Origin of the sequence: Psychromonas arctica DSM 14288 (genome assembly GCF_000482725.1) — a bacterium.
GTDB classification, from domain to species: Bacteria; Pseudomonadota; Gammaproteobacteria; order Enterobacterales; family Psychromonadaceae; genus Psychromonas; species Psychromonas arctica.
Genome location: NZ_KI519478.1, coordinates 270,286 through 315,646 on the forward strand (window position 1 = coordinate 270,286; position 45,361 = coordinate 315,646).

Here is a 45,361-nt window from a genome sequence, read left to right on the forward strand (position 1 = left end):
AATTTGTGTAGTAAATGATAAATGTTGGTTTTTTGATAGGTAACCCCAAACGTTGTTTGAATATATTCTTGTATATCCTTTCCCTGTAAACGGCCACCTTTTGATTTGATAGCATTATCAATCACATATTGCTTTATGTTAGCAAGCTGCTCTGGCGTGAGTCGATGAGGTCTCCCACTGCGAGGCTTTACTTCCAAACCTGTTAACCCAGAATGAAGGTATGCTTTAATCCAATTGTTGACACTTCTACGGCTTACCTTTAAAAAAGCCGCAATATCAGTTCTACTTTTCCCCTCTAAGAAATGCGAGACTGCGAGTAATTTTAATCGTTGTCTCGCATTGGTTGTCGCATTAATTAATTCAGTAAAATTGTGACTCATACTAACTCCTTTGTAAGAACCTTAATTAGATCACATATTTATCGGAAATTGTATTATACGAGAGTATTGGGTCGTGATCAAAGGAACACTGCGGGCCATGGTAGTATCGCGGCAGCTATGGATTATGAGTAATGTTGATCCTTCGTAAGCCACATAGTATCAGAATAATCCTTATTAACTTACTCACTGTTTTTTTGTTTTAGACTTTTGGTGGCAATGAATTTTTGACCTCGATATAAACAGTAGTAACCATCTAGTGACCATTTTTAGTACTTAGTTGATGATGAAATTCTTTTATAGAGGATAAAAGTCGCACCTATTTGCATTGCATTGCATTCATATTATTAATGCCAAGTCTTTATATAACCCACCATCTAACTATTACTAAAAATTTTTGTTTTTAGTAATAGTCTTTTGGCGTATCTGCATAGTTTCACAAACGCCTGTACGCGCTAATTTTTATAGAACTGATTAGCAGATATTCAAGCACTGTGTAAAGCTCGAATTAAGTCGACAGATGTTCATTTCGTTCATGGCTTTAATAGTTATCATTTATTTTGCATGGCATCACGAATTATATATTGATTTACCCGATTGCTATGCACAGCACAGAAGGTGTTTTTTGGGCTATATACCCTATAAGAGGAAGGGATATTTTTGTTTTTTACGCGATCATTTTTTGTGCAAACATCATACTGTTTGTGTGTTTTTTGATCATAAATACAGTGCTTAGGATGCTGATATTGGAATTTTAAATTATGTAATTAAATTACACTGTATAATTATTAGCATTAATAAAGAGATCTACGTCACTCTAATTAATTGTAATTGCATTTTAAATACGATTTTACGAGACATAGATCTCGTTTGTGGTATTTTGCGCATCATAACAAATGTGATTTAAATCACTAAATTCAGCTCATTGACACCTTTGTATTTGATTTGTAGCAATAGTACATCTTATTAAAGTGACTCATGTATCAAAAGTAGTCATTTTGGTTTCTTTTTAGTGATCATCTTCACATGAAATGAGGCTATGTTTTATATTTTTGTGAATGTGCTAAATTAATTGTATCAAACGGAATATAACGGTTTTTAATTAACTGTTACTTAACATTACTTATAATAAAATTGAACGGGGAAATGACATGATATCATCCGAGAGTAAAATCAGAGTACAAAACTTTGGTAGGTTCCTATCAAACATGGTTATGCCAAATATTGGGGCATTTATTGCCTGGGGTTTTATTACAGCACTATTTATCCCAACGGGTTGGTTCCCTAATGAAGGTCTAGCTGCTTTAGTTGGCCCAATGATTAAATTTCTGCTTCCTTTATTAATCGGTTACACCGGTGGTAAATTAGTTGGTGGTGATCGTGGTGCTGTAGTTGGTGCGATTACTACAATGGGTGTTATCGTAGGTACTGAAATTCCAATGTTCCTCGGTGCAATGATTGTTGGTCCTTTAGGTGGCTGGGCAATCAGTAAATTTGATAAAGCTGTTCATGGTAAAATTAAGAGCGGTTTTGAAATGTTAGTGAATAACTTCTCATCTGGTATTATCGGGATGATATTAGCTATTATTTCTTACTACTTAATCGGTCCAGCTGTTTTCGTTCTTTCTGAAGGTCTTGCTGCCGGTGTAAACTTCTTGGTTCAAGCAGGTTTATTACCTCTTACTTCTATTTTTGTTGAACCAGCTAAAATATTATTCTTAAATAATGCAATCAACCACGGTATCTTCTCGCCATTAGGTATTCAACAATCTACTGAATTAGGTCAATCTATTTTCTTCTTAATTGAAGCAAACCCTGGTCCTGGTTTAGGTTTATTACTTGCATACATGGTATTTGGTAAAGGTACTGCTAAACAAACTGCTAGTGGTGCTTCAATAATCCACTTCTTTGGTGGTATCCATGAAATTTACTTCCCATATGTGTTAATGAACCCTCGTTTAATCCTTGCTGTTATTGCAGGTGGTATGACTGGTGTATTCACGTTAACATTATTTAATGCTGGTCTTCTTTCTCCTGCATCACCTGGTTCTATCTTCGCTGTATTATTGCTAACACCTAAAGCGTCATTAATTGGTGTTATCTTATCTGTTGTTTTATCTGCTTCTGTATCTTTCCTTGTTGCTTCTTTATTAATGAAAACGCAAAAAGATTTAGGTGAAGATGAAGGCGATAAACTAGCTGAAGCTTCTAACCAAATGAAAAATCTTAAAAATGCACCTGCAGCAGCGGCTCAAGGTAGTGCAAATGTAGATATGGCTAACGTGAATAAAATCATTGTTGCTTGTGATGCTGGTATGGGTTCTAGTGCAATGGGTGCAAGTTTATTAGCCAAAAAAGTTAAATCTGCGGGATTAAATATTAGTGTTACTAACTGTGCAATTAACAACCTTCCTGGTGATGTTGATATTGTTATTACGCATAAAGATTTAACGCCTCGTGCAATTAAGCATGCAGCTCAAGCTAAGCATTTATCTCTAACTAACTTCTTAGACAGTACTCTTTATGATGGATTAGTAGCTGAAATAATCGCAGCATCAGGAACGCCTGCACCAAGCAGTCAACCTGCTGCAGTTGTTGAAGAACCTACTGCAAAACCTGTATTTGAATTAACTGAAAAGAATATTTATTTAGGTTTGAAAGCTGAAAACAAACAACAAGCAATACAATTTGCAGGTGAGCAACTTGTAAAATTAGGTTATGCAGAACCAGCTTACATTGAAGGTATGTTTGAGCGTGAAAAACTAGTAACAACGTATCTTGGTGAATCAATTGCAGTACCACACGGTACGATTGAAGCAAAAGAAAGTGTTATTAAAACGGGTATTGTCGTATGTCAATATTCAGACGGTATACTGTTTGGTGATGAAGCAGATGATATCGCTAAACTAGTTATTGGTATTGCTGCTAAGAATGATGAACATATTAGCGTAATCACAACTATAACTAATGCTCTTGATGACCCAGAAGCTATCGAAACATTGATCAATAGTAAAGATGTTCAAAAAGTATTAAGTATATTAAGTTAGTCAAATCAGACTTAATTAAAACGCTGGTTTTTACCAGCGTTTTTCGTTTTAGATTACTTTCATAAGGAAAAAACAATGAAATCAATTCATTTTGGCGCGGGTAATATTGGCCGTGGCTTTATTGGTAAATTATTAGCAGATGCTGGCATAAAAGTTACTTTTGCTGATGTCGATGAAAAAGTTATTAATTTGCTAAATACACTGAATACTTACAATGTAAAAGTAGTTGGTGCAGAATGTAAAACAGAAGTTGTTTCTGGTGTTAATGCAATTAATTCAACAAGCGAAGAGTTAGTTGCTCTTATCAGTGAAACAGATTTAATCACTACAGCCGTTGGCCCTAATGTATTAGTTATTATCGCTAACAAAATTGCACAAGGCTTAGCAGTACGTTTTGATGCAAAAAACGAGCAATTCCTTAATATCATCGCATGTGAAAACATGATCCGAGGTACGACTTTCCTTAAAACAGAAGTGTATAAACATTTAGATGAAAAATACCATGAGCAAGCAGAGCGCCTAGTTGGTTTTGTTGATTCTGCCGTAGACCGTATTGTACCTCCTTCTGAATCTGATGATCCTCTTGAAGTGACAGTGGAAAGCTTCAGTGAGTGGATTGTTGATGAGCAACAATTTAGAGGTGAAATACCTGTTATTGAAGGCATGCAGAAAACTGATAACTTAATGGCTTTCATCGAACGTAAACTATTTACCTTAAATACAGGTCATATCATGACTGCTTATTTAGGTGCATTAGCAGGTCATGAAACAGTTAAAGATGCTATTGATGATGATGCTATTTGTTCTCAGGTAAAACAAGCAATGCAAGAAAGTGGTGAAGTATTGATTAACCGTTATGGTTTTGAGCGTGATGCACACAATGCTTACATTGAGAAAATTATCGGTCGCTTTGCAAACCCTTATCTACATGATGAAATTGACCGTGTAGGCCGTCAACCTATCCGTAAGTTAGGTGAGAATGACCGTTTAGTTAAACCTCTATTAGGCACTATTGAATACGCTACTGCTAATGATATGTTATTAAAAGGTATTGCTGCTGCATTTAAATATAAAAATAGCGATGACCCACAAGCAATTGAATTACAATCATCATTAGAAGAGATTGGCTTTATTGCAACACTGTCTAAATACACTGGTTTACCAGCAGACGGTAATGAAGCGATCAAAATAGAACAGCTATACCTAGCGATGGCTTAAAAAAAATAGTTGTACGAGAGCTATCTCGTACAACCTAACCTAGCTGAGCTTATGTCAAAACAACTGCAAGAAACTGAAATACTAGAATGTCTAAATACGAGCCTGACAGCTCGTGGTTTTTTTATCTCTACTGTGGATATATTTGAACAACTTATTCAAGGATTAATTGAACGTATTTTTCTGAAAAATGATTTTGCTGTTCAATCTGTTGTAGGCCCACTACTACATAATTCAGGGCCTTTAGGTGAGTTGTCTGTTCGTTTAAAGCTATTATTTGGATTAGGGGTGATACCTCATGCTATTTATCAAGATATAGAAAGCATTATAAAATTAAAAAATTTACTCAGTAACGATAGTGCCGAATACCACTTTACTGATCAGTTAATTGCTAATGAGATTAAATCTCTCCATTTAGCTAAAAATATGAATATGAGTATTTTTGAATTAGTGGCTATCGCGCAAGATGATATCGATTTAACTTTTTATAAAATGCAACTAGATAGACAGCAACAAGTGATCAAATCATCTTTAGCGCTTGAAATTATTTCTCTCTGCGAAACGTTAAATAAAGAAAGTCCTTTTTAATACTTTAATCATAAAAGGGTCGTTATACGACTTTAAACTCGCGAAAAATAGATAATTGTTGATTAAATACTATTAGCATTGGCTAGTTTATGAAATAAAAAAGGCTCTGATACCGATAGGTATCAGAGCCTTTTTATTTATATATAATGAATGCTTACTTTATAATATATAACGAGTTAAATCTTCATCTTGAACGACTTCATCTAGCATACTAGCAACATAGGCTTCATCAATAGTAATAGATTCACCTGAACGTTCAGTGGCTTCATAAGATAGCTCATCCATAATGTGTTCCATCATGGTATGTAAGCGTCGTGCTCCGATGTTTTCAGTCGTTTCATTAACATGCCATGCTGACTTCGCTATTTTATTGATACCGCATTGAGTGAAAGTAATAGTCACTCCTTCAGTCGCCAATAAAGCTTGATATTGTTCGCTTAAAGACGCTTTCGGTTCAGTTAAAATACGTGCTAAATCTTCTTCACGTAAAGCTTCTAATTCAACACGAATAGGTAAACGCCCCTGTAATTCAGGAATTAAATCAGACGGTTTTGCTACTTGGAAAGCACCTGAAGCGATAAATAGCATATGGTCTGTTTTCACCATGCCATGTTTAGTTTGTACTGTTGAGCCTTCAATTAAAGGAAGCAGATCACGCTGTACGCCTTCGCGTGAAACATCAGGACCAGATGACTCACCACGTTTACATATTTTATCAATTTCATCTATAAAGATGATGCCATTGTTTTCTGCAGCGAAAATTGCTTTTTCTTTTAAGTCTTCTTGGTTAATCAGTTTTGACGCTTCGTTTTCTACTAATGCTTTTAATGCGTCCTTAATTTTCATTTTACGTTTTTTAGACTCGCTCTTATTACCTAGGTTTTGGAACATGCCTTGCAGTTGATTTGTCATCTCCTCCATACCAGGAGGAGCCATTATTTCTACACCAAATTGTGGTGCAGGCACATCAATCTCAACTTCTTTATCATCCAGTTTACCTTCACGTAATTTTTTACGGAAAGATTGTCTAGCAGGACCTTCTTCAATTACATCTGATTTATTTACATCCCATTCTGTTGCTGTTTTAGCAGGTGGAATAAGAATATCTAAAATACGTTCTTCAGCTAAATCTTCTGCTTTTGCGGTTACTTTTGCTAATTCTTGTTCTTTGGTTATTTTAATTGCAGCTTCAACTAAATCTTTAACAATACTTTCAACTTCTTTACCGACATAACCTACTTCAGTAAACTTGGTTGCTTCAACTTTAATGAAAGGTGCATTCGCTAATTTTGCTAAACGGCGTGCAATCTCAGTTTTACCGACACCTGTAGGACCGATCATTAAAATATTTTTAGGGGTTACTTCTTGGCGAATATCTTCATTTAATTGCATTCGACGCCAACGATTACGTAATGCGATAGCAACAGCACGTTTAGCTTTGCTTTGGCCAATGATGTGGCGATCTAATTCATGTGCTATTTGTTGTGGAGTCATATTATTAGTCATGTGTATTCCTATTTTTTTGTTGCTTCTTCAGCATCAATGTCGATACATTCAATCGTTTGGTTAGTGTTAGTAAATACACATATATTGCCTGCAATAGTTAAGGCTTTTTCAACTATTTCTTGTGCGGATAAGTCAGTATTCTCTAATAAAGCCATTGCTGCAGATTGTGCGAAATTACCACCTGAACCAATTGCAATTAAGTCATTTTCAGGTCTAACTACATCACCATTACCAGTAATAATGTATGAATGCTTTTTATCGGCAACCGCTAATAAAGCTTCTAGTTTTCTTAACATGCGGTCCGTACGCCAATCTTTGGCTAATTCCACTGCGGCACGCTCAAGGTTACCTTGATGGGCTTGTAGCTTGGCTTCAAAACGTTCTAAAAGAGTAAAAGCATCCGCCGTACCGCCAGCAAAACCTGCAATGACTTGATCATTGTATAAACGGTGTACTTTGCGTGCATTGCCTTTCATTACGGTGTTGCCGAGTGATACCTGACCATCACCACCGATAACCACTTGATTACCGCGTCGTACAGAAACAATAGTCGTCATATTGAACCCTTTTGTTGTTTATTAACTAAATGAATGGCCAAATATATTGGCTGATAAATATAAAATGGGGTGGTTTTTATTGAATTCAAGGGGAAATAGATAAAGAAAAGGAGAACCTAAGTTCTCCTATTAAATGATTAACGCCAGAACCATATCAGACAGCCGTTGATTTTGGCTCGTTGTAGTTTATGACGTTGTTTTTCAGCTAAACGCTTACGTTCGTAAGGACCTAATATCACACGATACCAATTACCCGTTTTTTTAACTTGGCTTTCTAATCCTTGGAAGGCTATTTTAGCTTTTAAAGATTCTGCATCCCCTTGTTGTCTAAACGAACCACACTGCATTTGATAAGGTTGAGTTGATTTTTGTTGTTCAGGGATCTCTACTTTAACCTCTTTGGTTTTTAATATATCAACGTAATCCCACTGCGGTTGAGGTTTTTCAGGCAGAACTTCTTCATTTTTGACCGTTGCTTTTTTAGGTTTTACTTGAGCAGTCGGTTTATCAACAGCAAAAACAAAATAGCCAATAAAAGTAATTAACACGAGTGCAAAAAAGCAAGCAATATACGGAAACCCTTGTGGATTAGGCTTCCGTTTGTTATTTCTTTTATTAGCTCCCCGTTTAGCGGGTTTTCTGCGTGTTACTTTGGCCATTATTACATACGTTCCAGTGTGTTAATGCCCAACAGCGCTAACCCTTGTTGCAGCGTTTTAGCCGTTAAAGCAGCCAGTTTTAAACGGCTTTGTTTTTGTGTTTCATTCTCAGCAATTAATATTGGGCAAGCTTCGTAAAAGCTTGAGAATAAACCGGCTAACTCAAACAGGTAAGCACATAAGAAGTGTGGCATGCCTTGCTGACCCACTTGGTCAATAATTTCATTAAACTGCATCAGCTTATTCGCTAAGTCGATCTCTTTTTCCTCAGTAAAAGAAACGTTTGCTGTAATGCTATTTAATTCGATCCCCGCTTTATTAAAAATACTTGCAACACGAGTGTAAGCATATAATAAATAAGGAGCTGTATTGCCTTCAAAACTTAACATGCTGTCAAAGCTAAAGGTATAATCACTGGTACGATTTTTTGATAAATCCGCATATTTCACAGAAGAGATACCAACAACTGATGCTATATGGCGTAATTCATCTTCTGCCATATCCTGATTCTTTTCTTTTACTAATTGATAAGCTCGTTGTTCTGCTTCTGTTAGTAAATCAGCTAATTTAGGCGTTGAACCTGCACGTGTTTTAAAGGGTTTGCCATCTTCACCCATGACAGTACCAAATGGCATATGTTCAAGTGTCGTGCCTGCTTTAACAAAATCTGCTAAGCGTGCTACTTCAAATACTTGTTGGAAATGTAATCCTTGGCGTGCATCTACAAAGTATAAAACACGATCTGCATTTAATACTGATTGACGGTAACGAATCGCTGCTAAATCAGAAGTAGCATATAAAAAGCCGCCATCTTTTTTCTTAATAATAACTGGAAGTGGCTCACCTTCTTTATTTTTGAAGTCATCTAAGAAAACACATTTAGCACCTTGGCTTTCTTGTAATAGGCCTTTTTTTTCTAAGTCACTTACTACAACGCTTAGGTCTTTATCGTAAGCACTTTCACCGTGGACATCATCTAACGTTAAGCTGACACCTAAACGGTCATATGCTTCTTGGCAATGTGCAATACTAATATCTTTAAATTCTTTCCATAATGCTAAGCATTCGCTATCGCCACTTTGTAATGCAACCACTAAATCACGAGCACGGTTAGCAAAGTCTTCTGATTCATCAAAACGGCCTTTTGCTGCACGATAGAATACTTCTAGGTTAGCAAGGTTTTTATTAATTTCTTCGCCTCTTGCACGTAACTCTTCCATATATGCTAATAGCATACCGAATTGAGTTCCCCAATCACCAACATGGTTTTGACGGACAACATTGTGTCCTTGAAACTCTAGTGTACGGGTTACTGAGTCACCGATAATTGTTGAACGTAAATGACCTACGTGCATTTCTTTGGCAAGGTTAGGTGATGAGTAGTCGATAACTACCGTTTGCGGTGTCTTCGTTAATTCAACATTTAAACGCTCATTAGCAAAAGCACTATCGATTTGTTTTTCGATGTAATGTGGGTTGATGAAAAAGTTAATAAAACCAGGCCCTGCAATTTCTGTTTTAATCACTAACTCTGAAGCCGGTAAGTTTTTTACAATTAGCTCGGCAAGTGCGCGCGGGTTCTGTTTTGCTGGTTTTGCTAGCATTAATGCTAAGTTATTAGCAAAGTCGCCATGTGATTTGTCTTTGGTGCGATCAATGGTTATACGGGGTTGAACATCGGCAGGTAAAATTTGTTGTGTCTGTAAAGAAGCAACTGCTTGTTCAAGTAGGGTTTGGATTAATGCTTTCATGGGTAACTCACCAATTGATTCGACAAATAAAGTAGTCAGATTCTACCGTTTATCGTTGGTGAAGACTAGCGAGGAAGTTAATAACAAGCCTTAAAAGTCCAATATGAGGAAGACTTTTAATATTAGCGGCAGATGAAGCTATAAGTACTCAAATTCATGACTGGCGATGACAACTTGATACAACATTTCTTCTTCTTTACTGGTTAATTGTCCGATAGCTGTTTCTGCTTCTAAAGTTGGGCTGTTATTAGCAACCGCTTTCATTGCTTCAATTAATTGCATATCTAATTGAATTGCTAAGGTCACTATGTCTTCTAGCTCTAAATCTGTTTTCAGTTCAAGGTCTTTACAGCGTTGTGGAAAGCTTTGGTCGAAGAAGTTATCTAGCAGGGTGTCTAATAAACTAACGGGAGCGAGTTTAATATATTGATGTAAATTTAGGTGAGAGATCTGCTCTCTGTTTTTCATGTATTCTAATAATAATTTCGTTTTTCGATCGCAGGCTTCTACACCCAATCGCTGATAAAGATCGGCTAAGGCTTTATGGCAGTCTTCAATATAAACTAAAAAGTCTTTGATTAGTTTAGAACGCATAATTCACTCCCTGTATTATGTGCTTAGCGTAACTATTAAAAATAGGCACTAAACCAGTGTAATTAGTTTTTATTTTTTAGCATGTTATAAAGATCAAAACTGCTTGTTTATTGAATCATAATCACAGTTTTGATCTTGCTTCAGCTTTGTTGATTACGTTAGATAAAAACGTCAATGTAGATAAGCGTTATACTCGCGCTACATAGTAAAATCGAGACATTCATGCCCGTTATCAAGCAAGACGCATTATTTAGCCAAAAATTTGGATACTAGCGTTGATTATATGACCTCTAAACGAGCATAGGTTGTCATCAACCATTTACTACCCACACCCATAAAGTGGACTTGTAAACGACTATTTTCACCACTACCTTCTTGCGCTGTAATCGTCCCTTCTCCAAACTTGGGGTGCATCACTTGTTGTCCTAGTTTGAATCCCTGAATATCTTGAGTAATGGCTAGCTTGGGCTTCTGTATAACCGGTTGCGCTCTACGAACTTGAGTTTTTAAACGAATATATTCGATATTTTCTTCTGGAAGCTCACTAATAAAACGCGACGGTGCATGAAATTTTTCTTGTCCATACAAACGGCGGCTTTCTGCATGACAAAGTGTTAATTTCGTCATTGCTCGTGTTAAGCCTACATAACATAAGCGGCGTTCTTCGGCCATTCGTGTTTCATCGGTAGCTGATTGCTGCCCAGGGAACATGCCTTCTTCTACTCCAACAATAAATACCTGCGGAAACTCTAACCCTTTAGCTGCATGCATAGTCATTAATTGAACTGCATCTTCAAACTCATCGGCTTGATTATCACCTGATTCTAAAGCTGCGTAAGCTAAAAAGGCAGTCAACTCTTCCATCTCTTGCTCTTCTTCTGGAATAACAAATCCTTTAGTCGCTGAGACTAATTCTTGTAAGTTCTCGATTCGGCTACGGGATTTCTCTCCTTTTTCAGCTTCATACATCGCCTCTAAACCTGAGTGTTTATTGATGTGATCCACCATTTGGAATAAAGGTAATTCTGAGGTTTCATTTTTAAAGCGGTTAATTAAAGTTAAGAAACCACCTAATGACGCCTTAGCAGCAGGACTTAATTGTTTGTTTTCAATTAAGTATTGGCTAGCTTGCCATAGTGTATAACCTTGCTCACGGGCACAAATTCTTATTTTATCTAAGCTAGTATTACCTATTTTTCGTTTAGGCTTATTAACAATTCGTTCGAATGCTGCGTCGTCTTGATGGTTATTCATTAATCGTAAATAGGCGATGCTGTCTTTAATTTCCAAGCGGTCGAAGAAACGTTGCCCGCCATAGATATGGTAAGGAATTTGCTGTGCCATTAATTGTTCTTCAAATAAACGCGATTGAGCATTGCTGCGGTATAAAATGGCACATTCGCTGAGTTTGTTACCTGCCTTTTCCCATGTTTGCAACTGGCTGGTGACGTAACGCACTTCATCATAATCATTGAAGGCACTATAGATGGATATTGGCTCGCCATCATCCCCGTCAGTCCACAGAACTTTTCCTAAACGATCGCTGTTATTTTGAATTAATTGATTTGAGGCTTTTAGGATATTGCCTGTAGATCGATAATTTTGCTCTAAACGAATAGTAACGGGTGACGTTTTCTCTTTTAAAAAACGTTGAATATTTTCAATATCTGCGCCGCGCCAACCGTAGATGGACTGATCATCATCACCAACAATGGTTAGGTAATTATTGTTATCAGTTAATAGTGTTAACCAAGCGTATTGTAATTTGTTCGTATCTTGAAACTCGTCAACTAAAACATGTTGAAAACGCTGTTGATAATGAAGCAATAGTGCGGCGTTATTTAATAATAACTCATGCGCTCGCAATAATAATTCTGCAAAGTCCACTAATCCAGCTAATTGGCAAGCGGCTTCATAGGCTTGATAGACTTGCAAGCGATGCTTATCTTGTACGCCAAAACCTGGGTCGATATGTTTAGCACGTAACCCTTCGTCTTTTTTATCGTTGATATACCACTGCAGCTCTTTTGGTGGGTAGTATTTTTCATCTAACCCTAAGCTTTTGATAATACGTTTAACCATTTTTTGTTGGTCATCACTATCAATGATCTGAAACTGCTCTGGTAAGTTAGCTTCTTGATGATGCAAGCGCAATAAACGATGGGCAATACCATGGAAAGTACCAATCCACATACTGCCAATTTGCTGTGGGCAAATGTCAGCAATACGTCCACGCATCTCTTTTGCTGCTTTGTTGGTAAAGGTAACCGCTAAAATACCGTAGGTAGGTATTTGATTAACTTGCATAAGCCATGCGATTCTATGGGTTAAAACACGTGTTTTACCACTACCGGCGCCGGCTAATACCAGCATATTCTGTTCTGGTGCTGATACGGCAGCGCGTTGATGATCATTTAAATCATCGATAAGGTAAGATACGTCCATAAAAATGCCTGTTTATTTATTCAGTAGAAAGGAACTATACCGAAACATCGCATAAATGTGAATATTCTATGTTTTAGTATATGCCAAAGAACCTCTGCTGAAATACCGTGGTAATGATTATTGATAGTCGCTGAGCTATTAACCTGAACGATAAATAGCGGGCTATAAAATAGTTAATAAGTCTTGTAGGTCGGTCATTTCCAAAGTCGGTAGTAACTTGGCACGATCAAGTTTTGTATGGTTAGGGTTAAACCAAACTGCTTGTGCTTTATTATTTTGTGCCCCATATACGTCTGAGATCAAGTGATCACCCACGTGTAATATGTCCTCTACCTTGATATCTAACTTTGATGCTGCTTGTTGAAACATATCTAAATGTGGTTTGCTGCGTAATCCATTGCCCGCTTTTATCACAAATTTAAATTTATCATGGAGACCGATCTGTTCCACATTCACGTTACCATTGGTTAATGCGATGACAGGGTAATGCAATGCAAGTTGTTGTAATAATTTAATACTTTTTTCGGGCACCGTGAAATCACTGCGTAATTGCAGAAATACCTGTAATGCACTATCGGCATACTTAATCGCATTAACCATTGCAATACCATAAACCACCATGATGCGTTGAATTACTTCTTTACGCCATAGCGATACATCATGTTGTAATGCCGGATTTTCTTTTACCAGTAAATCTCTATATAACCCCCATTTACGGGCATCTAACTCTGCTAATTGCTGATAGGTTGTACGCAAATAGACAAGGAAGTCCGCTTCCGCCTTTATGATGATCGGATGGTTGTCATATAAGGTATCATCCAAATCAAAGCTAATTGCTTTGAAAGGGCGAAGGGGTCTATAAAATTTCATTTTTATCCCTGTTAATAATATTATTTTTTACGCTTAGCGCGAGGGTGTGCTTTGTCATACACTTCTGCTAAATGTTGAAAATCTAAATGCGTATAAATTTGTGTAGTGGCTAGGTCAGCATGGCCTAATAAGGTTTGTACTGCTCGTAGATTACCACTGGATTCCAACATGTGCGTTGCAAATGAATGGCGCAATTTGTGAGGATTAACGTGGCTTGGTAATGCCTGCTGTAGTCCCCATTTTTCCATCCGCATTTGCACACTACGCGCTGAAATTCGTCTTTTTTGTTTAGATAAAAATAGTGCTGTTTCACCGGCTTCCGCAAATTCAGGTCTGATCTTTAACCATAGTCTAATGGTGCTAACGGCACTTTTAGTGATAGGTAATAAGCGCTGTTTACTGCCTTTACCGGTGACCATTATCTCTTTTTCCGATAACTTTATATCTTTTAAGTTAATACCCACTAACTCACTTAACCTTAACCCAGAAGAATACATGAGTTCCATCATACAATGATCTCGAATGGTAAGTGGATCATCGCCATCAATATCTAATAGCTGATCCATATCGTCGACACTGATGTTTTTAGGTAGCGGCTTATCTAATTTTGGGGCTGCAACACCTTTAGCGGGATTAAAGGTGAGTTGATCGTTCTTAACTAGGTATTCTAGAAAAGAGCGTAATGCAGAAAGTTTGGTGGCAATGGAGCGTGCTTTAATACCATTTTGATGTAACTGTTTAGCTAATAAGCGTACTTGGTGTGTATCAAGCTGTTGCCATGTTTGTATATTTTGAAGCTTTAATAATGCAATAAACTCATTAAGATGGCGTTGGTAGTTATTGATAGTGACATGGCTTAAGCCACGTTGGCTAGCAATATGTAATAAATAGCGTTGTGTATCTGGCAATAAGGAGCTCATGGTCAATCCTAGATAATAAAAAAGTGCATAAGCCAATTCTCAAATGAATTAACCGTGCACTTTTTAATATCGTTGTTTTAGCATTACATCATTAGAGTAAATGTTATCGATGGTGCGTTATAAAATAATAACAGAATCTGTTTATATTTGAATTTGCCCATCAAACACAAACTCAGCGGGACCACTCATGCGCACACTTTGTCCTGGCTGCCAAAAAAATCGGAGATCACCACCGGGTAATTCAATACGACAATGTGTATCTAATTTACCTTGTAATTGACCAACCACAGCTGCCGCACAAGCGCCGGTGCCACAAGCTAAGGTTTCACCTACGCCACGCTCCCATACGCGTAGCTTTGCAAAATCACGGTCTATTATTTGTAAAAAACCAACATTCACTTTGTTTGGAAAGCGTTCATGTACTTCTAGTAAAGGGCCCAATGTTTCAACTGGAGCTGTCTTTATATCATCAACAAGTACAACGCAGTGTGGGTTACCCATTGAAACCACGCCACATAGCACTGTGTGGTCTTCAACACGTAGAATATATGTTTTTTCTTCTTTCTGTGCTTCAAAAGGAACTTTTGCTGGCTCTAAAATAGGCTTGCCCATGTCCACAATAATATTGCCATCTTGTTCTATTTTTAGCTGAATTTTACCCTTTGCAGTACTGACGTTAATCACCCGTTTGTGGGTTAATCCTTTTAATTTAACAAAACGCGCAAAACAACGAGCACCATTACCACATTGTTCTACTTCACTACCATCAGCATTAAAGATGCGGTAATGAAAGTCTAAGTCTGGATCATAGGGAGGTTCAACCATTAATAATTGGTCGAAGCCTATGCCAAAGTTACGATCTGCTAATTTGCAGATCGTCTCTTTAGATAAAAAGACATTTTGCGTGACATTGTTAATAACCATAAAGTCATTACCCAAGCCGTGCATTTTAGAAAATTCAATATTCATCTTCGCTCTACTTTTACCAATAAAACCTATTAAAATAGGGAGTTAAGACTCCCTGAGATAGCGCATAAGTTATAACTAAGGTAAAACATGCTCACCGCGCCATAGCTCAATGTGTTTTTCACGCTGGCGGACAACAAAGGCTTTATCACCATCAACCATTATTTCTGCTGGGCGGCAACGAGAGTTGTAATTTGAACTCATGGTTGCACCGTAAGCGCCTGCACTACGGATCACTAAATGATCGCCTTCTGCAATGGTTAGTGAACGATCTTTACCTAAAAAGTCACCGGTTTCACAGATCGGACCAACAACATCGTAAACTCGACTTGGACGTGTTTCAGGATCGTTTAATTTATTATTAAGCGGAATGATATTTTGCCACGCACTGTATAATGCAGGACGAATTAAATCATTCATAGCAGCATCAACAATCGCAAAGTTCTTATGGTCGTTTAATTTTAAGAACTCAACTTTAGTCACTAAAATACCAGCATTGGCCATGATTGCACGGCCTGGTTCGAAAATAAGTTTTAGTTTACGGCCGTTCATACGCTCAATAATAGCGTGCATGTATTGTGCTGGCTGTGGCGGTGTTTCGCCATTATATGGAACGCCTAAGCCGCCCCCTAAATCCAAGTGTTCGATTGTAATACCCTGTGTTGCTAGGCTATCAATTAAGATAAGTAGTTTATCTAATGCTTCTAAGAATGGTTCAATTTCAGTTAGTTGAGAACCAATGTGACAATCTACACCTTTTACTTCCAAGAAAGGCAATTCATTAGCAATATTATAAACCGTCGATGCTTGTTCTATTTCAATACCAAATTTATTTTCTTTTAATCCCGTAGAAATATAAGGGTGCGTACCTGCATCAATATTCGGATTAATTCGAATCGAAATAGGGGCTTTCTTGTTTAAACAGCCAGCGACTTCATTAATACGGTACAACTCAGAGATAGATTCAACATTGAAACAATGGATCCCTGCTTGTAATGCAGTCGATATTTCAATTTCAGTTTTGCCTACACCAGAGAAAACAACTTTTTTAGGGTCTCCGCCGGCTTGAATAACACGCAATAACTCACCAACCGATACAATATCAAAACCTGAACCCAAGCGAGCCATTAGATTAAGTACACCTAGGTTTGAGTTTGCTTTAACTGCGTAACAAATTAAATGAGGATGAGATCCCGCTGCATTATCAAAAGCTTTCCAATGACGCTCAATAGTCGCTCGAGAGTAAACATACGCAGGCGTACCTGATTTCTTGATGATATCTTCAATTGCAGTGTCTTCGACTAATAGACGGCCATCGCTATGGTAATTAAAATGATCCAATTTGAAATCCTTTTGTTGATTCTGTAGTTTATTGGTTATTGTCACTGCCTTCATGCATGTTTTATTGTGAAGTATTTAAGGCATCTGTTGTTTCTGCTTCGGTTGCATTGGTTTGCACTGGTTGTTCTTTAGGTGCAGGTGGCGCTTCTCTATAAAGTGGGCCTTTCATGCCACAACCTATCAATAAACTTGAAAAAAGCAGGGCTATTAACGATAAATTCAGTTTTTTCATACCTTCTCCTAGTTAAATATTTTTAGCCCTCTATAATCGCATTTCATCGGTAAAAAGCAAAGGAGAAGTAAATGACGGATAGCGAATTTCTTGAATTAGCGGATATGTTGTACCAAAAAATCGAAGATAACATTGAAGCATCAGGCGCTGATATAGATTATGACCAAAATGGTGCTTTGCTAACTTTAGAGTTTGAGAATAGAACTAAGTTGATTATTAATCGCCAACAACCATTGCATCAAGTGTGGTTAGCTACATTAGAAAATGGGCATCATTATGATTTTAAGGATGGCTTCTGGATTGATGACCGAAGTGGGGCGGAATTTTTAAGCTTCTTATCTGCTGCGATCACTAAGCAATCAGGTGAAAAAATAATTTTTGAATAGCTTCAAAAACTAATCTGAATCGCTTCTGATTAGTTTTTTGTATTGCATAACGCGAAGGTTGTCATTTAAGTAGTCATTATTAAATCACTATTTTAAATAGTAAAAGCGGTCATTAAATATGTTTAAACTTTTTTTCGGTTACCCTTTTGTTTTCTTGGTGTGCTTTTGGCTCGCCAGTGATGTTGAAATAACAACTTCATTAAAAGCATTTAAGCACAGTCATTTTTCGATTCAATTTCCAAAAGCGAGTTTAAGGGCTGAACAATCAGAACCTTGGTTTGAGTTTTATTGGCCGATGGTTGAGCAAGAGAATGAGCAAAAAAAATATACGATACCTCTAGAGGATAAATAATGAATACAGTTGTCTTTCCAGGATCATTTGATCCCGTTACTAATGGCCACCTTGATCTTATTACTCGTGCGAGTTGTTTAGCTGATCGGGTGATTGTTGCGGTGGCTATCAATAGTAGCAAAAAGCCTTGGTTTGATTTACAAACCCGTTGTAATTTGCTTTTCGAAGCCACTAAACACCTTAATGGTGTCGAGATTGTGCCATTCAATGGTTTGTTGGCGGAGTTTGCAAAAACGCATCAAGCACAGGCATTAATTCGTGGTATTCGTGGTGGGACTGATGCTGATTATGAAATTCAATTGTCGCAAGTAAATCACACCCTCAATCCTGAATTAGAGACTATTTTATTACCTGCGCATGCTCGAACTGCTTTTATATCTTCAACCATCGTTAAAGAAGTCTTTAAACATCAAGGTGATATTAGCTTATTAGCACCAGCATGTGTGCAACAAGCATTTATCGACCAACAGTAAAAACGCTGTTATTTTTCTAAAAGTCCCAACTAGAATCAGCTCATTTGGGACTTTTATCTCTTTTTGTATCATTTCTCTATGACAATGCTGTTAAGCATTGTCATAGTTGCATACACTGCTTCTAGCTATACCAATTCCGCTAGTTGATTAATATTGTTGGTAAAAATGCATCACTTCTGCCTTAAGTTGATTCATTTTCTCTGCTCTATATTTGATCGCATACTCAGGCATATTGGTATTATAAAAATTAAACCAGAGACCTTTGTAATGACAAAGGTCTCTTCTGTTTTAATCAGGTTCTGAAAATTACTTATCGTGCTGGTGGTCGACCCCATCTTCAATAGTAGATAGTAAACACCAAGTCACTTGATACATAAAAAAGGAATGATTATGAGAACAAGCGTTAAGCCGATCATATTGGCCACTCTTTTCAGTGCTGCTCTTTGGGGATGTGCTTCTGCTCCACAACAACAATGGCAAGCCGATAAAAGCTACGATTTAACCGTACTACATACTAACGACCATCATGGTCGCTTTTGGCAAAATCGCCATGGCGAGTATGGTATGGCTGCGCGTAAAACCTTAATTGATCAAATTCGTCAAGAAGTTGAAGGGGCAGGAGGTAGTGTTTTATTACTCTCGGGCGGTGATATCAACACAGGAGTACCAGAGTCTGACTTACAAGATGCAGAGCCAGATTTTAAAGGCATGAGTATGATTGGTTATGATGCAATGGCATTAGGTAACCATGAATTTGATAATCCGTTATCTGTACTTGAAAAACAGGGACAGTGGGCAAACTTCCCAATGCTGTCGGCGAATATCTATAATAAAAAAACAGGTCAGCGTTTATTCCAGCCTTATCAGGTTTTTGTTAAACAAGGAGTAAAGATCGCAGTTATAGGGTTAACAACAGAAGACACGGCTAAAATTGGTAATCCAGAATACATTAGCGGTATTGACTTTCGTGACCCAAAAATAGAAGCCGCTAAGGTTATCGTTGAACTTGAAAAAAATGAACAACCCGATTTGATTTTTGCTGTCACGCATATGGGGCATTATCAAGATGCAGGCTTTGGTGTTAATGCACCTGGAGATGTCACTCTTGCTCGTTCATTACCAGCAGGTGCACTTGATATGATCGTGGGTGGGCACTCACAAGAGCCTGTCTGTATGGAGAGTGTGAATGTTGCTAATAGTCAATTTAAACCCGGTGACGACTGTGTACCAGACAAACAAAATGGTACCTACATTGTCCAAGCTCATGAGTGGGGTAAATATGTTGGACGCGCAGATTATAAATTTAAAAACGGCGAACTAGCATTAGTCAGTTACCGCTTAATTCCTGTTAATTTAGTGAAAAAAGTAAAAGTGGATGGCGAATCAAAACGTGTTTTGATTCAATCACAGATCACACAAGATCCAGCACTTTTAGCATTTTTGGCTCCTTACCAAGAAAAAGGTCAGGTTGAGTTGAATAACCAAGTAGCCGAAATTAATGGCAAACTTGAAGGTGACCGTAATGTGGTACGTTTTAAACAAACCAACCTTGGTCGATTAATTGCTAAAGCACATAAAGAAAGAGCTAAGGCAGATTTTAGTGTGATGAATTCTGGTGGTGTGCGTGATTCAATCGAAGCGGGTAGCGTTACCTATAAAGATGTTTTAAAAGTACAACCTTTTGCAAATCAATTAACGTACGTTGATATGAAAGGTGCTGAAGTCATAGAATATCTTAATGCAGTTGCAACTAAACCTGTTGATACAGGCGCCTATGCTCAATTCTATGGCATTAGTATGGTTGTTAGTAAGACCTCTGTAAGTGAAGTGAAAATCCACGGAAAAGCCATTGATTTAATGCAAACGTATCGCTTCACCATTCCAAGTTTTAATGCAGCTGGTGGCGATGGATATCCTAAAATTACAAATCATGCTGGCTTTGTAAATACTGGATTTGTAGATGCTGAGGTATTAAAAGATTATCTTGAGTCACATACACCTTTAAACGTTTCTGATTATGATGCTGCAGGTGAAATTAATTATAAATAATCTATTCAGATAGATAATAAAAGGTCTTGTTGCATAGCTTAATTATTTACAGGAGCTGCAACAAGCCTTTATTTTTTAATGTTGGCAGTGACTACAATAGACACTGTTTCTGGCTGCTAATTTCACTGATGTTAATGGCTTATCACAGCTAGGACATAATTCCCCTGTTTTACCGTATACATGTAACGTTTGTTGAAAATAGCCTGGTTTACCATCTCCTCCAACAAAGTCTTTTAATGTTGTTCCACCTTGTTTAATCGCTTCTTCTAATATTTTTTTAATGGCAATAACTAATCGTTGATAACGCTTTAAACTAATATTATTGGCCGCTCTAATGGGGCTTATTTTTGCATTAAATAAGGCTTCCGTTGCGTAAATATTACCTACACCAGTCACCACTTTTTGTTCCATAATAAATTGCTTAACCGGTATTTTTCTATTTTTAGCTTGCTCATAAAGCATTTCTGCCGTGAACTCCTCGGACAATGGTTCTGGACCTAGTATGCTTAATAAGGGACATTCTTGTGGTGCTTCGCCTAACCATAAAATGGCACCAAAGCGTCTGGGATCGGTATAGCGCAATAAACAATGCTGAAACTCAAAATCAACATGGTCATGTTTTTGAGGCTCGTCACCCAATTTGCAAATACGCAAACTACCAGACATACCAAGGTGGATCAGTAAGGTGCCATTTTCAAAGCGTAGCAATAGATATTTAGCTCGTCGGTCTACTGCTAGTAAAACTCTATTTTTTAATAGGGCTAATAAGTTACTAGGAATTGGCCAACGTAATTGATGATGGCGGAGTATCACACCACATATTTTTTGATCAACAATATGTGGGCTAATGCCTCGACGACTAGTTTCTACCTCTGGTAATTCTGGCATTTTGATCTCGTTATTAAATAAAATTAATTAAAACCCTAGATTCGCATAATAAGTGCAATTAATAAAATTAGTTAATGCTAAAAGGAAATAATATGAAGAATATTCCTACTTGGGCGATCGTAATGATTGGGTTGGTGTTTAATATATCATCCGCATTAGTGACACATTTTTTTATTGAAGAAAAAAACGAAAAGTTATCCGCACTTAATATGCGTGCTTCTGAAAACAGTAATCAAATTGAATTGTTGTGGTCTCAAATGGAAGCCATTGAACAAAAAAGAGATACCTTATTATTGTTAACTCAACAGGGGGAAATTAAACCTTCTCTGATACCTGTATTATCTTCTATTTTTTCCGCTCATCTACAACGTAAACTTAGCATCATAGAATTAAATGATTTTCAGTTTGTAAATAAAGAAATCAATCAATACCAGCACCTTATAAGAGAGCAGATCGATCAACGCTTTTTAACCAATCTAGATTATAAAGAGAGAGAAGGTGCATATAAAAAATCTATATCGAGTTTACGAAATTGGTCTATTTTTTTACAAATGATCGGTCTATCACTGATACTTGCACGAGATTTAAGCCGTAAATCATAATTAATTAAGTTTCGAATTTAATTAAAAATACAGTCAATTTTTTTTACTAGAAGGCTACTGACCTAAAAATTGTGCTAGCTGTTTAGCAGGCAATGACAGAAAAAGCTGTTCATCGACTTGTAAAATATACTGGTCATCTTGCTGCTGGTGGAGTTGCACAATAATCGGTTGTACCTGTTCAGCGACAAAAAATTTAATAATAAAGCTTGAAGTAGGTAAGCTTTGGAGCGTTAACACATCAAGAGGAACTGTTTGCCAGTTATTCACTATCTTCTGCAGTTGTTCACTGGAAATGCCTCTATTGGGCTTACTTTGCCAATTTCGGCCTACACGAGTTATCACATAATCAGGAGTGTCAATTTCTACAATGGTTAAGTCATTAGCAATGACATGACGCTGCGATGTTTTGGAAGATAAACGTAATTCTTGGCTGAAGTTAAAGATGAAGATGATCAGCAAAACACCAAAAATAAGTACATTATTCCAGCCTTTTTTGGATAAACGCATGCTAATTCCTTTTTTGTAGGTATAAAAAAACCCAGTATAAACTGGGTTTTTTTAAGGTTAAATCAAAATTACTTGATTTTGCCTTCTTTGTAGATAACGTGTTTACGTACTACTGGGTCAAACTTTTTGATTTCAAACTTTTCAGGCATGTTCTTTTTATTTTTATCAGTAGTATAAAAATGACCAGTGCCAGCGCTTGAATTTAAACGAATTTTATCACGCATTTGTAAGCTCCTTAAACTTTAACGCCATTAGCACGGATATCAGTTAAAACTGAATCAATACCTTTTTTGTCGATGATACGCATACCTTTAGTAGTTAGGCGTAATTTAACAAAACGGTTCTCACTCTCAACCCAAAAACGGTGTGTTTGTAGGTTAGGTAAGAAACGACGTCGTGTACGGTTCTTCGCGTGTGATACATTGTTACCAACAGCTGGACGCTTGCCTGTAACTTGACATACTCTAGACATGTCGAAATCTCCAAAAATATTAGTTTTACTCGAGCAAAATAGTCGAACACCTTTTTTAGCCGTCGCCAAAGGCGTCGAGGGCGCATTTTATACATGATTGAGATTAAAAGATCAACAATTGTGACAATAAATGCTTTAAATCCACCCTTTTTCCGCAAATGAGGTGTATTTTCCATCACCAATGATGAAATGGTCCAATATTTTAACATCAATTAATTGCAGTGTATTCACTAGTTTTTCAGTTATTTTTTTATCTGATTCACTAGCAGTTGGATCACCTGAAGGATGGTTATGGACTAAAATGACGGCTGCAGCATTTTCCTGCAATACTTTTTGCACGATAATACGTGGATGTACATTGGCACTATTGATCGTTCCAAAGAAAAATTCGTGAAAGCGAATAACACGATGTTGGCTATCTAATAATAATGCAGCGAAGACTTCATAGGGGTAATCTCGCATTTTTGCATTTAAAAATTGTTGTGTTTGTGCCGCGCTGGTTAAAGGGTCTCCTTTCATCAAAGGTTCTTGTAAATAACGACGTGACATTTCTAGTACGGCCTGCAATTGTACATATTTAGCTTGTCCTAATCCTTTATGCACACAAAAATCGCTTTCAGAGGCAGAAAATAAAGCGCGCAAAGACCCAAAATCAGTTAATAATTGACGAGATAAAGTAACAACATCGATTCCTTGGCAACCAGTACGCAAAAAAATAGCTAATAATTCACTATCAGTTAAACTATTTGCACCTTGCTGAATTAATTTTTCACGCGGCCTCTCTTGTTTTGGCCATTGTTTTATTGATGTCAAATCTGAATACCTCAATAAAAGATAAGAGCCTTAAATCTAGTTGAAGTTGTCACATATTGCGTAATATTTTTATGCTATTGTAACGCCCATTTTTTATTATTTTTGTTGAGAAGCTTATGTTGTCAATATTACCCCTTGAAGGGAAAAAGATACTGTTGGGTGTTTGTGGTGGGATTGCTGCTTACAAAAGTGCTGAATTAACCCGTCGTCTGATTGATCAAGGCGCGCAAGTTCGCATTGTAATGACTGCTTCAGCTAAACAGTTTATTACCCCTTTAACAATGCAGGCTGTTTCCGGGCATGTCATTTACGATGATTTGTTAGATCCCCAAGCAGAAGCCGGTATGGGGCACATTGAATTAGCCAAATGGGCTGATTTAATTTTAATTGCCCCAGCCACTGCTAATGCGATTGCTCGTTTACGCGCTGGCATGGCCGATGAGTTGCTTACAACGTTATGTTTAGCGAGTCCATCGCCTATTGCGATTGCTCCTGCCATGAATCAACAGATGTATTTAGCGGCTGCAACCCAAGAAAACTTAAAGGTATTAAAAGCACGTGGGTTACATATATGGGGGCCCGCTCAAGGCTTACAAGCGTGTGGAGATGTTGGTCCTGGTCGCTTACTTGAAGTTCCTGACTTGGTTCAATTATGTTGTGATTTTTTTGCGCCTGCGGATCAATCTTTAGCAGGTGTTAATATTGTGATCACTGCGGGACCAACCCAAGAAGCGATCGATCCTGTGCGTTATATTAGTAATCATAGCTCTGGAAAAATGGGCTTTTCACTGGCGCAGGCTGCGTTAAATATGGGCGCTAATGTGACCGTAATTGCTGGACCAGTTCAATTAACTCTACCTTCTAGTATTAAACGTATAGATGTAAAAAGTGCGATTGATATGCATCAAGCTGCACTTGCTTCAATTGTTGATGCAGATATATTCATTGCTTGTGCTGCAGTGGCTGATTATCGTGCACAGCAAGTCCATGACGAAAAAATGAAGAAACAAAGTGATACTGACTCAATCACATTAACCTTGGTTAAAAATCCAGATATTATTGCTGATGTGGCGATGGCAGTTAATCGTCCTTTTTGCGTGGGCTTTGCTGCTGAAACAAATGATGTAGAGGCTTATGCATTAGGTAAATTGCAACGTAAAAATTTAGACTTAATTGCTGCTAATGATGTTTCAATAAGTGATCAAGGGTTTAATAGCGATAATAATGCATTGACTGTTTTTTCTAAAAAACAACGTTTTGATATTGCATTAAGCAGCAAGAAAGAAGTTGCTATTCAACTGCTTAAAGTTATTAGTGAGCAGTTTAAATCTTCTTCTCAAGACCCGAGTAACGACACAAATTAAACTCACTTGTTGCTAAAACAAGTGATGCGTTTTTTTAGTTTTATCGTAATCGGGCCTAAGTTATATTTCAACATCGTTGAGTTAGACAGAGATTGCAATTCATATAGCTGCCCATCGCTATTGCGCTTTTAGTGGTTTGGCCATAAACATAGCGTAAACTAATGGATTTAATGGCTTTGTTGCACCCATAGTTAATTAGCGTTCAAGCTAATAACCACTAGATGATGATGCCGTTAGTTTTTAATTATTATAAAAATAGTAGTGACGTGGGGTGAATATTTTTGAGGAAACAGATCGTGGTAAAAGTGGCGTTGTGCATTCAGATAGATAGTTACAAAAAAGATAATGACAATAACAATAAAAAGAAAAGTAAAGATAACAAAGGAAGTTATTAAGATGGTTGCAAAAAACAATAATAAAAAAGCAAACCGAAAGGATGATATTTTAAGTGCGCTAGCTATTATGCTTGAAGGAAAACCGGGTCAACGTATCACAACGGCTAAATTAGCCGCAGAAGTAGGGGTATCAGAGGCCGCCTTATATCGTCATTTCCCAAGTAAAGCACGCATGTTTGAGGGGTTGATTGACTTCACAGAAAGCGCTATTTTTAGTCATATCAATCTTATCAAAGAGCAAAAGAAAGATACCTTTGTGAGAATTGAACATATTGTGCATTTTTTGTTGGGCTTTGCAGAGCAAAATCCCGGTATTACACGTATTTTAAGTGGTGATGCATTGTTAGGTGAAAATGAACGATTACAACTTCGTATCGAACATGTTTTTTCTAAACTTGAAACCCAATTAAAACAAACGCTTCGAGAGCGCCCTACATCAGATGGTCAAAAATTTGATATGGATGAAGGTGTCTTAGCTAATTTGTTATTGGCTTATATAGAAGGTCGTATTAATCAATTTGTTCGTTCTCAATTTAAACAAAAACCAACTCAACATTTTAAAAGTCAATGGCTGTTTTTTCATAAGCAGTTATTACAAAGTTAATTAGAGGAGTCATACTATGTCACAGGAAGGAAGTGTTGCCTCGGCAGTTGATGCAGTTGCCAATACGATTGAACAAAATGTAGACGTAATAAACAACAGCGTAGAGTGGATTGCAGATAATCAAGAGCTTATTATTGCTTATGGTATGAATATTGTTTTTGCCATTGCAACACTTGTTTTAGGTCTGATGGTTGCTCGTTTTATCGCTGGCACATTACATAAGATTCTAACAAAGCGTAAGTTAGATAGTACGATCGTTGATTTTGTTTCACATATGGTACGTTATGTCATTATTGCATTTGTTGTTATTGCTGCATTAGGGCGAATTGGCGTTGAAACTACCTCCTTTGTAGCGATTATTGGTGCGGCTGGTTTAGCAGTTGGTTTAGCATTGCAGGGCTCTTTATCTAACTTTGCATCGGGCGTTTTGATTATTGCTTTGCGTCCATTTAAAGCTGGGGAATATATCGAAGCAGCTGGTACAGCGGGTGTTGTCGAATCTGTACAGATATTTTCAACAACATTAACTACCGCAGATAATAAGTATGTAGTGGTACCTAATTCAGCTATTTTAGGTGGCAATATAATCAATTATTCTCGTAAGCCTACTCGTCGTATTGATTTAATTATCGGAGTGAGCTATAACGCAGATTTAGCAAAAACAAAAGCCGTTTTAGAAGCTGTTATTAAAGCCAATAATGCGGTTTTAAAGTCTCCTGAACCCCAAGTTGCAGTCGCGGAGTTGGGTGACTCAAGTGTTAATTTAGTGGTTCGCCCATGGGTTAATGGACCTGACTATTGGCCTGTTCGTTTTGAATTGATGGAAGCGATTAAAAACGGCTTAGATGAAGCCGGAATCGAAATACCATTTCCACAAATGGATGTGCATATGGATAAATAGTGAATCACTATTATCAGAATAAAAAACCAGCTTTTTTAGGCTGGTTTTTTGTTTTTAGCTATGTCCATTTATTTGTCCTTCATTCTTTTTAGTGTTTTACAATTAGAAATTTGCCATATTTAAGGACTTATATTGTGACCTTGAATATTTGAGAGCAATTCATTTTGAGAAGTAATGAGCCTATAAGTTTGATCTCGCCTACACTCTTTAATCATGATTCTCTGAATCAAGCTTAAAGTCCACAAAAAATATGTTGTGAATAGATAAGTGGTGTAGTATCTGCAGTAGCTAATTAATCAATAGCCAAATCATCAATAGATAATCCGTCAATAGATAATATCAGTCATTAAATAATGAGATAAAAATTGATAAGGTATAACATTAATAGCTGACAGTTGTTGGCTTAGTTAGTTATATCTAACCATTTATATTTATCCTATAATAAACCTTGATTGTTAAATGAAAAGAGAAATTATGCATAACCCATTCATACAGATTGCAGGATCAAAACGCAGCCTACATGTTCAAGTTGCACGTGAAATTGCACGTAAAATTTTATCTGGTGAAGCGGCTCAAAATGAGATTATTCCAAGTGAAATGGTCCTGTGTGAGCAATTTAGTGTTAGTCGTACAGCTTTGCGTGAAGCTATTAAATTATTAACTTCAAAGGGCTTATTAGAATCTAAACCTAAGGTTGGCACGCGTGTTAAAAGTCGAGACAATTGGAACTTTTTAGATGCTCAATTACTGGATTGGGTTATCGACCTTGGTGATAACGAAATCGTTTACCAAGAGTTTTTAGCGTTAAGAAAAGCCATTGAACCTGAAGCTGCGGCTCTTGCTGCAAAAAATGCAACGGCACAACAAAGAATTTTGTTATCTGCTACTTTTCAACAAATGGATTATATTTCTAAAAACTTCGATGCGCAAAAATGGATGGAAGTGGATATGGAGTTTCATCGTCTTGTTTTCTTATCAACGGGTAATAGCTTCTATTTACCGTTTGCTAACGTCTTATGTACCATGTTTAGAAGTTTTATCAGTCATTCTTCAGAGAAGGGCGGCACTTGTATTGGTGAGCATCGTGCCATTTATTCTGCCATTATGGCTGGTGATGCAGATAAAGCGCGCGAAGCAAATGCGATTTTATTGAAAAACACTAATCATCGTCTTCCTACTAGTAATTAATATTACTTAGCTAATATTGCTTAACAAGTAGCGATAGCTGGCTGGTAACGAAGCAAAAAACCGCTGTTAGTTTATGACTAATAGCGGTTTTTTGCTTTGTATTAAGGTACTTAGCAATCGTAATAAATATCCATTGTATATTCTTCATTATTCATAGCTATTAACGCTTCGTGATCGAATCATTAAATATTGCTATAGGCCCAGTCCAGGTAATCGTTTCACCTTTAATGACCACACTATTTTGAGTATGTTTATCTACATCGGTAAGATTACTGACACAAACTTTAATATACTTATTATCAACTAAATTAATATTGATCACCGATGCATTGTTATTTGAATATAACACATCAATGGATACAACTTGTCCACGGGCATTTAGGCTCGCTTCTATCGCTTCATTAAAGTAGCCGTGTGTTTCATACACATTGGCAAATAAGTGATTGGCTGCCTTTTGGCGAAGCATTAACATTGGCTCGTTGCGTAAGTTGAAATCAGGATCATTTGCCCCAGTACGAGTAAAAATAACTTCACTGTCTTTGTTGGCGCTGCTGATTAATGAATAGTAACTATTGCCCATTAACCAAGTGGTTAATGATGAGCCTTCTACTTTACCTTGACCAAGGTTCCAAAGATGTTGGTAACCATAGCCATCACCCACTGTGCTTAAGCTTTTATGTGCTTGATACTCAAAATTAGTACGGATGATTTGTCCGTTATAATGAACTGGGTAATCGTAGCAGTGCTCTTCTTCACTGATCATACGGAATAGATCGATAATAAGCGGTTTTTCAAACTCCTCTGACTCAAGCATGATCACGGTACGTTGTTGGTCAACACCGGTATAGAAATCACGTGCAAAAGCACTCATTGCTTGCAGCTTACCATCGCCTGTTTCATTAGACGCTTTATTAGATAATAGTGTGAAGTGTTTTTCGCCATTATGCTGTTGAGCAATCGCTGTACTACCTTGGTTTTGGCTGATTTGATCAACTACTACGGTATTGTGTGCAATAGTTTGTTTACAGTAGCTTTTGTTTTCTGGAATGTAACGACCACCAAATTTAGGCTCGATGTTAACCCAACGACCATAACCGTAATCATTAATGAATTCTTGATTATTGTTAAACAGACTTAGGTGTAAACCATCAAAATGTCCATGATCTAATGCAGAGTGAAGTTTTGCATCACTGCCATGTTGGCCATACCAAAGTAACGCCATGCTATCATCAGATTTAGCATCACGATGACGTAGAATGGTAACGCCACCGCATTCACCTTTTGCACCATCAGTTAAGCTTAAGCTACCCCAGTTAAAGTTAGGTACCTCTGCATTGTTCTGTAATGCATTCGAAAGGGTTGCACCAGTATTATGAACCCACACATGGCCTTGATGTTTAGCCATAGCCAGTAAGGTTTCATTCTGATCGTAACGGTCAAAACAGATGTTTGTTGCTAACAAAATACCAAGATCTTTAATATCCATGGTACGAGATGAGTCATTTAATGCGGGTAAGGTACCATCTGGGAATGCTGTTGACATAACAGCGTAAGCTGTTGTTTTAATAACCTCATTCTTTAGTTTATAAATGCCGACTTGTGGTTGGCGACGTTCAATTGTTTCTGCAAATAAGAAAATGGGACGTAACGAGAAGCGATGGTAATACGGACCTTCCATGTAGTAACCATCTGGCGAGAATAATTGTGTTAACTGGGCAATAAAACCACCCGAAACGCTATCACCTTTTAAGCCGTATAACGATTTGTCTACCGTCGCTTGGTCATTGATGGCATAAGCACAAATACCTGCACTCGCCACTGACCATAGACCGTGGTTATGAATGATATCGAAGTTTTCTGCATAGGTGACCACAAACATCTCAAGCATGACTTTGAATAAGTCATTTTCAATTAACTGTTGTTGATCTTCAGTTAATTTATGGCGAATACAAGAGTAAGCGCATGATGAATATAACATCCACATATTTTCGTTTAATGTTTGGTGAAACAAACGACCTGGTTTATTTGAGTCACGGCTAATGTTGAGCTCACGGTGTTTATAAACCTTTGCATATTCAACCAACATAGTTGTTGCATAATCAAGGTAGCGTTTATCTTCAGTGATCAGGTATAAACGACCCGCCAAATCTAAATGAATGTAATTTTGCTTATGACGGTTATGTTCGTAACCGCCTGCTTCACCGTGTCCAGGAATTTCGATACCCATCGGCATGTAAGCTTCAAGTGTTTTAATCTCTTCTGCAATAGAACGACCAATCAGTGAGTCAGAGCCTACGTATTGACGTAAGTCAGCTGCTTGTTCATAGCTCATTAGTAATGGTTGGTAACTCATGATTAAACCTCTTTACTTTTTACAGCAACAAAACCTTGGAAGCTGTATGTTTGATTATTAAATTCGATAGTGGTTTGGCTGTCTGCTATTACATGACGGTCATTATTAATCATCACGGTTAATGCAATACCTTCTCCAATGATATCGACAACGGTCGCTTGCTCATTAAAGCCAATAATATTAATAGTGTGAATTTTTCCCCGTGCATCTAAGCTTGCTTCGATTGCTTCATTAAAGTAACCGTGTGTTTCGATTACGTTAGCAAATAAGCTGTTTTTAGCGTTCTTACGGCGAAGTATTAAGCTGGTTTCGCTACGTAAGTTAAATGACGGATCGTTAGCGCCTGTGCGTGTGAAGTAAACCGTATCATCGCTTGATGCTGCACCTAACCATGTGTAGTAACTGCTACCTTGTAACCAGCTAACTAAGGTAGTGTCTTGTGCTGGACCTTCGCTTTCATTCCATAAATGTTGGTAGCCTGCATCATCACCCATTGGGTTTAAAGCTACGTGTTGTTTATGTTCAACATTGGTGCGAATGATTTGGCCTCGGTATTGTAACGAGTAATCGTATTGATGTGCTTTTTCACTGCTTAGGCGGAATAAATCGATAAGTAGTGGCTGTGCTAATTGCTCATGCTCAACTAATACTAATGAACGTTGTTGCTCAACACCCGGATAAAAGTCATCAGCATAAGCACTCATTGCTTGTACTTTACCTTTACCAACAAAGAAATGAGGAATACCGTGTTTGCTATCCGCTGTATCAACATCAAAGTTGTTTTGACAACTTGCATCAATAGACACTAAGTTGTGAGCAATCGTTTGGCGCGCATAAGATTTATTTTCATCTAAGTAACGACCACCGAACTTAGGCTCGATATTAACCCAACGACCGAAACCATAATCACGCAGTACTTCTTGGTTGTTATTGAAGTAAGTCATGCCTAGCGTATCAAAGTGACCGTGGCCCATACCATGTTGTCCGTAGTTCATTACTAATTGACTGATGTCACCAGTCGCAGTTTGCATGCGAATAAAACCTTGTGCACCTTTATCACCATCAGGGCCTTCGCTTAATTCAACGCTTGGTAAACAAGGTAATTCAACTGAGTCCTGTGCTTCGTATGCTTGTGATAACGCAGCTCCACAACCGCTCACCCAGATTTGATCTTGAATTTTAGCAATACCAAAAAGGTTTTTATCTTCAGAATAATGTTTTGCATATAAACTCACAGCAATCACTACACCTTCATCTTTAATATCCATACTTTTCGATGAATCATTTAATGATGGAAACACACCGTTTGGATAAGCCGTCGATAATAATGATTGAATGGTTTTACCAATCACTTGACCTTTAAAGTTAAATATATCCAACTCTGGACGGTATCGTTGAGTTAATTCAGCTAATAAACATAAAGGACGAATAGCATATCGATGATAATAAGGACCTTCGATATAATAACCTGAAGGTGAAAATAAATTGCTTAGCTGTGCAAGGAAGCCTCCTTGTATGTCATCGCCAGCTAAACCATGTAAAGCCAAATCAATATATTTATCTTGTTCAATTGCTACGCCACATACAGCTGTTGCAGCCACTGCCCAAACACCGTGGTTATGAATGCGATCAAAATCAAAGTCATATCTAACCGTTGCAACTTCTAGCATGGGTTCAAATAATTGTTCAACAATGTGTTTGCGCTGTGCTTCGGTTAACCAGTGTTTAATGCAGCTGTAACCTAAGCTCGAATATAATAACCAGACATGTTCATTTAACATTTGGTGAAACAAGCGCCCTGGTGGATTAGTGTTTCTTTGTACTTGAAACCCTAGTGCTAGATATTTATGTGCATATTGAGTTAAGAGGTCTGCTGTAAATTGTGCATATTTTTCTTCACCAGTGATCAAAAATAAACGACCTGCTTGATCAATATACTTGTAATTCTGTTGATGTTTATTATGTGCGTAACCGCCAGCAGGGCTGTGCCCTGGTACGTCTATTGGTTGTGTAAGATAGTTATCTGTGTCGATAATAAGTGCATCAAGGCTGCGGCCCATTAAGCTTTGCTTGCTAAGTTGTTGTTGGATTGCTTTGATTTCTTGTTGGTCCATAAGCACTGCGTTGACGTTGCTAGACATTATTACCTCATTGCATATTTAAGTAAAAAATTCATGTTATAAAGTAATACAAATAAGATTTTAAATCACAAGTTTTTTTTGTTTTTAAGAATGAGATCTCTATTTTTACACTTTTAAATGTATAACGGTCACCGTAAAATTATTATTAATTCTCTTTCTTTAAATTTTTTTGCTACTTATTTTCAATGGGTTGGTTATAAATTTTATAGATGTATTTAATTGGCTGATTAAACTTTTATAATTTAGTCTATTTTATCTTTTTGATCTTAAAGTGTTTATTTTAATTGTCATATTCGCAGATGATCTGGATCACACATAGTGTCTTTTTGTATTACAAAATAGGGTGTGTAATGTACAATTTGAACCCTATTTAAAGAACAGAAACAGAGATCTGGTTGAGTTAAGCAATTGAAAATAGTTTGCTCCAACCAATACCATAATATGGATGAGCACAGAAAAGTCAGTTGTGCATAATATGCTTTTACATTATTAAAAATAAACTGCTGATTTTATAAATAAAACCAGCAAGAACTCTGAGATGAGTAATGGTTTTAATGAGTAGAGGGTAGTAATGGTTCCATTTTTTATAAAAGAGGTGACTAATGGGTGAGCTAAATATCGCTTTAATCGGCGAATGTATGATTGAATTGCAAGAAATTAATGGTGTTTGGCGTAAAAGCTTTGGCGGTGACACATTAAATACCGCTGTTTATCTATCGCGCTTAAGCGTAGGTAAAGCCGTTAATGTTAGTTACGTTACTGCGTTAGGTCAGGATAAAATCAGTCAAGAAATGATTGATAGTTGGTCTTTAGAAGGCATTAATACTCAGTTTGTACAACGCTCTGCTACTAAGCAACCTGGTTTATATATGGTTGAGACGGATGATACTGGTGAACGTAGCTTTTTATACTGGCGTGACGATGCCGCTGCAAAATACTGGCTGGAAACGGCAAGTGATGAGTTAATTGAACAGTTACTCACACAAGATGCTATTTATTTGTCAGGTATTAGCTTAGCTATTTTACCAGCCCAGAGTCGTGAAAAACTTTACGATATATTGAGTCGTTATAAAGCGACGGGTGGTAAAGTTTATTTTGATAATAACTACCGACCTAAATTATGGGATTCTACCGAGCAAGCAGCAGAAAGCTTCAAACGTATTTTATCTGTTACTCATACTGGTTTATTAACTTTTGATGATGAACAAGCGCTTTTTGGTGATACTTGTATAGAAGATTGTTTAGCACGAACCCGTGCTTTAGGTGTGCAAGAGATTGTCATCAAACAAGGAGGCAGTGAATGTTTAATTGTTACTGCTGATGATTCTATTAGTGTTGCGGCGACTAAAATTGCACCTGAAAATGTAATTGATACAACGGCTGCAGGTGACTCTTTTGCTGCCGGTTATATGTCAAAACGTATATTAGGCGAGTCAAGTATTGCTGCGGCTGAAAAAGGTCATCAGTTAGCAGGCACTGTTATTCAGCATAAAGGTGCGTTAATTGATGTGCAATATACAGCACCTTTTGTCGATTAAAGTTTATTAAAATATTCAATAGGATTAAAAATGACAACATTAAATGAAAAACTACAAGCTCTAAAAGTTATCCCTGTTATCGCAATTAAAGATGCTGAGGATGCAGTGCCGCTAGGTAGAGTATTAGTTGAAAATGGTATGCCATGTGCGGAGATAACTTTCCGTACGCCTGCTGCGGCACAAGCAATTAAAAATTTACGTGCAGCATTTCCTGATATGTTGATTGGTGCAGGTACGGTATTAAATAGTGAAACTGTTGATCAAGCGATTGACGCTGGTGTTGACTTCATTGTTAGTCCTGGTTTTAATCCAACTACGGTTAAATACTGTCAGCAACGTAAAATGCCAATTATCCCTGGTGTTAATAACCCATCTCTGGTTGAGCAAGCAATGGAAATGGGATTAACAACATTAAAATTCTTCCCTGCTGGCCCTTCAGGTGGTGTTGCAATGTTGAAATCATTGACTGCTGTTTATCCTGTTAGCTTTATGCCAACGGGCGGGGTTTCACCTGCAAATATTAATGAATACTTAGATATTAATGCAGTACTTGCTTGTGGTGGTACATGGATGGTACCTGCTGATTTAATTGATAACCGTGAATGGGATAAAATTGGTCTTTTGGTTAAAGAGGCTGTTGCGTCTCTAACTTAATTACTTACTCCTAATTTTTATAAACTGAGCCTTGATTATTGATTTAATCGAGGCTTTTTTTAAGTATCAAAAATTGAATTAGCTTAACGTACGGCTTCTAAATAAGTTCTTTTTACAGGCACTACAAAAGTGTTGATAATGATGTTCTTTATTTGATTTTGCTGCTTTATATTGCACCTTACCTGAATGGCAGTAGCAGCATTTCGCATTTTTTTGGCCTTTAATTTCACAATCGGGATGGTTTTTTAAATAATCTTCCAAATAAGGCAGATCTTGCCAATTATCTAAATTAGGTGATTGATGGAATGTAAAATAATAAAGAGAGAGGGCGGCAAATAAACCTCCTCCAAAAATAATATATTGAATAAAATCTTGCACTATTACCCACCTTTATAGCATCTCTATTAATTGAATAGACTTATTGATGACTTTGTTCCATTAAAGCTTAATTGATTAAATAATTCATCGCTCCGCATAAATTTATGGTTCTTATTACGGCTAATGACTATGGCCTGAATTATCATCAATAATTGTAGTTAACAAAAATGATAATGAGTAAATTATTTTAGTGCATGTGAAGAGAACAACTTTAGGTTGATATTGTTTATTTTTTTACAAAACTTCTCGCCAGTTCTCAGCAAGGTGGCGAACGTTAAATTGAGACTGTCATATTATATCTTGATAATTAAAGTTCAGTGGTCAACCCTGAATAAAGAAGAAGCAGTATGTTAGGGTATTATTTATTAATAATCAGATATTTATTCTTTTTCTGGTGTATCTGTTGTCAGTGCTGTTTGTGTTTTATCTAGTTCATCGTCCTCGGGTAGGGGCTGTCCCGTGTATGCATGTAAAAATGCTTCACATAATAACTCACTATTAGTTGCGTGGCGTAAGTTATTCACTTGACGTCTAGTTCGCTCATCGGTCAATATTTTAAGGACTTTAGTAGGGATTGATACCGTCACTTTTTTTACTTGTTCACTCTTTTTGCCGTGTTCAGCATAAGGGCTAATATATTCACCATTCCATTTTGTTGACATAATAATAACCTTTTAAAAAATATGCTTCATTTTACCCTGAGATTTTTAACATAGCAATCTGAACGTAAAGAGGGCTAGAAGTCTAGCAATCTAATGGTGATTTTATATTAATAGGAGCAGGGAGTGAACGCTTAACTTTACAGTGGGTTATTGGTTACTAAGAGCAGACAGTAAATCTTCATTAGAAGTTGTCAGTGTTACGCTTTTAAATGGATTTAAAGATAAGGTTTTATCTTCATTGAGAGTAATGTCATAAAACTGTGGCAAGTTAAAGTTAATTTGATCATCTTGTTGATTGGAAACATGGCTGTTGGAAGCATAAAAACGATTTACGTTCTGTACAAACTCGTTTTTAGATCCTGCGAAGTTTAAAAATGTCTCAATATCATTTTCTGCATTGGCAATATAAACATTAAACCCATTACTATAGTTTTCAAAAAAGAATTGAATTAAACCTTCACTGATATGCGATTCGATCACATTGGCTGTTTGATCAAAATGTGTATTTTTTAAATTGACCGTGCTCGCTGATAGTTTCTTTTTAGAAATGTGGCTATAGATATCTACTGCGCTTTCCAAGTGCTGTAGTGAAACGCCTTTACGTTCAAAGTAAAAACCAAATTTTCTACCGCCGGTCCATAATGTTTGTACGGAGCGAGTATGAACAGTATGTAAGCGTAATTGAATAAATTCATTTAACTTACTTCCAAAAGATTGGCAAATTTGTTCGCTAAAGTGTCTGCTATAACAAAATAAATCAATTTGATTTGGCGGTGATGCATCTTGATGCATTTTTGAAAGAATGGTATTCAAGGCTTCAACAACTGAGAATTGACTATTAAAGTGTAAGGTACGTACTTCATTCCATGAGTTGCGGTAGATAAAGTCGATACTACCTATTAAACTCTCTTTATGCTCGCCATAAGCCATTACATTATCAATTTGGTTTAGCTCACTTTCTTCAGTGTCTTGCCAGTGCCGTGTCGGGTCTTTTTCTACATTTAAGAATATTGATAAATGTTTAATCGCACAGGGGGCACTTAATGCTTTATCACTTGCTTTAGGTTCATATATAGGAAAAACAGCATATAAATCTTTTCCAAATTGGTTAAGGTTTTTATCTACTAAATCAGAGCCTTGGTTGTATAAATGCAGCATTGTATCTTCATCATAAAGTCCATTTACATAACTCCAAGCCACTAATTTTGATAAATATGGAGAATAACCAATACAAGGAGTCGTTGCTAATTCAAAGGTATCTAACGTACTGTTAAATAAATACCAACCCGCTTTGTTTTTTCGGTGTTCTGGAATTTGGATTAAGCTGAGATTATTCTCCATCAAGTTAGGTGAAATATTTGGGTTAATTATATCTACTTTACCAGGTAATGTTTCGTGTGCGGCATAAAGCTTGCGTGATAAAATTCCAATATCTTCGGCACTAATTGATTCGCTAATATTATTGTCACGTGCAAATTTAATGAGATTACTGTAGCTGAGCATTAGCGAGTCGAGCAGTAAATCATTGGCTTGTTGTACTTCTCGAATTTTCCAATTATTGCGATTGTCTAGATCTGCTATTTGATTATCAGTCCAACCCCATTCTTTAATCAGCTTGTTTAATATACTACGACGCCAAGCGCTATTATCATTACAAGAAGGCTTAGATATCATCTCTTCTGTTTTAAAATAAAAACAGACACGAACTAATTCTAGACGTTGTAAATCATTAATACTGATTAAGTAGTCGCTCACTTTCTTAAGCATTAAACAATAAGGGTCTAACTCTTCATCATAGGAGTCTTGTTCTTGAAAACTTTTTTTGTAGGAGGTTGAAATTAGTTCTGTGTTTGGGTATTCCCAAGAATAAGCCTCCATTAAAATAGTTTTTAATGTTGCTTTATAAGGGTTATCAATACCTTTGTACAACTGCCATAAGGTGGCACCAAATAATTCTTCCGCGGGGACGCGATGTAATCCACCTAAATCTAACCAATCGTCAATATTAATTTGCCCTGTCTGATGAAGTTCTTTCACATATTCATCATAATTTTTTTCATGTTGGTGCGGGATTTGACGCCATAAAATACGTCTACCGGCAACTCGCAAAGAAGTGCGATAAAACTCATCTAAGAGCAACATATGTTGCGAAGTGCCACAAGATTCATTACTTAGTTCTGACTGATTATTAACGCGAAACTTATTATCAGGAATGAGGAAAAAGTTTAATTCGACGCCTAAACTTTCCGCCCAGTAAGTTATTTCCCATGCTTTTTTATCAAGAAGGGCAACACGTTTTTTATCCAGTGTATGTGAATAACAAATCCAAACGTCAAAATCACTTTCAGAACATTGCCCAATAGATGACGTGCTGCCCATCGCATATAAACCAATAATTTCACAATGTGTCGCTTCATTATCAGGCAATTCGGTAGCAAATAATTGTTGAGCTAATAGTTGGTGTTTTTTGGTTGGACTAAACTGGCAAATACCGGTCGGCACATCGCCTTCGATATAACCTGGCATTGAAGGGGTATTAAAGTGGAGTAATAATGGAAAACTTTGAAAAACATCCGCTTCATCTTTTTTCATTAATGCTAAAGCAGATTTTACGCGTAGCCGAGAAAACTCGTCTGATTTGTCACGTAATTGGATGATTTCTTGATTCAAGCTATGTTCCATTATTACTGGTGTTTATCACACTTCACCATAAAAAAAGTGTGACCATAATAGCATTAATTCATGTTGTTGGAAATATATACTGGTTAGCACTCAGGTTTAAAAAAATAATGTATTTGGCATGGTAACAGGTATGGTTTTGACAACTTGAAGTATCAGAAAATAATGACTGCCTCCGGAATGCCAGAGGCAGTTTGATTTTTAATCTTCATCAATTTGATAAGGAAGTGGAGCATAATAAAGAGTAGAGCCTTCAATCTCTTTCACCTGAAAAACATCTGCAGGATTGGTATCTTTTGGTAGAACAGCTAACAGCTCAATATGATCATCTCCATATTGGCATGCAGAAATAATAGTACCGACTCGTTTCCAATTATTATTTAATAATACTTCGATTGTTTGTCCTGTTTTTGGACTCTCTGGTGAACGTCCGGTTAAAATAAATAAGGCGCGTTTATTCGCTCCTCTGTATTTAGCTCGAGCCACGGTTTCTTGGCCGATATAACAGCCCTTTGTAAAACTAATTGCGTTTAGTGCTTGTAGGTTAAGCATTTGCGGTACAAATTGTGCAGACGTTTCTGCTTGAATAAAACCTGTGCCTGCGGCAATGTTCATGGCATTCCATAAGCTATCATCGAAGACAACAGCTTTATCTTTTAAGTCGAGTAATAATTCTTCGGCTGCATCATTTTTCATGATCACTAAATAGCGTAATGAAGGGTAAGGTTGCTTTATTAGTACTGTGCCACTATCAAGTAATCGGCTAGTATCATGAGTCGCAGCAGTATCTACCTGTTCTGCAATATATTGCGCAGATTTACATCCCGCTAAACCAAATGCTTGGTACTCTGTTTCTTTTTGTATGGTTACTTTTGAGAACGCGGCATATTTTTTCAATTCCGGTAATTGTACTGTTGATACGGAGCTGGGTTGAACTAATAAAATGCGGTCTTCTAAAATAATAACCCGTGCAACACTCCATGCTTTACCTTGCGGGTTACAATGGGCAGCTAAAGTTTGTTCACCGGGGATTAATTTTTCTAAATCACAGGTTAATTGGCCTTGTAAAAAGGCAACACGGTCTTCACCTGTTACACTGATTAAATCCCAGCTATTAAGTGGGCAAAGAACTAAGTCGGGTAGTTGGCTAATGTTCTCAAGTTGACTAAGTGTTAGCATGTTTGGCCTCATTATTGGACGAATTTGTTTTTTTACAATGTTATAGCTCACAACCTATTTTGTCAGTAGTTGCTGTTAATAAAATGTTGTTGTTATGATGTTGTGCACTTTATAAAAAATTCCTCCATTTTTTCATATTTTTAAAAGGAAGTATCAGTCATGCCAGAAGAGGTTTCTCTTTCTCGTTTATTATGGGCTTGTCGTCGTGGTATGTTAGAGCTTGATGTATTGTTCATGCCTTTTGTAAAAGAGGCTTATAGCGAGTTAAGCGATCAACATAAATTATATTTTCATCGTTTATTAACATGTGAAGACCCTGAACTATTTGCTTGGTTTATGGGGCATGAAGTTTGCCCTGATCCTGAACTTGCAGAAATTGTCGATGTTATCCTCAAACGCGTTAAAATATAATATTCATAATAAACCCTCATTCATCGCCAAAGCCTTGGCGATGATCTTTTTCTTGACCATCGCTTTTTTGTTTATCCTGTTATGGGGAATAGGGTGGGTTAGTCTTTTATGTCTATTGGCTTATTTGAGTACGGCCTTCTATATTGTTTACTCCTTGCCCTTTTTGCCTTTTTCAAGTCGATTATCTGAAAGCGGTGAGATTGAAGTTAATCAACCCATTAAGGTTACCGGCGATATAAGTGCGCGCTCATTTTATAATGGCTGGATCTTATTATTATGTGTAGAAGTGAATGATCCATTATTAGTGAGCGATAAACACAACAAACCCAAACACAATAAACCTAGGAAGTGGTTTATTGTGTTTCATGATAGTGTCACTGATAGCGAGTATCGATTACTTGCCCGGCTTATCAACAGCACCAGTTAGCACTAATTTTTATCTGGATTTAAAATGGTTGGTTTTGGATCATCATTTTGCTCAGGATAATCTAAGTTGTAATGCAAACCCCGACTCTCCTTTCTTTGTATTGCACTTTTGATAATCAATTCGGCTACTTGAACTAGGTTTCTTAGTTCAAGTAAATTATTGCCAACTTTAAAGTTACTATAATATTCAGATATTTCGCTTTGCAGTAGTTCAACACGATGTAATGCACGTTGTAAGCGTTTATCGGTACGTACAATACCAACATAATCCCACATAAATAAACGTAATTCGTGCCAGTTATGTTGAATCACAACTTGCTCATCGGAATTCTCAACCTGGCTATCATCCCAATCTGGAATAGTTGCAAACTTCCTATTCTCATAAAAAGGGATACGATTAAGGATATCTTTGGCGCAAGCATGCGCGTATACAATGCATTCTAACAGTGAGTTTGAGGCTAATCGATTTGCACCATGTAAGCCGGTATACGTTACTTCTCCAATGGCATATAGGCCATCGATATCAGTTTGCCCATGATGATCAATCATCACGCCGCCACAGGTATAATGCGCAGCTGGGACAATTGGCATTGGTTGGTGTGCAATATCAAGACCGAGTAGTAGGCAGCGGCGATATATTGTAGGAAAGTGTTTAACAATAAATTCTTTAGGTCTATGGCTAATATCGAGGTACATGCAATCAACACCTAAACGCTTCATCTCGTAATCTATTGCACGTGCAACAATATCGCGCGGTGCTAACTCGCCACGCTCATCGAAGTCTGGCATAAATCGAGTGCCATCAGGACGCAATAATAATGCTCCTTCCCCTCTTAATGCTTCAGTGAGTAAGAAATTTTTAGCGTCGGCATGATATAAACAAGTGGGATGAAATTGATTAAATTCCATATTGGCTACGCGACAACCACTACGCCAAGCTAGCGCGACACCATCACCACTTGATACATCAGGATTACTGGTATATTGATATACCTTACTTGCACCACCGGTTGCGAGGGTGACAAAATGTGCTTTTACTGTTTCTACACGTTCTGCTGTACGGTTCCATACATAAGCACCCAATACTCTATTGGCGGGAAGGTTTAGTTTTCGAGTGGTGATCAAATCAATGGCGTTGAAGCCTTCCATTAAAGTAATTCTAGGGTGCTTCTTGACTGCAGCGAGTAAAGACTCTTCGATTTCTCGGCCAGTGGCGTCGGCTGCGTGTAAGATTCGTCGGTGAGAGTGACCACCTTCTCGTGTTAGATGATATTGTGTTTCTTCTTGGTCATTGACCTCGGTATCAAAATTGACGCCTGTCTCGATTAACCATTGCATGCTTTCTTTCGCGTTATTAACCGTGAAACGAACAGCGTCTTCGTCACATAAGCCTGCGCCAGCGACAAGTGTGTCTTCAAAATGCGAGTCGGTACTGTCATCATCTGAGAAAACAGCAGCGACACCTCCTTGTGCATAGTAGGTTGATCCTTCTGAAAGCTTACCTTTACTTAATACTCTCACATTACTGTGAGTGGCTATTTTTAATGCCAAAGATAAACCGGCTGCGCCTGCTCCGATAATTAAAACGTCACAAGTATATTGATGTTCAGTTGTTGTTTTATTTTCTGCCATGGCATTATATGCTCTATTTTGGATAAAATGATTAACTAACAATTCCGAGTACTTATGGAGTTTATCCAAAAATCCCTTTGTTTTGAATTTATTTGGAACTTTCTTTTTTTATAAAAGTCATAACTGTGAGAATCGATAGCTCACTATAAATATAGGTAGAAAAGCTCAATGAATGAGCGTGAATTAGATTTACAATTAATACAGCGTATACAAAATGGTGAGCAGCAAGCATTTGCATTATTAGTACGTAAGTACCAGACGCGTGTGGCTAATATATTAACACGTTACGTACGTAGCTCTGGTGATATACCAGACGTATCACAAGAAGTGTTTATTAAAGTGTATAAATCATTACCTAACTTTCGAGGTGATAGTGCTTTTTATACTTGGTTGTTTCGAATAACAGTGAATACAGCTAAGAACTATTTAACAAGTCAAAGCCGCCGCCCGCCAGCATCAGACATCGATGCAGAAGAGGCTGATAGCTATGATGGCAGTGGAGCTTTAAAAGATGATGCAAACCCTGAGGCTATTTTACATTCTCAGGAAGTAAAGCAAGTGATCTTAAAAGTGATTGGAGATTTGCCTGACGAGTTAAAGTCAGCAATTACATTACGTGAACTAGAAGGTATGAGTTATGACGAAATTGCGCAAATTGAAAGTTGTCCAATTGGTACCGTTAGATCTCGCATTTTCAGAGCACGTGAAGCGATAGATAAACAGTTAAAACCTTTATTAGAACATTAATTGGAATTAATAATGAAAGAATACTCACAAGATATATCAACACTCATTGATAATGAGTTGCATGATGACATGGTGATTAAACATATTCTTGATGATACTGAGTCACAGAAACAGTTTTCAAGATATCAATTAATCGGCGATGTAATGCGTGATGAAAGCGAAGGCTTGGATTTACGAATTGATATCACCAACAGCGTAATGGCGGTCATTGTTAATGAAACCCAAGATAATAAAATTGTACCGGTTGCTACACCTGAAAAGGTAGAAAGCAATGTTGTGCCTTTTATGAAACGCTTTGGGCAATATGCAATTGCAGCTTCAGTCGCTGGCGTTGTGGTGGTCAGTAGTTTAATGATCAATCAAAATGTAGCAACAGATCCAAGTGTGACACCTGTACTTAATACCGTACCTTTTGGTGGCGCTGCTGCACCAGTGAGTTTACAAGCTAAACCCGTACAAACTAAAAGTGATATCAAAGAGCGTAATGAACATTTAGAAGCGCTGCTTAAAGATCATCAGCTGCAGTTGCAAGTACAGCCTTAAGGTAAACGATGAAACATCGATCATTTTTAGTTGTACTATTTTCAGTAATTGTATTCTTAGTTTCGCCGCAATTATATGCGAATCAAGAAGAAGCGACACAACAAATCATAACAAAACAAGTTCAACCATCAGCGTTAACTTATTTAAAAAAGATGCAGCAAGCTTATAAAGAATTAAATTATGAGCTGCTCTATCTTAATACTGCACAAAATCAAATAGAGCCTAAGCAACTTATTCATGGTGTTCTTGACGGACAACGTATTGCCTATTTTTGTTATTTAAATGGCGGAATACGTGAGTCCTTACAATTTGACGGTAAAATAAGTTATTACCAACAGGGTAATCAAGCTTATAGCTTAGTGACAAATCGAGACCATAGTGTGTTTGCAAATATTGCTAACTTTAATTTTGAGAGCGGCAACAAAAACTACGAATACCTTATCTTAGGAAAAAGTAGAATTGCAGGTAAAAGATCTATTGCTATTAGAATGACAAGCAAAGATATGTATCGTTATAGTTATATTATTTGGCTGGATCTAGGTAGTTATTTACCACTACGATTGGAAACGATTAACAAATCTAACCTGATACTTGAACAAACTATGGTTGTTTCATTGAATGTCACTGAATCAATTAATCCTTGGATTAAAAGGATGAGTGATCAGAAAGCACCTGATGTTTTGCACTTACCTCAAACAACCGTTAAAGATGTGGCTCCTTGGGAGTTAACTTGGTTGCCTCCGGGTTTTAAAATTATAAAAGACGATCAGCATAAATTAATGCTGCATGATACAGATCCAATCTCGTATATCATGATTAATGACGGTATTGTTTCTGTCTCTGTTTACATATCAACAAAGAAGAGTACGTTAACACAACAGCAGAATATTATTCAGCGAGGTGGGACGTTGCTATATACAAAACAACAAGAAAATATTGAAGTGAATGTCATAGGTGAAATTCCACTGCTTACTGCTGAGAAAATTGCTGCATCGATTAAGGCTGCAAAATAATGATTCAAGAAACCGGCCGCATTATTGATATCAAAATAATTAATGGTGAAAAGACAGCGGTGGTAGAGTGTATTTCAAAGTCAGCTTGTAAATCATGTAGCAGTAATGATAATTGTGGAGTTGGTGTTGTAGCAAAAGGATTAAGTGATCGTTCTCATCATTTATCGATGCCGTATAAAGAAGGAATGGAAATTAACGAGTCGATACAATTATTAATTGAAAATAAAGATATCGTTAAAAGCTCAATGATTGTTTATATTATTCCTTTGATAGCATTTGTCCTAGGTAGCTCAATTAGCTACTTGTTTACCAATAGTGAACCTCTCGTTATCGCCATTTCTTTGCTGTCATTGTTTGTTGGCACCCTAGTCGCTAAAGTCGTTTCCTCTAAGTTGTATCCTAGTAACAGCCTAAACAAATTGATCAGTACAAAATAGCATCGTAAAACGTGCTATTTTAATCGATTTGTTTGTTAATTAAGCATTCGGAATAATATTCATAAAAAACGTTAATAAACGCTTGCCAATGCTTTCGCGATCCCTATAATACGCCGCACAGACAAGGGATGACGCAACAGCGACTAACTTGAACTGAGAACAAAACAAGCGCAAATAACGACTCAAGCTTCGGTTTGAAATTAAGTTAAAATAAGACGTTGACATTGTTCGAAAGGCGCGTAATATACGCCGCCTAGCCGAAAGGCACGCTCTTTAACAATTTAATCAAACAATCTGTGTGAGCACTTGTTGTTGATGTGATTTCAAAAAAATCAAAAATGTAATTCTTCTGCTTGCAGAAAGTTACAGCCTTTCTTGTAAAGGCAACATCAATAATAGTGACACACGAAATAATTCATTATTTCAGAATAATAAATTGTTAGTTTCTTATATTTATATAAGTGATTAGCAGTAAGTTTTAGTCAGTAGTATTGAGTCGCAACTTA

General features: G+C 37.1%; 44 protein-coding genes. 20 read left to right on the forward strand and 24 right to left on the reverse strand.

Going from position 1 to position 45,361, the window contains the following annotated elements; translation table 11 throughout:
* Nucleotides 1–380 (reverse strand): helix-turn-helix domain-containing protein (locus H592_RS22460; protein ID WP_037071889.1); only part of this gene is annotated, 380 nt, incomplete at its 3' end.
* 1,148 nt (nt 381–1,528) lie between these two features.
* Here H592_RS22460 and H592_RS0114690 point away from each other — a divergent pair.
* From H592_RS0114690 to H592_RS0114700, 3 genes are all read left to right on the forward strand, one after another.
* Entirely contained in the window at nt 1,529–3,424 is a 1,896-nt protein-coding gene (locus H592_RS0114690; protein WP_028869431.1) for a PTS mannitol transporter subunit IICBA, read from the forward strand.
* A gap of 75 nt (nt 3,425–3,499) precedes the next feature.
* Nucleotides 3,500–4,642, forward strand: coding sequence for a mannitol-1-phosphate 5-dehydrogenase (locus tag H592_RS0114695; protein ID WP_028869432.1), 1,143 nt, complete (start codon nt 3,500–3,502; stop codon nt 4,640–4,642).
* Nucleotides 4,643–4,693: 51 nt separating this feature from the next.
* The gene (locus tag H592_RS0114700) at nt 4,694–5,227 is read left to right on the forward strand and encodes an MltR family transcriptional regulator (protein ID WP_028869433.1); all 534 of its coding nucleotides are present in this window, start codon (nt 4,694–4,696) and stop codon (nt 5,225–5,227) included.
* A gap of 159 nt (nt 5,228–5,386) precedes the next feature.
* On the opposite strand, the gene hslU is transcribed toward H592_RS0114700, so the two are convergent.
* The 11 genes from hslU to lptM all read right to left on the reverse strand — a co-directional run bounded on the left by hslU (nt 5,387) and on the right by lptM (nt 17,068).
* Nucleotides 5,387–6,733, reverse strand: a complete 1,347-nt coding sequence (gene hslU, locus H592_RS0114705) for an ATP-dependent protease ATPase subunit HslU (RefSeq protein WP_037071892.1) — start codon at nt 6,731–6,733, stop codon at nt 5,387–5,389.
* A gap of 8 nt (nt 6,734–6,741) precedes the next feature.
* Nucleotides 6,742–7,290, reverse strand: coding sequence for an ATP-dependent protease subunit HslV (gene hslV / locus H592_RS0114710; RefSeq protein WP_028869435.1), 549 nt, complete (start codon nt 7,288–7,290; stop codon nt 6,742–6,744).
* Between the two features lie 137 nt (nt 7,291–7,427).
* Entirely contained in the window at nt 7,428–7,949 is a 522-nt protein-coding gene (locus H592_RS0114715) for an SPOR domain-containing protein (RefSeq protein WP_028869436.1), read from the reverse strand.
* 2 nt (nt 7,950–7,951) lie between these two features.
* Nucleotides 7,952–9,700 (reverse strand): arginine--tRNA ligase, encoded by a 1,749-nt coding sequence (gene argS, locus H592_RS0114720; protein WP_028869437.1) that lies wholly within the window; start codon nt 9,698–9,700, stop codon nt 7,952–7,954.
* A 138-nt stretch (nt 9,701–9,838) separates the two neighbouring features.
* Nucleotides 9,839–10,294 (reverse strand): hypothetical protein, encoded by a 456-nt coding sequence (locus tag H592_RS0114725; protein WP_028869438.1) that lies wholly within the window; start codon nt 10,292–10,294, stop codon nt 9,839–9,841.
* 279 nt (nt 10,295–10,573) lie between these two features.
* Nucleotides 10,574–12,739 (reverse strand): DNA helicase II, encoded by a 2,166-nt coding sequence (gene uvrD / locus H592_RS0114730; protein WP_028869439.1) that lies wholly within the window; start codon nt 12,737–12,739, stop codon nt 10,574–10,576.
* 162 nt (nt 12,740–12,901) lie between these two features.
* Nucleotides 12,902–13,609: an HAD-IA family hydrolase gene (locus tag H592_RS0114735; RefSeq protein ID WP_028869440.1), complete on the reverse strand. Its 708-nt coding sequence runs from the start codon at nt 13,607–13,609 to the stop codon at nt 12,902–12,904.
* 20 nt (nt 13,610–13,629) lie between these two features.
* On the reverse strand, nt 13,630–14,529 hold the full coding sequence (gene xerC / locus H592_RS0114740; protein WP_028869441.1) for a tyrosine recombinase XerC: 900 nt from the start codon (nt 14,527–14,529) through the stop codon (nt 13,630–13,632).
* A gap of 141 nt (nt 14,530–14,670) precedes the next feature.
* Nucleotides 14,671–15,498 carry a diaminopimelate epimerase gene (gene dapF / locus H592_RS0114745; RefSeq protein ID WP_028869442.1) on the reverse strand — a complete coding sequence of 276 codons (828 nt, stop codon included), beginning with the start codon at nt 15,496–15,498 and terminating at the stop codon, nt 14,671–14,673.
* A gap of 75 nt (nt 15,499–15,573) precedes the next feature.
* Nucleotides 15,574–16,836: a diaminopimelate decarboxylase gene (lysA, locus tag H592_RS0114750; protein WP_028869443.1), complete on the reverse strand. Its 1,263-nt coding sequence runs from the start codon at nt 16,834–16,836 to the stop codon at nt 15,574–15,576.
* 61 nt (nt 16,837–16,897) lie between these two features.
* Entirely contained in the window at nt 16,898–17,068 is a 171-nt protein-coding gene (gene lptM, locus H592_RS24015; protein ID WP_156916131.1) for an LPS translocon maturation chaperone LptM, read from the reverse strand.
* Nucleotides 17,069–17,139: 71 nt separating this feature from the next.
* Here lptM and cyaY point away from each other — a divergent pair, with 71 nt between their 5' ends.
* The 4 genes from cyaY (at nt 17,140) to ushA (ending at nt 20,328) form a co-directional block, all read left to right on the forward strand.
* Complete coding sequence (gene cyaY / locus H592_RS0114760; protein WP_028869444.1) at nt 17,140–17,454, forward strand: iron donor protein CyaY; 315 nt, start codon at nt 17,140–17,142, stop codon at nt 17,452–17,454.
* 118 nt (nt 17,455–17,572) lie between these two features.
* Nucleotides 17,573–17,806, forward strand: coding sequence for a hypothetical protein (locus tag H592_RS0114765; RefSeq protein ID WP_028869445.1), 234 nt, complete (start codon nt 17,573–17,575; stop codon nt 17,804–17,806).
* Nucleotides 17,806–18,279 carry a pantetheine-phosphate adenylyltransferase gene (coaD, locus tag H592_RS0114770; RefSeq protein ID WP_028869446.1) on the forward strand — a complete coding sequence of 158 codons (474 nt, stop codon included), beginning with the start codon at nt 17,806–17,808 and terminating at the stop codon, nt 18,277–18,279. Before H592_RS0114765 ends, coaD begins: the two co-directional genes overlap by 1 nt.
* Before the next feature lie 390 nt (nt 18,280–18,669).
* Entirely contained in the window at nt 18,670–20,328 is a 1,659-nt protein-coding gene (ushA, locus tag H592_RS0114775) for a bifunctional UDP-sugar hydrolase/5'-nucleotidase UshA (RefSeq protein WP_211235673.1), read from the forward strand.
* 75 nt (nt 20,329–20,403) lie between these two features.
* Here the strand turns inward: ushA and mutM are convergent, their stop codons facing one another.
* Nucleotides 20,404–21,216, reverse strand: coding sequence for a bifunctional DNA-formamidopyrimidine glycosylase/DNA-(apurinic or apyrimidinic site) lyase (gene mutM, locus H592_RS0114780; RefSeq protein WP_028869448.1), 813 nt, complete (start codon nt 21,214–21,216; stop codon nt 20,404–20,406).
* Between the two features lie 92 nt (nt 21,217–21,308).
* On the opposite strand from mutM, the gene H592_RS0114785 reads away from it, so the two are divergent.
* Nucleotides 21,309–21,818, forward strand: coding sequence for a hypothetical protein (locus tag H592_RS0114785; RefSeq protein ID WP_028869449.1), 510 nt, complete (start codon nt 21,309–21,311; stop codon nt 21,816–21,818).
* 54 nt (nt 21,819–21,872) lie between these two features.
* Here the strand turns inward: H592_RS0114785 and H592_RS0114790 are convergent, their stop codons facing one another.
* From H592_RS0114790 to radC, 4 genes are all read right to left on the reverse strand, one after another.
* Nucleotides 21,873–22,325 carry a hypothetical protein gene (locus H592_RS0114790; RefSeq protein ID WP_028869450.1) on the reverse strand — a complete coding sequence of 151 codons (453 nt, stop codon included), beginning with the start codon at nt 22,323–22,325 and terminating at the stop codon, nt 21,873–21,875.
* A 68-nt stretch (nt 22,326–22,393) separates the two neighbouring features.
* Nucleotides 22,394–22,549: a 50S ribosomal protein L33 gene (gene rpmG, locus H592_RS0114795; RefSeq protein WP_025562982.1), complete on the reverse strand. Its 156-nt coding sequence runs from the start codon at nt 22,547–22,549 to the stop codon at nt 22,394–22,396.
* A gap of 11 nt (nt 22,550–22,560) precedes the next feature.
* Entirely contained in the window at nt 22,561–22,797 is a 237-nt protein-coding gene (gene rpmB, locus H592_RS0114800; RefSeq protein WP_028869451.1) for a 50S ribosomal protein L28, read from the reverse strand.
* A gap of 135 nt (nt 22,798–22,932) precedes the next feature.
* Nucleotides 22,933–23,610: a RadC family protein gene (gene radC / locus H592_RS0114805; RefSeq protein ID WP_028869452.1), complete on the reverse strand. Its 678-nt coding sequence runs from the start codon at nt 23,608–23,610 to the stop codon at nt 22,933–22,935.
* A gap of 116 nt (nt 23,611–23,726) precedes the next feature.
* Between radC and coaBC the strand changes: the two genes are divergently transcribed.
* From coaBC to H592_RS0114825, 4 genes are all read left to right on the forward strand, one after another.
* The gene (coaBC, locus tag H592_RS0114810) at nt 23,727–24,974 is read left to right on the forward strand and encodes a bifunctional phosphopantothenoylcysteine decarboxylase/phosphopantothenate--cysteine ligase CoaBC (RefSeq protein WP_028869453.1); all 1,248 of its coding nucleotides are present in this window, start codon (nt 23,727–23,729) and stop codon (nt 24,972–24,974) included.
* Nucleotides 24,975–25,370: 396 nt separating this feature from the next.
* On the forward strand, nt 25,371–25,973 hold the full coding sequence (slmA, locus tag H592_RS0114815; RefSeq protein WP_028869454.1) for a nucleoid occlusion factor SlmA: 603 nt from the start codon (nt 25,371–25,373) through the stop codon (nt 25,971–25,973).
* Nucleotides 25,974–26,061: 88 nt separating this feature from the next.
* Nucleotides 26,062–26,874, forward strand: coding sequence for a small-conductance mechanosensitive channel MscS (mscS, locus tag H592_RS0114820; RefSeq protein WP_051369202.1), 813 nt, complete (start codon nt 26,062–26,064; stop codon nt 26,872–26,874).
* 474 nt (nt 26,875–27,348) lie between these two features.
* Entirely contained in the window at nt 27,349–28,062 is a 714-nt protein-coding gene (locus tag H592_RS0114825; RefSeq protein ID WP_028869456.1) for a FadR/GntR family transcriptional regulator, read from the forward strand.
* 160 nt (nt 28,063–28,222) lie between these two features.
* Here the strand turns inward: H592_RS0114825 and H592_RS0114830 are convergent, their stop codons facing one another.
* Both H592_RS0114830 and H592_RS0114835 read right to left on the reverse strand, forming a co-directional pair.
* The gene (locus H592_RS0114830; protein ID WP_028869457.1) at nt 28,223–30,415 is read right to left on the reverse strand and encodes a heparinase II/III domain-containing protein; all 2,193 of its coding nucleotides are present in this window, start codon (nt 30,413–30,415) and stop codon (nt 28,223–28,225) included.
* A gap of 2 nt (nt 30,416–30,417) precedes the next feature.
* Nucleotides 30,418–32,556 carry a heparinase II/III domain-containing protein gene (locus tag H592_RS0114835; RefSeq protein WP_028869458.1) on the reverse strand — a complete coding sequence of 713 codons (2,139 nt, stop codon included), beginning with the start codon at nt 32,554–32,556 and terminating at the stop codon, nt 30,418–30,420.
* A 602-nt stretch (nt 32,557–33,158) separates the two neighbouring features.
* Between H592_RS0114835 and kdgK the strand changes: the two genes are divergently transcribed.
* Both kdgK and H592_RS0114845 read left to right on the forward strand, forming a co-directional pair.
* A complete protein-coding gene (gene kdgK, locus H592_RS0114840; protein ID WP_028869459.1) occupies nt 33,159–34,094 on the forward strand; it encodes a 2-dehydro-3-deoxygluconokinase in 936 nt (311 codons plus the stop codon).
* A 30-nt stretch (nt 34,095–34,124) separates the two neighbouring features.
* On the forward strand, nt 34,125–34,748 hold the full coding sequence (locus tag H592_RS0114845) for a bifunctional 4-hydroxy-2-oxoglutarate aldolase/2-dehydro-3-deoxy-phosphogluconate aldolase (RefSeq protein ID WP_028869460.1): 624 nt from the start codon (nt 34,125–34,127) through the stop codon (nt 34,746–34,748).
* Between the two features lie 78 nt (nt 34,749–34,826).
* Here the strand turns inward: H592_RS0114845 and H592_RS0114850 are convergent, their stop codons facing one another.
* From H592_RS0114850 to ygfZ, 4 genes are all read right to left on the reverse strand, one after another.
* Entirely contained in the window at nt 34,827–35,126 is a 300-nt protein-coding gene (locus H592_RS0114850; protein WP_051369195.1) for a hypothetical protein, read from the reverse strand.
* Nucleotides 35,127–35,506: 380 nt separating this feature from the next.
* On the reverse strand, nt 35,507–35,788 hold the full coding sequence (gene metJ / locus H592_RS22465; RefSeq protein ID WP_037071902.1) for a met regulon transcriptional regulator MetJ: 282 nt from the start codon (nt 35,786–35,788) through the stop codon (nt 35,507–35,509).
* Between the two features lie 147 nt (nt 35,789–35,935).
* A complete protein-coding gene (locus H592_RS22470; RefSeq protein ID WP_051369196.1) occupies nt 35,936–38,458 on the reverse strand; it encodes a class I adenylate cyclase in 2,523 nt (840 codons plus the stop codon).
* 210 nt (nt 38,459–38,668) lie between these two features.
* Entirely contained in the window at nt 38,669–39,646 is a 978-nt protein-coding gene (gene ygfZ / locus H592_RS0114865; protein WP_028869462.1) for a tRNA-modifying protein YgfZ, read from the reverse strand.
* Nucleotides 39,647–39,805: 159 nt separating this feature from the next.
* On the opposite strand from ygfZ, the gene H592_RS0114870 reads away from it, so the two are divergent.
* Both H592_RS0114870 and H592_RS0114875 read left to right on the forward strand, forming a co-directional pair.
* Nucleotides 39,806–40,057, forward strand: coding sequence for an FAD assembly factor SdhE (locus H592_RS0114870; RefSeq protein ID WP_028869463.1), 252 nt, complete (start codon nt 39,806–39,808; stop codon nt 40,055–40,057).
* A complete protein-coding gene (locus H592_RS0114875) occupies nt 40,029–40,484 on the forward strand; it encodes a protein YgfX (RefSeq protein ID WP_028869464.1) in 456 nt (151 codons plus the stop codon). Before H592_RS0114870 ends, H592_RS0114875 begins: the two co-directional genes overlap by 29 nt.
* A 2-nt stretch (nt 40,485–40,486) precedes the next feature.
* On the opposite strand, the gene nadB is transcribed toward H592_RS0114875, so the two are convergent.
* Nucleotides 40,487–42,115, reverse strand: a complete 1,629-nt coding sequence (gene nadB / locus H592_RS0114880; RefSeq protein ID WP_028869465.1) for an L-aspartate oxidase — start codon at nt 42,113–42,115, stop codon at nt 40,487–40,489.
* Nucleotides 42,116–42,283: 168 nt separating this feature from the next.
* Here nadB and rpoE point away from each other — a divergent pair, with 168 nt between their 5' ends.
* From rpoE to H592_RS0114900, 4 genes are read left to right on the forward strand one after another with little or no spacing between them, the layout of a single operon-like run.
* Nucleotides 42,284–42,862: an RNA polymerase sigma factor RpoE gene (gene rpoE, locus H592_RS0114885; protein WP_028869466.1), complete on the forward strand. Its 579-nt coding sequence runs from the start codon at nt 42,284–42,286 to the stop codon at nt 42,860–42,862.
* A 12-nt stretch (nt 42,863–42,874) separates the two neighbouring features.
* The gene (locus tag H592_RS0114890; protein ID WP_028869467.1) at nt 42,875–43,405 is read left to right on the forward strand and encodes a sigma-E factor negative regulatory protein; all 531 of its coding nucleotides are present in this window, start codon (nt 42,875–42,877) and stop codon (nt 43,403–43,405) included.
* A gap of 8 nt (nt 43,406–43,413) precedes the next feature.
* The gene (locus tag H592_RS0114895; protein WP_028869468.1) at nt 43,414–44,418 is read left to right on the forward strand and encodes a MucB/RseB C-terminal domain-containing protein; all 1,005 of its coding nucleotides are present in this window, start codon (nt 43,414–43,416) and stop codon (nt 44,416–44,418) included.
* The gene (locus tag H592_RS0114900) at nt 44,418–44,855 is read left to right on the forward strand and encodes a SoxR reducing system RseC family protein (protein ID WP_028869469.1); all 438 of its coding nucleotides are present in this window, start codon (nt 44,418–44,420) and stop codon (nt 44,853–44,855) included. The genes H592_RS0114895 and H592_RS0114900 overlap by 1 nt, the downstream gene beginning before the upstream one ends.
* Nucleotides 44,856–45,361 lie beyond the last annotated feature (506 nt).

Excerpts from the sequence above, each read along its gene's own strand:
- H592_RS0114690 (WP_028869431.1), top strand. The coding sequence starts at position 1,529 with ATGATATCATCCGAGAGTAAAATCAGAGTACAAAACTTTGGTAGGTTC.
- H592_RS0114695 (WP_028869432.1), top strand. The coding sequence starts at position 3,500 with ATGAAATCAATTCATTTTGGCGCGGGTAATATTGGCCGTGGCTTTATT.
- H592_RS0114700 (WP_028869433.1), top strand. The coding sequence starts at position 4,694 with ATGTCAAAACAACTGCAAGAAACTGAAATACTAGAATGTCTAAATACG.
- hslU (WP_037071892.1), bottom strand. The coding sequence starts at position 6,733 with ATGACTAATAATATGACTCCACAACAAATAGCACATGAATTAGATCGC.
- hslV (WP_028869435.1), bottom strand. The coding sequence starts at position 7,290 with ATGACGACTATTGTTTCTGTACGACGCGGTAATCAAGTGGTTATCGGT.
- H592_RS0114715 (WP_028869436.1), bottom strand. The coding sequence starts at position 7,949 with ATGGCCAAAGTAACACGCAGAAAACCCGCTAAACGGGGAGCTAATAAA.
- argS (WP_028869437.1), bottom strand. The coding sequence starts at position 9,700 with ATGAAAGCATTAATCCAAACCCTACTTGAACAAGCAGTTGCTTCTTTA.
- H592_RS0114725 (WP_028869438.1), bottom strand. The coding sequence starts at position 10,294 with ATGCGTTCTAAACTAATCAAAGACTTTTTAGTTTATATTGAAGACTGC.
- uvrD (WP_028869439.1), bottom strand. The coding sequence starts at position 12,739 with ATGGACGTATCTTACCTTATCGATGATTTAAATGATCATCAACGCGCT.
- H592_RS0114735 (WP_028869440.1), bottom strand. The coding sequence starts at position 13,609 with ATGAAATTTTATAGACCCCTTCGCCCTTTCAAAGCAATTAGCTTTGAT.
- xerC (WP_028869441.1), bottom strand. The coding sequence starts at position 14,529 with ATGAGCTCCTTATTGCCAGATACACAACGCTATTTATTACATATTGCT.
- dapF (WP_028869442.1), bottom strand. The coding sequence starts at position 15,498 with ATGAATATTGAATTTTCTAAAATGCACGGCTTGGGTAATGACTTTATG.
- lptM (WP_156916131.1), bottom strand. The coding sequence starts at position 17,068 with ATGAAAAAACTGAATTTATCGTTAATAGCCCTGCTTTTTTCAAGTTTA.
- cyaY (WP_028869444.1), top strand. The coding sequence starts at position 17,140 with ATGACGGATAGCGAATTTCTTGAATTAGCGGATATGTTGTACCAAAAA.
- H592_RS0114765 (WP_028869445.1), top strand. The coding sequence starts at position 17,573 with ATGTTTAAACTTTTTTTCGGTTACCCTTTTGTTTTCTTGGTGTGCTTT.
- coaD (WP_028869446.1), top strand. The coding sequence starts at position 17,806 with ATGAATACAGTTGTCTTTCCAGGATCATTTGATCCCGTTACTAATGGC.
- ushA (WP_211235673.1), top strand. The coding sequence starts at position 18,670 with ATGAGAACAAGCGTTAAGCCGATCATATTGGCCACTCTTTTCAGTGCT.
- mutM (WP_028869448.1), bottom strand. The coding sequence starts at position 21,216 with ATGCCAGAATTACCAGAGGTAGAAACTAGTCGTCGAGGCATTAGCCCA.
- H592_RS0114785 (WP_028869449.1), top strand. The coding sequence starts at position 21,309 with ATGAAGAATATTCCTACTTGGGCGATCGTAATGATTGGGTTGGTGTTT.
- H592_RS0114790 (WP_028869450.1), bottom strand. The coding sequence starts at position 22,325 with ATGCGTTTATCCAAAAAAGGCTGGAATAATGTACTTATTTTTGGTGTT.
- rpmG (WP_025562982.1), bottom strand. The coding sequence starts at position 22,549 with ATGCGTGATAAAATTCGTTTAAATTCAAGCGCTGGCACTGGTCATTTT.
- rpmB (WP_028869451.1), bottom strand. The coding sequence starts at position 22,797 with ATGTCTAGAGTATGTCAAGTTACAGGCAAGCGTCCAGCTGTTGGTAAC.
- coaBC (WP_028869453.1), top strand. The coding sequence starts at position 23,727 with ATGTTGTCAATATTACCCCTTGAAGGGAAAAAGATACTGTTGGGTGTT.
- slmA (WP_028869454.1), top strand. The coding sequence starts at position 25,371 with ATGGTTGCAAAAAACAATAATAAAAAAGCAAACCGAAAGGATGATATT.
- H592_RS0114825 (WP_028869456.1), top strand. The coding sequence starts at position 27,349 with ATGCATAACCCATTCATACAGATTGCAGGATCAAAACGCAGCCTACAT.
- H592_RS0114830 (WP_028869457.1), bottom strand. The coding sequence starts at position 30,415 with ATGAGTTACCAACCATTACTAATGAGCTATGAACAAGCAGCTGACTTA.
- H592_RS0114835 (WP_028869458.1), bottom strand. The coding sequence starts at position 32,556 with ATGTCTAGCAACGTCAACGCAGTGCTTATGGACCAACAAGAAATCAAA.
- kdgK (WP_028869459.1), top strand. The coding sequence starts at position 33,159 with ATGGGTGAGCTAAATATCGCTTTAATCGGCGAATGTATGATTGAATTG.
- H592_RS0114845 (WP_028869460.1), top strand. The coding sequence starts at position 34,125 with ATGACAACATTAAATGAAAAACTACAAGCTCTAAAAGTTATCCCTGTT.
- metJ (WP_037071902.1), bottom strand. The coding sequence starts at position 35,788 with ATGTCAACAAAATGGAATGGTGAATATATTAGCCCTTATGCTGAACAC.
- ygfZ (WP_028869462.1), bottom strand. The coding sequence starts at position 39,646 with ATGCTAACACTTAGTCAACTTGAGAACATTAGCCAACTACCCGACTTA.
- H592_RS0114870 (WP_028869463.1), top strand. The coding sequence starts at position 39,806 with ATGCCAGAAGAGGTTTCTCTTTCTCGTTTATTATGGGCTTGTCGTCGT.
- H592_RS0114875 (WP_028869464.1), top strand. The coding sequence starts at position 40,029 with ATGTTATCCTCAAACGCGTTAAAATATAATATTCATAATAAACCCTCA.
- nadB (WP_028869465.1), bottom strand. The coding sequence starts at position 42,115 with ATGGCAGAAAATAAAACAACAACTGAACATCAATATACTTGTGACGTT.
- rpoE (WP_028869466.1), top strand. The coding sequence starts at position 42,284 with ATGAATGAGCGTGAATTAGATTTACAATTAATACAGCGTATACAAAAT.
- H592_RS0114890 (WP_028869467.1), top strand. The coding sequence starts at position 42,875 with ATGAAAGAATACTCACAAGATATATCAACACTCATTGATAATGAGTTG.
- H592_RS0114895 (WP_028869468.1), top strand. The coding sequence starts at position 43,414 with ATGAAACATCGATCATTTTTAGTTGTACTATTTTCAGTAATTGTATTC.
- H592_RS0114900 (WP_028869469.1), top strand. The coding sequence starts at position 44,418 with ATGATTCAAGAAACCGGCCGCATTATTGATATCAAAATAATTAATGGT.